The organism is Allobosea sp., from assembly GCF_035999205.1.
Taxonomy (GTDB): domain Bacteria; phylum Pseudomonadota; class Alphaproteobacteria; order Rhizobiales; family Beijerinckiaceae; genus Allobosea.
Window position 1 is genome coordinate 1,127,550 of sequence record NZ_DASYHA010000025.1, and the last position, 56,771, is coordinate 1,184,320.

At 66.9% G+C, this 56,771-nt stretch carries 51 protein-coding genes and 1 pseudogene (1 of these 52 only partly in view); 27 read left to right on the forward strand and 25 right to left on the reverse strand.

Translation table 11 applies throughout. The annotated features are described in order from the left end of the window. Positions 1–435, forward strand: partial view of a glycoside hydrolase family 15 protein gene (locus tag VGN82_RS20720; protein WP_327528934.1) — the final stretch only. The gene continues 1,407 nt to the left of window position 1, outside the view; only the last 435 of its 1,842 coding nucleotides appear in the window; the start codon falls outside the window, past its left edge; its stop codon occupies positions 433–435. Between the two features lie 24 nt (positions 436–459). Here the strand turns inward: VGN82_RS20720 and VGN82_RS20725 are convergent, their stop codons facing one another. Next, positions 460–675, reverse strand: a complete 216-nt coding sequence (locus tag VGN82_RS20725; protein WP_327528935.1) for a putative antibiotic biosynthesis monooxygenase — start codon at positions 673–675, stop codon at positions 460–462. Between the two features lie 113 nt (positions 676–788). Here VGN82_RS20725 and VGN82_RS20730 point away from each other — a divergent pair, with 113 nt between their 5' ends. After that, positions 789–1,370: a TetR/AcrR family transcriptional regulator gene (locus VGN82_RS20730; protein ID WP_327528936.1), complete on the forward strand. Its 582-nt coding sequence runs from the start codon at positions 789–791 to the stop codon at positions 1,368–1,370. A 7-nt stretch (positions 1,371–1,377) separates the two neighbouring features. Here VGN82_RS20730 and VGN82_RS20735 read toward each other — a convergent pair whose 3' ends face one another. From VGN82_RS20735 to VGN82_RS20745, 3 genes are all read right to left on the reverse strand, one after another. Continuing rightward, positions 1,378–2,577, reverse strand: a complete 1,200-nt coding sequence (locus tag VGN82_RS20735; RefSeq protein WP_327529194.1) for a M20 family metallopeptidase — start codon at positions 2,575–2,577, stop codon at positions 1,378–1,380. Between the two features lie 116 nt (positions 2,578–2,693). Next, a complete protein-coding gene (locus VGN82_RS20740; protein WP_327528937.1) occupies positions 2,694–5,465 on the reverse strand; it encodes a tetratricopeptide repeat protein in 2,772 nt (923 codons plus the stop codon). A 207-nt stretch (positions 5,466–5,672) separates the two neighbouring features. Further along, complete coding sequence (locus tag VGN82_RS20745) at positions 5,673–6,305, reverse strand: LysE family translocator (RefSeq protein WP_327528938.1); 633 nt, start codon at positions 6,303–6,305, stop codon at positions 5,673–5,675. A 150-nt stretch (positions 6,306–6,455) separates the two neighbouring features. Here VGN82_RS20745 and VGN82_RS20750 point away from each other — a divergent pair, with 150 nt between their 5' ends. Then, positions 6,456–6,971 carry a GNAT family acetyltransferase gene (locus VGN82_RS20750; protein WP_327528939.1) on the forward strand — a complete coding sequence of 172 codons (516 nt, stop codon included), beginning with the start codon at positions 6,456–6,458 and terminating at the stop codon, positions 6,969–6,971. A gap of 18 nt (positions 6,972–6,989) precedes the next feature. Here the strand turns inward: VGN82_RS20750 and VGN82_RS20755 are convergent, their stop codons facing one another. The 3 genes from VGN82_RS20755 to VGN82_RS20765 all read right to left on the reverse strand — a co-directional run bounded on the left by VGN82_RS20755 (position 6,990) and on the right by VGN82_RS20765 (position 9,759). Then, positions 6,990–7,496 (reverse strand): DinB family protein, encoded by a 507-nt coding sequence (locus VGN82_RS20755; protein WP_327528940.1) that lies wholly within the window; start codon positions 7,494–7,496, stop codon positions 6,990–6,992. A 36-nt stretch (positions 7,497–7,532) separates the two neighbouring features. Beyond that, a complete protein-coding gene (locus VGN82_RS20760) occupies positions 7,533–8,753 on the reverse strand; it encodes an NAD(P)/FAD-dependent oxidoreductase (protein ID WP_327528941.1) in 1,221 nt (406 codons plus the stop codon). A 91-nt stretch (positions 8,754–8,844) separates the two neighbouring features. Next, complete coding sequence (locus VGN82_RS20765) at positions 8,845–9,759, reverse strand: LysR family transcriptional regulator (protein ID WP_327528942.1); 915 nt, start codon at positions 9,757–9,759, stop codon at positions 8,845–8,847. A gap of 236 nt (positions 9,760–9,995) precedes the next feature. On the opposite strand from VGN82_RS20765, the gene amaB reads away from it, so the two are divergent. From amaB to VGN82_RS20785, 4 genes are all read left to right on the forward strand, one after another. Next, a complete protein-coding gene (gene amaB / locus VGN82_RS20770) occupies positions 9,996–11,516 on the forward strand; it encodes an L-piperidine-6-carboxylate dehydrogenase (RefSeq protein WP_327528943.1) in 1,521 nt (506 codons plus the stop codon). A gap of 124 nt (positions 11,517–11,640) precedes the next feature. Further along, positions 11,641–12,858: an acyl-CoA dehydrogenase gene (locus VGN82_RS20775; protein WP_327528944.1), complete on the forward strand. Its 1,218-nt coding sequence runs from the start codon at positions 11,641–11,643 to the stop codon at positions 12,856–12,858. A gap of 109 nt (positions 12,859–12,967) precedes the next feature. Beyond that, positions 12,968–14,155 (forward strand): CaiB/BaiF CoA transferase family protein, encoded by a 1,188-nt coding sequence (locus tag VGN82_RS20780; RefSeq protein WP_327528945.1) that lies wholly within the window; start codon positions 12,968–12,970, stop codon positions 14,153–14,155. Beyond that, positions 14,148–15,830: a thiamine pyrophosphate-binding protein gene (locus tag VGN82_RS20785; protein ID WP_327528946.1), complete on the forward strand. Its 1,683-nt coding sequence runs from the start codon at positions 14,148–14,150 to the stop codon at positions 15,828–15,830. The genes VGN82_RS20780 and VGN82_RS20785 overlap by 8 nt, the downstream gene beginning before the upstream one ends. Here VGN82_RS20785 and VGN82_RS20790 read toward each other — a convergent pair. Next, entirely contained in the window at positions 15,816–16,388 is a 573-nt protein-coding gene (locus tag VGN82_RS20790) for a cytochrome b (protein ID WP_327528947.1), read from the reverse strand. The two genes, VGN82_RS20785 and VGN82_RS20790, sit on opposite strands and share 15 nt — an antisense overlap. After that, positions 16,385–16,933 (reverse strand): YceI family protein, encoded by a 549-nt coding sequence (locus VGN82_RS20795; RefSeq protein ID WP_327528948.1) that lies wholly within the window; start codon positions 16,931–16,933, stop codon positions 16,385–16,387. Before VGN82_RS20795 ends, VGN82_RS20790 begins: the two co-directional genes overlap by 4 nt. 215 nt (positions 16,934–17,148) lie before the next feature. Here VGN82_RS20795 and VGN82_RS20800 point away from each other — a divergent pair, with 215 nt between their 5' ends. Next, a complete protein-coding gene (locus tag VGN82_RS20800; RefSeq protein WP_327528949.1) occupies positions 17,149–17,751 on the forward strand; it encodes a hypothetical protein in 603 nt (200 codons plus the stop codon). Positions 17,752–17,806: 55 nt separating this feature from the next. Here the strand turns inward: VGN82_RS20800 and VGN82_RS20805 are convergent, their stop codons facing one another. Continuing rightward, positions 17,807–18,409 carry an HdeD family acid-resistance protein gene (locus tag VGN82_RS20805; protein ID WP_327528950.1) on the reverse strand — a complete coding sequence of 201 codons (603 nt, stop codon included), beginning with the start codon at positions 18,407–18,409 and terminating at the stop codon, positions 17,807–17,809. A gap of 166 nt (positions 18,410–18,575) precedes the next feature. Beyond that, positions 18,576–19,544, reverse strand: a complete 969-nt coding sequence (tal, locus tag VGN82_RS20810) for a transaldolase (protein WP_327528951.1) — start codon at positions 19,542–19,544, stop codon at positions 18,576–18,578. Between the two features lie 225 nt (positions 19,545–19,769). Here tal and VGN82_RS20815 point away from each other — a divergent pair, with 225 nt between their 5' ends. The 3 genes from VGN82_RS20815 (at position 19,770) to VGN82_RS20825 (ending at position 23,940) form a co-directional block, all read left to right on the forward strand. After that, positions 19,770–20,750, forward strand: a complete 981-nt coding sequence (locus VGN82_RS20815) for an ABC transporter substrate-binding protein (protein WP_327528952.1) — start codon at positions 19,770–19,772, stop codon at positions 20,748–20,750. Next, complete coding sequence (locus VGN82_RS20820) at positions 20,747–22,492, forward strand: ABC transporter permease (RefSeq protein WP_327528953.1); 1,746 nt, start codon at positions 20,747–20,749, stop codon at positions 22,490–22,492. The genes VGN82_RS20815 and VGN82_RS20820 overlap by 4 nt, the downstream gene beginning before the upstream one ends. A gap of 149 nt (positions 22,493–22,641) precedes the next feature. Next, positions 22,642–23,940, forward strand: a complete 1,299-nt coding sequence (locus VGN82_RS20825; protein WP_327528954.1) for a GGDEF domain-containing response regulator — start codon at positions 22,642–22,644, stop codon at positions 23,938–23,940. Here VGN82_RS20825 and VGN82_RS20830 read toward each other — a convergent pair. Further along, positions 23,931–24,857 (reverse strand): LysR family transcriptional regulator, encoded by a 927-nt coding sequence (locus VGN82_RS20830; RefSeq protein WP_327528955.1) that lies wholly within the window; start codon positions 24,855–24,857, stop codon positions 23,931–23,933. The two genes, VGN82_RS20825 and VGN82_RS20830, sit on opposite strands and share 10 nt — an antisense overlap. A 126-nt stretch (positions 24,858–24,983) precedes the next feature. Here VGN82_RS20830 and VGN82_RS20835 point away from each other — a divergent pair, with 126 nt between their 5' ends. From VGN82_RS20835 to nudC, 4 genes and pseudogenes are all read left to right on the forward strand, one after another. After that, entirely contained in the window at positions 24,984–26,480 is a 1,497-nt protein-coding gene (locus VGN82_RS20835) for a CoA-acylating methylmalonate-semialdehyde dehydrogenase (RefSeq protein WP_327528956.1), read from the forward strand. A gap of 214 nt (positions 26,481–26,694) precedes the next feature. Beyond that, on the forward strand, positions 26,695–27,849 hold the full coding sequence (locus VGN82_RS20840; RefSeq protein ID WP_327528957.1) for an isobutyryl-CoA dehydrogenase: 1,155 nt from the start codon (positions 26,695–26,697) through the stop codon (positions 27,847–27,849). A 13-nt stretch (positions 27,850–27,862) separates the two neighbouring features. Next, positions 27,863–28,804 (forward strand): annotated as a pseudogene (mmsB, locus tag VGN82_RS20845) (3-hydroxyisobutyrate dehydrogenase); the annotation flags it as partial. Positions 28,805–28,848: 44 nt separating this feature from the next. Beyond that, a complete protein-coding gene (gene nudC / locus VGN82_RS20850) occupies positions 28,849–29,805 on the forward strand; it encodes an NAD(+) diphosphatase (protein ID WP_327528958.1) in 957 nt (318 codons plus the stop codon). Here nudC and VGN82_RS20855 read toward each other — a convergent pair. From VGN82_RS20855 to VGN82_RS20865, 3 genes are read right to left on the reverse strand one after another with little or no spacing between them, the layout of a single operon-like run. Beyond that, on the reverse strand, positions 29,802–30,479 hold the full coding sequence (locus VGN82_RS20855; protein ID WP_327528959.1) for a VOC family protein: 678 nt from the start codon (positions 30,477–30,479) through the stop codon (positions 29,802–29,804). The genes nudC and VGN82_RS20855 overlap by 4 nt on opposite strands. A 17-nt stretch (positions 30,480–30,496) precedes the next feature. Further along, positions 30,497–31,351 (reverse strand): prephenate dehydratase, encoded by an 855-nt coding sequence (locus tag VGN82_RS20860; protein ID WP_327528960.1) that lies wholly within the window; start codon positions 31,349–31,351, stop codon positions 30,497–30,499. A gap of 5 nt (positions 31,352–31,356) precedes the next feature. Beyond that, positions 31,357–32,100 carry a 3-deoxy-manno-octulosonate cytidylyltransferase gene (locus VGN82_RS20865; RefSeq protein ID WP_327528961.1) on the reverse strand — a complete coding sequence of 248 codons (744 nt, stop codon included), beginning with the start codon at positions 32,098–32,100 and terminating at the stop codon, positions 31,357–31,359. Positions 32,101–32,318: 218 nt separating this feature from the next. On the opposite strand from VGN82_RS20865, the gene VGN82_RS20870 reads away from it, so the two are divergent. The 6 genes from VGN82_RS20870 (at position 32,319) to VGN82_RS20895 (ending at position 40,049) form a co-directional block, all read left to right on the forward strand. Then, positions 32,319–32,861, forward strand: a complete 543-nt coding sequence (locus VGN82_RS20870) for a c-type cytochrome (RefSeq protein ID WP_327528962.1) — start codon at positions 32,319–32,321, stop codon at positions 32,859–32,861. A 199-nt stretch (positions 32,862–33,060) separates the two neighbouring features. Next, positions 33,061–34,929, forward strand: coding sequence for an extracellular solute-binding protein (locus tag VGN82_RS20875; protein WP_327528963.1), 1,869 nt, complete (start codon positions 33,061–33,063; stop codon positions 34,927–34,929). Positions 34,930–34,935: 6 nt separating this feature from the next. Further along, on the forward strand, positions 34,936–36,027 hold the full coding sequence (locus tag VGN82_RS20880) for a microcin C ABC transporter permease YejB (protein WP_327528964.1): 1,092 nt from the start codon (positions 34,936–34,938) through the stop codon (positions 36,025–36,027). Between the two features lies 1 nt (position 36,028). Beyond that, positions 36,029–37,204, forward strand: a complete 1,176-nt coding sequence (locus VGN82_RS20885) for an ABC transporter permease (RefSeq protein WP_327528965.1) — start codon at positions 36,029–36,031, stop codon at positions 37,202–37,204. After that, a complete protein-coding gene (locus tag VGN82_RS20890) occupies positions 37,201–38,829 on the forward strand; it encodes an ABC transporter ATP-binding protein (protein ID WP_327528966.1) in 1,629 nt (542 codons plus the stop codon). Before VGN82_RS20885 ends, VGN82_RS20890 begins: the two co-directional genes overlap by 4 nt. A gap of 2 nt (positions 38,830–38,831) precedes the next feature. After that, positions 38,832–40,049 carry a phosphopentomutase gene (locus VGN82_RS20895; RefSeq protein ID WP_327528967.1) on the forward strand — a complete coding sequence of 406 codons (1,218 nt, stop codon included), beginning with the start codon at positions 38,832–38,834 and terminating at the stop codon, positions 40,047–40,049. Between the two features lie 4 nt (positions 40,050–40,053). Here VGN82_RS20895 and VGN82_RS20900 read toward each other — a convergent pair whose 3' ends face one another. The 7 genes from VGN82_RS20900 to murA all read right to left on the reverse strand — a co-directional run bounded on the left by VGN82_RS20900 (position 40,054) and on the right by murA (position 46,324). Then, the gene (locus VGN82_RS20900; RefSeq protein WP_327528968.1) at positions 40,054–41,511 is read right to left on the reverse strand and encodes a methyl-accepting chemotaxis protein; all 1,458 of its coding nucleotides are present in this window, start codon (positions 41,509–41,511) and stop codon (positions 40,054–40,056) included. After that, positions 41,508–41,864, reverse strand: a complete 357-nt coding sequence (locus tag VGN82_RS20905) for a hypothetical protein (protein WP_327528969.1) — start codon at positions 41,862–41,864, stop codon at positions 41,508–41,510. The genes VGN82_RS20900 and VGN82_RS20905 overlap by 4 nt, the downstream gene beginning before the upstream one ends. A gap of 383 nt (positions 41,865–42,247) precedes the next feature. Continuing rightward, the gene (locus VGN82_RS20910) at positions 42,248–42,694 is read right to left on the reverse strand and encodes an arsenate reductase ArsC (protein WP_327528970.1); all 447 of its coding nucleotides are present in this window, start codon (positions 42,692–42,694) and stop codon (positions 42,248–42,250) included. A gap of 4 nt (positions 42,695–42,698) precedes the next feature. Beyond that, complete coding sequence (locus tag VGN82_RS20915) at positions 42,699–43,187, reverse strand: UPF0262 family protein (RefSeq protein WP_327528971.1); 489 nt, start codon at positions 43,185–43,187, stop codon at positions 42,699–42,701. Positions 43,188–43,224: 37 nt separating this feature from the next. Further along, positions 43,225–44,517 carry a histidinol dehydrogenase gene (gene hisD, locus VGN82_RS20920; RefSeq protein ID WP_327528972.1) on the reverse strand — a complete coding sequence of 431 codons (1,293 nt, stop codon included), beginning with the start codon at positions 44,515–44,517 and terminating at the stop codon, positions 43,225–43,227. 39 nt (positions 44,518–44,556) lie between these two features. Beyond that, entirely contained in the window at positions 44,557–45,003 is a 447-nt protein-coding gene (locus VGN82_RS20925; protein ID WP_327528973.1) for a DUF2948 family protein, read from the reverse strand. A gap of 31 nt (positions 45,004–45,034) precedes the next feature. Then, positions 45,035–46,324, reverse strand: a complete 1,290-nt coding sequence (gene murA / locus VGN82_RS20930) for a UDP-N-acetylglucosamine 1-carboxyvinyltransferase (protein ID WP_327528974.1) — start codon at positions 46,322–46,324, stop codon at positions 45,035–45,037. Between the two features lie 516 nt (positions 46,325–46,840). Between murA and VGN82_RS20935 the strand changes: the two genes are divergently transcribed. The 4 genes from VGN82_RS20935 to VGN82_RS20950 all read left to right on the forward strand — a co-directional run bounded on the left by VGN82_RS20935 (position 46,841) and on the right by VGN82_RS20950 (position 53,419). Next, on the forward strand, positions 46,841–47,797 hold the full coding sequence (locus tag VGN82_RS20935; RefSeq protein ID WP_327528975.1) for an enoyl-CoA hydratase-related protein: 957 nt from the start codon (positions 46,841–46,843) through the stop codon (positions 47,795–47,797). A 138-nt stretch (positions 47,798–47,935) separates the two neighbouring features. Then, positions 47,936–50,263 (forward strand): putative bifunctional diguanylate cyclase/phosphodiesterase, encoded by a 2,328-nt coding sequence (locus VGN82_RS20940; RefSeq protein WP_327528976.1) that lies wholly within the window; start codon positions 47,936–47,938, stop codon positions 50,261–50,263. 223 nt (positions 50,264–50,486) lie between these two features. Further along, positions 50,487–51,947: a dihydrolipoyl dehydrogenase family protein gene (locus VGN82_RS20945; protein ID WP_327528977.1), complete on the forward strand. Its 1,461-nt coding sequence runs from the start codon at positions 50,487–50,489 to the stop codon at positions 51,945–51,947. Between the two features lie 11 nt (positions 51,948–51,958). Next, entirely contained in the window at positions 51,959–53,419 is a 1,461-nt protein-coding gene (locus tag VGN82_RS20950) for a sensor histidine kinase (RefSeq protein ID WP_327528978.1), read from the forward strand. A 14-nt stretch (positions 53,420–53,433) separates the two neighbouring features. Here VGN82_RS20950 and VGN82_RS20955 read toward each other — a convergent pair whose 3' ends face one another. Beyond that, positions 53,434–54,063, reverse strand: a complete 630-nt coding sequence (locus tag VGN82_RS20955) for a S24 family peptidase (protein ID WP_327528979.1) — start codon at positions 54,061–54,063, stop codon at positions 53,434–53,436. Positions 54,064–54,228: 165 nt separating this feature from the next. Between VGN82_RS20955 and VGN82_RS20960 the strand changes: the two genes are divergently transcribed. Both VGN82_RS20960 and VGN82_RS20965 read left to right on the forward strand, forming a co-directional pair. After that, positions 54,229–54,573, forward strand: a complete 345-nt coding sequence (locus VGN82_RS20960; RefSeq protein WP_327528980.1) for a DUF952 domain-containing protein — start codon at positions 54,229–54,231, stop codon at positions 54,571–54,573. Further along, a complete protein-coding gene (locus VGN82_RS20965) occupies positions 54,570–55,658 on the forward strand; it encodes a quinone-dependent dihydroorotate dehydrogenase (RefSeq protein WP_327528981.1) in 1,089 nt (362 codons plus the stop codon). Before VGN82_RS20960 ends, VGN82_RS20965 begins: the two co-directional genes overlap by 4 nt. A 6-nt stretch (positions 55,659–55,664) precedes the next feature. Here the strand turns inward: VGN82_RS20965 and VGN82_RS20970 are convergent, their stop codons facing one another. Further along, positions 55,665–55,934 carry a DUF6460 domain-containing protein gene (locus VGN82_RS20970; protein WP_327528982.1) on the reverse strand — a complete coding sequence of 90 codons (270 nt, stop codon included), beginning with the start codon at positions 55,932–55,934 and terminating at the stop codon, positions 55,665–55,667. 87 nt (positions 55,935–56,021) lie between these two features. Further along, positions 56,022–56,702: a response regulator transcription factor gene (locus VGN82_RS20975; protein WP_327528983.1), complete on the reverse strand. Its 681-nt coding sequence runs from the start codon at positions 56,700–56,702 to the stop codon at positions 56,022–56,024. Positions 56,703–56,771 lie beyond the last annotated feature (69 nt).

Genomic DNA, 56,771 nt, shown 5'->3' on the forward strand with positions numbered 1-56,771 from the left:
GAGGAGAGGGGCCATCTTGTCTCGACCTTCGGCGGGGCGGATCTCGACGCGACGCTGCTGCTGTTTGCGGAACTCGGCTTCCTGAAGCCGGACGACCCGCGCTTCATCGCCACCGTCGAAGCGATCGGCCGCGACCTGACGCGCGGCGACCTGCTGCTGCGCTATGCGACGCAGGACGATTTCGGCTTCATGCACACCGGCTTCCTGATCTGCGCCTTCTGGTATGTCGATGCGCTCAACGCGATTGGGCGCAGCCAGGAGGCCAAGGAGCTCTTCGGCCGCATCCTGCAGCGCCGCAACAGCTTCGGCCTGCTCTCCGAGGATGCGGATCTGAAAACCGGCGAGCTCTGGGGCAATTTCCCGCAGACCTACTCCCATGTCGGGCTGATCAACTCGGCTATGCGGCTCAGCCGCGACTGGGAAGAGGCGTTCTGAGGCCGGCTGCGTCTCGCGACCTCCTCAGCGCGGCGAGCCGAACCGGAAAGCGATCGGAATCACGCCATAGACCATGGCCAGCACCATCGGGGGCACGACCAGCGCGGTTACGCCGAGCGTCGGCCAACCCTGCGTGATGGGTGCGAGCGCCATCAGCAGGAGGTTGATGGCGGCATAGGCGCCGACGATCGCTACGCTCAGGAAGCGCAGGCGGACGGCAAGGCGCGCGAATGCATTCATGGCTGGAGCTTTCATAAACGAAACGTCCCGTTTCGATTTGCTTGATCTAAACGGACCGTTTCGTTATGTCAAGAGATGATGCAAGCGATCACGCGGCTGGAGGTCGCGAAGCGATGGAACCCAACCAGAAGCGCCGCGCCTCGATCGGCGCCCGGCGCAGCCCCGAAACCGAGGCCGCCGTAAAATCTGCGGCAAGGGGGCTCCTCGCCGAGAAGGGATATGCCGGATTTTCGATCGAGGAGGTCGCCCGCCGAGCGGGGGCCGGCAAGCCGACCATTTATCGCTGGTGGCCCAACAAGGCCGATCTTTTCATCGCGATCTACGGCGCGGACAAGGACGCTGCGATCCCCCTCCCCGATGAAGGCTCGCTCCGCAGCGATCTGCTGCGCTACACGACAGATCTCTGGCGCTTCTGGCGCGAGGACACGGCCGGCCGCGTCTTCCGCGGTCTGATCGCCGAAGCGCAGACGAGTGAAGCCGCACTGGCCGCGCTGCGCTTCAAATTCATGCCCGAGCGGCTCGCCTCCCCCAGAACGATGTTCGTTCGCGCGGCCGAACGTGGCGAATTCGCCGCAGGCGAGATCGACGACCGGCTCGAACTCTGGGTCGGGTTCAACTGGTTCCATGTCCTGACGGACCAGTTGGCCGCGGACGAGCCTTCGCTCGCCCGCAAGATCGATCTGCTCTGCCGCTGAGCCCGACTCACTCCATCAGCTTCGCCGCGCGCATCACCGCAAGCGCAAGCGTCTGCGCGGCGGGCACGATGCTCTCGACCTCGAGGAACTCGTCGGGCGTATGTGCCATGCCGCCGATCGGACCGACGCTGCAGAGCGTCGGACAGCCTTGCGCCGCGGTGAAGCCAGAATCAGCGCAGCCGCCGGTGAATTCCGCGATGGTCGCGATGCCGAAGCCGGCAGCTGCTTCGCGATAGGTCTCAAACAGCTTCTGGGACTCGGCGGTGCCTTCGAGAGGCAGGAACTCGCCCTTGATCGAAAGCTTCGCGCTGGTGTCGGCGACGATCGGCGTCTCGATGATCGCGCGGATGGCCTCGACCAGTTCGCCGCGCTGGGCTGCCGTGACATAGCGCAGGTCGATCTCGCACCAGGCGTTGGGCGCGACGGTGTTGACGGTCTGGCCGCCGCCGATCAGCCCGACATTGACGGTGATGCCCTTGGCGAGATCGGTCAGGCCCTGGAGCTTCGGGATCTTGTGGCCGAGATCGACGATGGCAGAGGCGCCCTTCTCGTAGTTCGCACCGGAATGGGCCGGCTTGCCGATGAACTCGGCACGCATGAAGACGCCACCCTTGCGGCCGCTGGTGACGGACTGGCGATGATCGCGGGCGAACTCGGTGCCCGCCGGCAGACGGCTGGGTTCGGCGTTGAAGACGCAGCGCGCCTCTCGCGCGGCAGCCTCGATGACCGGGCGCGACGAGGGCGAGCCGATTTCCTCATCACTGGTCGTCAGCATCGTCAGCGGGGCCGAAAACCCACCGCATTCGGCAAAGGCTGCTGCGACGAAGGCCTCGATGACGACGCCCGCCTTCATGTCGGCGACGCCGGGCCCATAGGCGCGGCCGTCCCTGATCGTGAAGGGCCGGCGCGTCGGCTCTCCCTTCGGGAAGACGGTATCGCGATGGCCAAGCAGCAGCACCGGGCGCTGGTCGTTGGCGGTCGGGTTCGGCAGGCGCGCCTTGACCGCGTCGCCGTAACGGGCATCCGGAATGACCTCGACTTCGAGGCCGTTCTGGGCATGGAAGCGGGCGATGACCTGCCCGGCCCGGTCGACGCCCTCCTTGTCGCAGGAGCCGGAGTCGGTATCGACCATCTCGCGCAACAGCGCGACCATCGCCTCCTTGCGGTCGGCGAGCCAGGCGATAACCTTGGCTTCCTCAGGCGTCATTGCGCTCATTGTTCGCTCTCATTGTTCCGGACGGGACTATCAGGAGCTTAGACAACGACGACAGCGCCCGGTAGCGCATCGACGCGGCCGGGCCTGCGCAAAAAGCGCGGAGCACGCTATTTCGGCGCCGACATCTTGCGGATCAACGCGTCGCGGGCCGTGCGGGCAGCCGTGCGAACGGTCTCGTCATCGGGGCTGCGCGCAGGCTGCTCGATCGCCTTGGCATAGTATCCCAGCGCTAGCTGGTCGGAGGCGATGCCGGCATAAAGATCGCCCAGGCGCTTGTTGGCCTGCAATGCGGCATCGGACTTGCCCGCCGCCTCCTCGAACGCGCCGATCGCTCCGGGGGCATCGCCCGTGCGCGCCTTGAGCTCGGCCAGTGCGAGCAGGATGCGGACGTCGCCACCTCGCGCGGCGCGCGCCGCCTCAGCTTCAGCGAGCGCCGCCTTGAGATCGCCCTGGCCCGTCAGCGCCTCGATCCTGACCAGCAGGGCATCGGCATCCGCCGGTGCAGCCGCCAGACGCGCGCCTGCATCCTCGGCCGCACCGGCGAGATTGCCGAGACCGAGCCTCGCCCTGGCGCGCAGCAGCAGCAGGCCGGGCTCGGGCGCAGGCGCCGCCAGCGCCGCTGCGGCGAAGCGCTCGGCGGCGTTGAGATCGCCCGTCGCGAGATTGATGCGCGCGGCCAGAGCCTGCCAGCGCGGCTCGTTCGGTTCGATGCGCAACGCCATGGCAATGTCGGTCAGGGCGGCGGGGTTGTCCGCCAGCAAAGCGAGCCGGGCTCGCTCGCCATAGGCCCGCGCCCGGTCGGGAGCCCGCTTGATCGCCTCCGAGAAATCGGCACGGGCAGCATTGGTCTGGTTCAGTTGCAGGCGTGCCAGCCCGCGATGCAGGAACAGATCCGCCATGTATCCCGGCGTCATGCCCGAAGCCGAGGCCTTGAACGGCACAGCGACCGTCTCGTCGATCGCCTTGGTCAGGTCCGCGACGGCTTCGAGCGGACGGCCTGAGCTGGCCAGGGCCATGCCGCGAACGGCGATGGCAGCGATGTTGAAGCGGTTGGCGGCAATGGCTGCCGCCGCGATCTCGCGCGCCGCGGCAGCATCACCACTGGCGAGAACGGCGCGTGCATGCAACGCCTCGCGAACGATGTCCCCGGCTGCTCCATCGCGTTTCCACGCCTCCAGCACGGCCAACGCCTCATCGATATTGCCGGTCTCGATCAGGGCGACCACGAAGTCGTCGTCGTCAAGGAACTTGCGACGATCACCCGTGACCAGCCGCCGGGTCTCGCGCAGATCGGCAAGCGCTGGCTCCGGCTTTCCGGCCATGAGCAGGGCCTCCGCGCGCATCTCGAGGAGATGGGCAGCAGACGGCTCGCCCTCCAGAAGCCGAGTCAGATCGGTAACCGCACTTTCGTAGTCGCCCTTGCCATGCGAGGCGGCGGCTCTCGTCGCGAGGGCATCCTTGAGTTCGTCGGATCCGGCCTGCGCACGACGCACGGCGCTATCGGCATCGGCCCAGGCCCGCTGATAGGGCGTCAGGTCCGAGCCGAAGCGATAATCCGCCATATGCCCCTGCGCGCGGGCGATGGTCGCGACGAGATAATCCGGAGCGGCCGCGACGGCGAGGTCGAGATCGGAGAGCTGCCGCTCATGAGGCTGCGCCTGCGAACGCAGGATCAGCATGTCGGCCTTGGCCAGCGGCGTGGACGCCAACTCGACCAGCCTGTCGCAGCTCTTCATGCGGAGCGGGTCGTCACGCCTGCCGCAGCGTGTCTTCAGTTCGCCCTCGTCGAGATCGGTGACCAGGATCGGCTTGGGCTTGTCCATTTCGACGACCCTCGCCGCATGACGGGCGCGCGAGGCGATGTCGTACTCCATCTTCGCATCGGTGCGGTCGGCCGACTTCACCAGCACCGCACGGGCGGCAGCCTCGCTGCCGGAGGCGAGCATGATGTCCGCCATGACCTCATGAGCGTCGAAGAGGGTTGGATCGAGCCGGATCGCCGCCTCTGCGTCGGACGTCGCACCTGTCATGTCCTTCAGCGCCAGCCTGACGGCCGCGCGCGTCGCATAGGCACGGCCGTATTTCGGCGCCGCAAGCGCCACGGCCTCCGCGTCGGCGAGCGCTTCGGAAAATTCCCGGCGAGCCAGCCGCGCCCGGGCGCGGATTTCGCTCAGGTCGTACTGGCTCGGGAAAGCCTGGAGGCCTTCCGTCGCCTCGCGGATGGCGGCGTCGTAAGTGCCGAGATAGTACAGGCTGCGAGCCCTGGTGATGGCGGCTTCGCTGCCGCGGAAACCGACAGCGCGAGCCTTGTCGATCTGGGCGACCGCATCGCCATAGCGTCCGGTGGAGTAATGCAGCAGGCCGAGCATGTACTCGCTGCGCGGATGCCCCTTCTGCCAGAACAGCCCTTTGCGGATGTCCTCCCCCGCCCCGACGAAATCATTCTGCAGCAGCTTGAGGTAGCCGCGATTGGCATGATTGTCGGCGTCGAAGGGATTCTTGTCGAGCGCGATCGTGAAATCCGCCATCGCGCCCTCCTGATTGCCCAGGCCGAAGCGGATCTGCGCCCGGTCGCGGTAGAGCGCACCGAAATTGGGCGCGAGACGGATCGTCTCACTGTAGTCTTTTTCGGCCTCGGCGAGACGGTTGAGGGCCCAATAGGCCTGAGCCCGGCTCAACAGCGCAGAAGCCTTGGCCTTTTGATCCCCCCGCCCCTTCAGCACGCTCGTGCAGGCGGCGATGGCCCGCTCCGTCTTCTCGGCCTTGCAAAGCGCGATCACATCCGCTTTCTGGGCGGAAGCGGGCGCGGCGGCGAGGGTCGTAGCCAGCAAGACCGTCAACCCGGCCAGCCATCCAATCCGCGAGAACGAGCAGGCCATCGACAACCTCCCTCATGCTCAGCCAGCGTTAGCTTACGCTAGGGCAGCCTAGCACGAGCCGGCACGCAGCGTCATGCCGGCGCGTCGGCGCCCTTCGTCACCGTAGCGGCCTGATGCCGTCGGGTTCATGAGAAAGGCCGGCCTTTGGCGGCCCCGGAGGCGAAGGCGGATTACGATGGTCGCGGCGCTCAGCGCCACCCGAGATCTTCAGCGACGGCTTTCCAGCGCCATGCGCAAAGCGAAGCCCGCGAGCATCGTGCCCATCAGCCAGCGCTGGACCAGCGACCAGAACGGGCGCGTGCGCAGGAAGACCGCGATACCGCCTGCCGCGATGGCGATCATGGCATTGACCGAAAGGCTGATCGCGATCTGCATCGAGCCCAGCAATACCGATTGAGCCAGTACGCTGCCGGCGGCCGGATCGATGAACTGCGGCAGCAGCGCCAGATAGAGCATCGCGATCTTGGGATTGAGCAGGCTCGTCAGGAAGCCCATGCCGAACAGCTTGCGCGGCCGGTCATGCGGCAGGTTGCGCAGCTGGAAAGGCGAGCGACCGCCCGGCCTCACCGCTTGCCAGGCCAGCCAGAGCAGGTAGAGCGCACCGCCGATGCGCAATGCGTCATAGGCATAAGGCACCGCGAAGAGCAGCGCCGTGATGCCGAAGGCGGCACTCAGCATGTAGACGACGAAGCCGAGCGCAACGCCGCCGAGCGAAATCAGTCCGGCCATCCGCCCCTGCGCGATCGATCGCGAGATCAGATAGATCATATTGGGGCCTGGCGTGACCACCATGCCGAGGCAGATCAGTGCGAAGGCGGCGAGCTGGGTCGTTTGGGGCATGGCGCGGCTCCTGGACGCTCCACGCTTCGCAGAAGCCGGTGTCGGCCACAATCACCGCGCGGGCATGGCCGGTCTCCTCCCGTAGCGGAACCACCCTTCGCCAATGCGGGTTGTCTGGCCGGACCCGGCTTCCGGGAGGGGGGATTCTCGATGACGCTGTTCAGCCGCATTCTCTACACGGTGATCGCCTTCGCGCTGCTCGCCGCCGCGATCCTGCTGATCGGCGTCGCGGTCTGGCGCACCGCGACCGGCTACTGGACGGGGGACAACGCGCTCGAAACGATGCTGGACGGCATCGGTCTGATCATCATCGCGGTCGCCGTCGCCGATGTCGGCAAGTTCCTTTTCGAGGAGGAGGTCGTCGCCGACCGCGAACTGCGCCGCCCGTCGGAGGCTCGCGGCTCTCTGACCAAGTTCATGACCATCATGATCGTCGCGCTCAGCCTGGAGGCCCTCGTGCTGATCGCCAAGACCTCGCGCGAGACGATGGGCAACATCATCTATCCCGGACTGCTCGTCTTCCTCGCGGTCACCGCAATGGTCGGGCTCGGGCTGTTCCAGAAGCTCAGCCAGAACGCCACCGCCTCGGTGCCGCCGGACCATGCCGACCGCGAAGTGGACGAGGGGATGAGCCCGCCGCGAAATCGGAAAAAGGCTTCCGCCTGATCGACGTCACGTGCTGCTTCAGCGCGTGACGTCGATCAGCATCAGGTCGGTGTCCTCCGGCCGCGCGCCGGCCGCGGTCAGCATCGCATGCGCCTGACCGCGATGATGCGTCTGGTGGTTGAACATATGGGTCACCAGCAGTGCGACAGGCTTGCGCATCTCGCGCTGCGTCGCGCCGGAGAACCAGGTGAGGTCGCCAGCCAGCCAATCACCGGACAAGCCCGCGGCCCAGTCGGTGATCGTCTGGTCGAAGGCCTTCCGCTCGAGGACGAGATCGTCCCAGGACGCCACCAGATCAGGGGAGTCATGGATACGGACGGCCGGCTTGGGCGTCCCGGCAAAACGCGACAGCCACATCCGATCGGCCCAGAGCAGATGGCAGAGCGTCCCGTGGATCGACTTGAAGAAGGCGCCGCGATCCTGCCGTCGCGCGGCATCATCGAGCATCGCGGCAGCCGCGTAGAGATTGTCGTTCTGCCAGGCGTTGTAATGCGCCATGGTGCGGACATAGCTCGTATCGATCATGGCGCGCTTTCCGGCGACGGGCTTGCGACGAGCCTATCAGATGATGTTGGTCTCCAGCATCGGTCGGCCTGCCAGAATGCGCTCATGACCGAGATCAGAGAGATCGAGCGTGCGATAGGCCCCGAGAAGAATGTGTTCGGCTAGCCCGCGACCGACGGCCGGTGCCTGCTGCAGGCCATGGCCAGAGAAACCGTTGGCGAGATAGAGCCCGCCGACGCCGACCGCAGGGCCGATGATGGCGTTGTGGTCGAGTTCGTTCATGTCGTAGGGGCCGGCCCAGGCGCGGCCGGGCTTGATTTGTTCGAAGGCCGGGATGCGGTGGGCGAGCGCCGGCCAGACCGTCTCCTCGAAGAAGGCCCAGTCGACATCCTCGACGGCCGGGTCGGTCTCGATCCATTCCTCGTCCTGTTCGGGGGTGAGCGGCGAGCAGCTGGCGATGAAGAGCTGGCCGTCGCTGCCGCGCTTGCCTTCGGGACGGCACCAGGAGCCGGTGCGGTCGATCAGCAGCGGGCAGTTGTCGACCTCACCCTTGCACATGAAGGAGAAGACGTAGCGCTTCATCGAGCGGACGGGGATCGTGACGCCCGCCGTGGCGGCGAGCTTCGCGCCATGCGTGCCCGAGGCATTGACCGCCGCGCCGCAGGCGATGCGGCTGCCATCGGCCAGTTCCACAGCGGTGACGCGCCCGGCCTCGACGACATAGCGGGCGACCTCGCCCTGGCGGTATTCAACGCCGAGAGCACGCGCCTTCTTGCGAAACGCTTGCAACACCGCCCAGCCATCGAACCAGCCCTCGCCGCTGACACCATAGCTGCCGCAGGCGACGTCCTCGGTGTTCATCCAGGGGAATTTGCTGCGCAGCATGGCCGCAGCATAAAGCGCGATATCCGCCCCCTCGGCAGCCTGCAGCGCCTGATTGGCGGCCAGCACGGGCGCCCCCTCCTCGCCCGCCAGATAGAGATAGCCACCTTCGTGGAGATCGATCGCCGGCACTTCGCCGTCGACGGCGAGGTGCCGGCCGATGTTGCGGAGGAAATCAATGCCGTGCAGCGAGATGCGGATGTTCACCGCACTCGAATATTGCTGGCGGATCGAGGCGGCCGAGAGGGCCGAGGCCGCGTAACGGTAGGTCGAGTCCTTCTCGACCACGACGACCTTGCCGGTGAAGCCGGGGTCCGCCGCCAGATGATAGGCGACGGAGGAGCCGATCGCGCCACCTCCGCAAATGACGACATCGGCGCTTTCGGAAGACGACATGACCGGTCCCGCAGAATAAGCCGGGCACGCGCGTCGTGACCCGGTTAGTGAACTCTGCGCATGAATGGCGCGGCCGGAGAGACTTGTCGAGTCAGTTCGCCGCGGCGCACTCGCCAAGCAGCCAATCGCGAAAGGCGACCACCGCCGGGAGTTCGGCACGGGCCTCGGGATAGACCAGGTAATAGCCTTCGGATCCCGTAACCGGACGATCGAACGGAATGACCAGGGAGCCTGCGCGCAGCTCCTCCTCGATCAGGAAGCGCGGCACGATGGCGAGGCCGAGGCCGGCAACCGCCGCCTGCGAGACCATCGCGAACTGTTCGAAGCGCGGCCCCATCAGCGCGCGCTGCGGCGGCAACCCCTGCTGCTCCAGCCAGTTCGCCCAGGCGCGTGGCCGCGTCGATTGCTGGAGAAGCGGGCCGCGCAGCATGTCCGCGGGCTCCCTCAGGCCGAGGCGCGCCACCAGCGAGGGGGCGGCGACGGGCACGATCTCCTCACCCATCAGCCGATGCAGCCGTGCCCCGGCCCAGACCGGATCGCCGAAATGAATGGCGGCATCGAGCTGCTCGCGGCCGAAGTCGAACGGCACCAGTTTCGTGGTGAAATTGATGGTGATTCCGGGATGTGCCTCGGTGAAGCGCGGCAGGCGCGGGATCAGCCAGCGCGTGCCGAAGGTCGGCAGGATCGCGAGGTTGAGCACGCCTCCGGCGCCGCGAAACGCCATGGCCGAGACCGTCGCGGCGGCCAGGCGGGACAGTCCGTCGCGGATTTCGGCCGCATAGGCGCTGCCGGCCGGAGTGAGGGTGACGCGCTGGCGCACGCGCTGGAACAAGGCCACGCCCAGCACCTTCTCGAGATGCGCCACCTGCCGGCTGACCGCGCCCTGCGTCAGGCTCAGCTCCTCCGCCGCGCGCGTAAAGCTGCCATGACGCGCGGCCGCCTCGAAGGCGGCGAGCGCCGACAGCGACGGGACCGAGAGGCGGCCGGGGACGATCTCAAATTCCATGATTTTTTCTCATCAAGTCGTGAGAACATATCGGTTGCCCGGGCATGGCGGAAGAGGGCATTGTTCCGATCCTCGGGCGACCTCCCCCGAGCCCTCATCCTGAGGAGCCGCGGAGCGGCGTCTCGAAGGATGATCCAGGCAGCTCCGGAGCCTCGTGGATCATCCTCCGAGACACGCCTGCGGCGCTCCTCAGGATGAGGGCTGTGTTTCATCGACAGCAGTGATCAGGCAGACCAATGACCTCTCCCCTCCCCAAGGACGCGCTCGCGCTGCTGAAGCGCCTCGGCGTCACCGACGCCGCCTTCTCCACGAAGGGCCTCACCGCCCATTCGCCGATCACCGGCGAGACGGTCGCGACACTGCGCGAGACCTCGCCCGCCGAGGCCGAGGCTGCAATCGGTCGGGCGCAGTCGGCCTATCTCGCCTGGCGCAAGGTGCCGGCGCCGCGTCGTGGCGAGTTCGTGCGCCTGCTCGGCGAAGAGCTGCGCGCCGCTAAGACCGATCTCGGCCTGCTGGTCACCCTTGAGGCCGGCAAGGTGACCTCTGAGGGCCTCGGCGAGGTTCAGGAGATGATCGACATCTGCGACTTCGCCGTCGGCCTGTCGCGCCAGCTCTACGGTCTGACCATCGCGACCGAGCGCCCGAACCATCGCATGATGGAGACCTGGCACCCGATCGGCGTCTGCGGCGTCATCTCCGCCTTCAACTTCCCGGTCGCGGTCTGGTCCTGGAACGCGGCGCTCGCCTTCGTCTGCGGCGACAGCGTCGTCTGGAAGCCCTCCGAGAAGACCCCGCTCACCGCGCTCGCCGTGCAGGCCATCGTCGAGAAGACGATGAAGCGCTTCGGCCCCGAGGCCCCGGTCGGCCTCTCGGAAGTGCTGATCGGCGGCCGCGAGATCGGCGACATCCTGGTCCAGGATCATCGCGTCCCGGTCGTTTCCGCCACGGGCTCGACCCGCATGGGCAAGGAAGTCGGCCAGAAGCTCGCCGCGCGCTTCGCTCGCGCGATTCTCGAGCTCGGCGGTAACAACGCCGCGATCGTGGCGCCGTCGGCCGATCTCGACATCGCGTTGCGGGGCATCGCGTTTGCGGCGATGGGCACGGCCGGCCAGCGCTGCACCACGCTGCGTCGCCTGATCGTGCATGAGAGCGTCTACGACCAGCTCGTGCCGAAGCTCGCCAAGGTTTACGGCTCGGTGAAGATCGGCGATCCGCGCGAGGCCGGCGTGCTGGTGGGTCCGTTGGTCGACGAGGCCGCCTATCAGGGCATGCAGAAGGCGCTCTCCGAGGCCAAGGCCGAAGGCGGCAAGGTCCATGGCGGCGAGAAGGTCGATGTCGGCGTGGGCGGCTTCTATGTCCGTCCGGCTCTGGTCGAGATGCCCAGCCAGTGCGGCCCGGTCGAGCGCGAGACCTTCGCGCCGATCCTCTATGTGATGAAGTACAAGTCGATCGAGGAAGCCATCGCGATCCAGAACGCGGTCGGCGCCGGGCTCTCCTCCTCGATCTTCACGCTGAACATGCGCGAGGCTGAGCTCTTCGTCTCGGATGAGGGTTCGGATTGCGGCATCGCCAATGTCAATATCGGCCCGTCCGGCGCCGAGATCGGCGGAGCCTTCGGCGGCGAGAAGGAAACCGGCGGTGGCCGTGAGGCCGGCTCCGACGCCTGGAAGGCCTATATGCGTCGTGCCACCAACACGCTGAACTACGGCACCACGCTGCCGCTGGCGCAGGGCGTCAGCTTCGACGTGGATGCGTGAGGAGTAACGCGTCATTCTCGGGCGAAGCGCAGGCAGACCCGAGAATCTCGTGACCAGATAGCTGGTTTCAGAGATGGTCGGGTCAAGCCCGACCATGACGGCAAACCATAGGGGAGTAGAGACCATGGCCGAAGCCGCCCGCAGCCACGCCGCCAGCCACAAGCTGGCCGAGTTCACCTGGGACGACGCCTTCCTGCTCGACGAGCAGCTGACCGAGGACGAGCGGCTGATCCGCGACACCGCGCGAGCCTATGCGCAGGAGAAGCTCAGCCCCCGCATCCACGACGCCTATCTCAATGAGGCGACCGACCGCTCGATCTTCAACGAGATGGGCGAGCTCGGCCTGCTCGGCGTCACCGTTCCCGAAGAATATGGCTGTGCCGGCGCCAACTACGTCTCCTACGGACTCGTCGCGCGTGAGGTCGAGCGGATCGATTCCGGCTATCGCTCGATGATGTCGGTGCAGTCCTCGCTGGTGATGTTCCCGATCTACGCCTATGGCGACGAGGCGCAGCGCAAGAAGTACCTGCCCAAGCTGGGCTCCGGCGAGTGGGTCGGCTGCTTCGGCCTGACCGAGCCGGATGCCGGCTCCGACCCCGGCGGCATGAAGACCCGCGCCGAGAAGGTCGCCGACGGCTACAAGCTGACCGGCTCCAAGATGTGGATCTCGAACTCGCCGATCGCCGACGTCTTCGTCGTCTGGGCGAAGTCGGCCGCGCATGACAACCAAATCCGCGGCTTCATCCTCGAAAAGGGCATGAAGGGCCTGTCCGCGCCGAAGATCGGCGGCAAGCTCAGCTTGCGCGCCTCGATCACGGGCGAGGTCGTCATGGACGGCGTCATCGTGCCAGAAGAGAACCTGCTGCCGAACGTCTCGGGGCTGAAAGGCCCGTTCGGCTGCCTCAACCGTGCGCGCTACGGCATCTCCTGGGGCGTGATGGGCGCCGCCGAGGACTGCTTCCACCGCGCCCGGCAGTACGGGCTCGACCGCAAGCAGTTCAACAAGCCGCTCGCCCAGACCCAGCTCTACCAGAAGAAGCTTGCGGACATGCTGACCGAGATCACGCTCGGCCTGCAGGGCTCGCTGCGCGTCGGCCGACTGATGGACGAGGGCAAGATGGCCCCGGAGATGATCTCGATCGTCAAGCGCAACAACTGCGGCAAGGCGCTCGACATCGCCCGCCAGGCCCGCGACATGCATGGCGGCAACGGCATCCAGATCGAATATCAGGTGATGCGCCACGCCGCGAACCTCGAGACGGTGAACACCTATGAGGGCACGCATGACGTCCATGCGCTGATCCTCGGCCGGGCCATCACCGGCCTGCAGGCGTTCTTCTGAGCCTGATCGTTCGTCATGCCTGGGCTTGACCCGGGCATCTCGTCCCGAGCGACCTTCCCCTGAGATGGTCGGGCCAAGCCCGACCATGACGTCGAGGCGAAGCCCAAACATGACCACCCCTCCCCTTGCCGGCCTGCGCGTCCTCGAACTGGCGCGCATCCTTGCAGGTCCTTGGATCGGCCAGTTGCTGGCCGATCTCGGCGCCGATGTCGTCAAGGTCGAGGCGCCGGAGGGCGACGACACCCGCAAATGGGGGCCCCCTTTCGTCGAGGGCGAGAACGGCGAGAATCTCTCCGCCGCCTATTTCCACTCGGCCAATCGCGGCAAGCGCTCGATCACGGCCGATTTCCGCACGGCCGAGGGCCAGGCGCTGGTGCGCAAGCTGGCGGCGCATGCCGATGTCGTGGTCGAGAACTTCAAGGTCGGCGGCCTCGTCAAATACGGGCTCGACGCCGCCTCGCTGCGCAAGCAGTTCCCGCGGTTGATCTACTGCTCCGTCACCGGCTTTGGGCAGGACGGCCCCTATGCGCCACGCGCCGGCTACGACTTCCTGGTTCAGGGCATGGGCGGGCCGATGTCGGTGACGGGCGAGCCAGAGGGCGCGCCGATGAAGGCGGGCTATGCGGTCGCCGACATCTATACCGGGCTCTACGCCTCGGTCGGCATCCTCTCGGCGCTGCGCCAGCGCGACGCGACCGGCGAAGGCGCCTATATCGACATGGCGCTGCTGGATTCGCAGATTGCCGTGCTCGGCAACCAGGCGATGAACTACCTCGTCTCAGGCAACCCGCCGCCGCGGCTCGGCAACGCGCACCCTAACATCGTGCCCTATGACGTCTTCCCGGTCGCGGATGGACACATCATCATCGCCACCGGCAATGATGGGCAGTGGCGCAAGCTCTGCGAGGTGCTGGGCGAGGTATCGCTCGCCGACGAGCCGGCCTATATCGACAACCGCTCGCGGGTGAAGAACCGCGTCGCGCTGACTGCGAAGCTGCACGAGCTCTGCCAGCGCTATCTCAAGGCCGATCTGCTGGCCGCGCTGGAGAAGGTCGGCGTTCCCGCCGGCCCGATCAACGACATCGGCGAGGTCTTCGTCGACCCGCAGGTCGTCGCGCGCGGCGTGAAGGTGGATCTGGCGAACGCCACCGCCAAGGGCGGCAGCATCCCGACGGTAGGCTCGCCCATCGTGATGAACGGGGTTCGGCAGGTTTCGCCGCGCCCCAGTCCGCAACTCGGCGAGCACGCCGACGAAATCCTGAGTGACCCGGCCTGGGGAGGGCCGCAGCATGGCTAAGCGCACCGGCGGGCAGATCCTCGTCGACCAACTCCTGATCCATGGCGCGACCGACGCCTTCTGCGTCCCCGGCGAGAGCTATCTTGCGGTGCTCGACGCGCTGCACGACGCCAACCTCAAGGTCACCATCTGCCGGGCCGAGGGCGGCGCCAGCATGATGGCTGAGGCCGCCGGCAAGCTGACCGGCAAGCCCGGCATCTGCTTCGTGACGCGCGGCCCGGGCGCCACCAACGCGTCGCCGGGCGTGCATATCGCCCAGCAGGATTCAACGCCGATGATCCTGTTCGTCGGCCAGATCGACCGCTCGATGCGCGAGCGCGAGGCCTTCCAGGAGCTCGACTACCGCGCCGTCTTCGGCACGATGTGCAAGTGGGCGACCGAGATCGACCAGGCCGAGCGCATCCCCGAGATCATCAGCCGCGCCTTCCATGTCGCGACCTCGGGCCGTCCCGGCCCGGTGGTGATCGCGCTGCCCGAGGACATGCTGACCGACGTCGTCGAGACCGCGGACGCCGAACCCTATCAGGTGACGGAGACCCATCCGTCCCTGCTCCAGACCATCGACCTGCAGAAGCGGCTCTGGGCGGCGAAGAAGCCGGTCGCGCTCCTCGGCGGCTCGCGCTGGAATCCGCAGGCGATCGAGCGCTTCCAGCGCTTCGCCGAGCGCTTCGACCTGCCAGTCGCGGTCTCGTTCCGCCGGCAGATGCTGTTCCCGGCCGACCATCCGAATTTCGCCGGCGATCTCGGCATCGGCCCGAACCCGAAGCTGCTCGCGCGCATCAAGGAGAGCGATCTCGTCCTGCTCGTCGGCGGGCGCCTCTCGGAAATGCCGAGCCAGTCCTACACGCTGTTCGGCATCCCGAATCCGGGCCGGCCGCTCGTCCATGTCCATCCCGATCCGGAGGAGCTCGGCCGCGTCTACCGACCGACGCTCGCGATCAACGCCTCCCCCACGGCCTTCTGCGCGGCACTCGAGACTGTGCATCCGCCGCAGGAGATCCCTTGGGCCGGTGCCGCTGCCGAGGCGCATGAGGCCTATCTCGGCTGGAGCGAGCAGCCCGCGCCGGTCGCAGGCACCTTCCATCCCGGTGAGATGGTGCGCTGGCTGCGCAACCGCCTGCCGGCCGACGCCATCATGTGCAACGGCGCCGGCAACTACGCGACCTGGGTGCATCGCTTCCACCGCTTCACCAAGTTCGCGACGCAGCTCGCCCCGACCTCGGGCTCGATGGGCTATGGCGTGCCGGCCGCGATCGGCGCCAAGCGGCTTTTCCCGGAGAGGACGGTCGTGGCCTTCGCCGGCGACGGCTGCTTCCTGATGAACGGGCAGGATTTCGCGACGGCCGTGCAGTATGATCTCGCGGTCGTCGTGGTGGTGGTCGACAACGGCATGTACGGCACGATCCGCATGCATCAGGAGCGCGAGTATCCTGGCCGCGTCTCGGCGACGACGCTGAAAAACCCCGACTTCGCCGCTTACGCCAAGGCCTTCGGTGGCCATGGCGAGCGTGTCGAGAAGACCGAGGAGTTTGGCCCCGCCTTCGAGCGGGCCGTGACATCCGGCAAGCCGGCGATCATCCACTGCCTGCTGGACCCGGAGGCGATCACCCCGGCGAAGTCGCTCTCGACCATCCGGGCGGAGGCTCTGGCGACGAAGGCCTCACGCGACGCCTGAGCCGGCGCCGCGAAACCACATCCGCCGCAACAGCCCGTCTCGCCAGACGAACTGATGCTGCAGCGCGGCGCCGATATGGACGAGCCCCAGCACGAACAGGCCATCGAAGGCCCGTTCGTGCAGGGCGCGCATCAGTTCGTAGGTCGCCTTGTCTGGCCCGATCGGATGCGGCACCGCAAACCACCCGAAGTAGACGGTCGGAATCTGGATCGGCGCTGCCGAAACCATCAGCAGTCCCGTGACCGGCAGTGCGACCAGGCAAAGATAGAGTCCGGTGTGAACGATCCAGGCTGCATATTGCTGCAGGATGGTGACGCGCGCCGGTGCCGGGGCGGGCAGGATCAGACGCAGAGCCAGGCGCAACGCGACGAAGAGCGCGACCGTCAACCCGACCGATTTGTGCCATTGATACAAGGCGAAACGGCCCAGGAGATCGCGGGTTTCATCGCCCATCAGACGGGCGAGCCCATACTGGAGCACGATCAGGATCACGGTCAGCCAGTGAAGTCCAACGACCGCAGGATGCCAGCGCGGCGGCCCGGCGAACGCCCCGCTCATCGCGAGAGCCGTCCCTTGATCGCGATCTCGACCTGATCATCCACGACATTGACATCGGCCCCGATATTGAAAGCGGAGCGCGAAAAGGCGGCATTGGCGTGAAAGGCCAGAGGCCCGCCGCGTTGGGCGGCGCCGGGATCGCCATCGGCAACAGCGGTGGCCGTCACCGGCCGCGTGATCGCACGGATGGTGAGTTGTCCGCGGATCGCCAGGCTGCCGTCTCCGGTGCGGGAGACGGCGTCAGAGACGAAGGAAGCCACGGGATGGCGGGCCGCATCGAGCATGCTCTCGCCCTTGATGAAGGCGTCGACGAGCGGCGTGCCCGTCTGGAGGGAGCCGGTATCGATCCTGATACGGATCCGGCTTCGCTCGGGTCGCTCGAAGTCCAGCGCCACGACGCCGTCGAATTGCTGGAATCGCCCGGACGCGGTCGGCATACCGAAGCGACGCGCGACGAAGGAGACCTCGGTCGCGCCAGGCTGGACCGCCCAAGGCGCCTGGGCCACCGCCGGAGCGATGATGAGCAGGCCGAGAACAAGGGGCACCGCACGCATCATCGGATCAGACTGCCGCCCGGATAATGGCGTTGCGGCGGCAAAGCGGCAGCCACACGAAAAGGTGAAGCGGGCCCCTGCTGCGTACCGGCCGCCCCTGCGGGTTCGGTCGAAATATATTAACCCCGTCGGTGAACCCGCGCTGAACCATTTGCGACCATCAGACGTTGAACCGACAGCAGGTCGGTGAGCAGAGGACGACGGTGATGTTTGCGCGGCGTGTGGCGGTGTTCGGGATGGTGGCGGCGTTCGCCGTCGCCGGTGCGCCTGGGGCCCAGGCGGCAAATCTGTTCGAAGAACTGGGCCGTGCCCTGTTCGGCGGCGGCCCCCGTCTGCGGGCGACGCCAATCTACGAATATGACGAGCCGATGCAGCACCGTGCCCCGCGGCCGAAGGCTCCCGAGGTCTCCTCGAAGCCAAAGCCTCCGGTCGTCCAGCTCGATCCGGCGAACGATCCGAGCTGGTATCTTAAGGATCCGACGCTGCGGCGCGGCGACATCGTCGTCACCGCGAATGGCGTGATGGTCTATCAGGGCGGGCGCGGCAGCGACGACAACCGCCGTGCCGATTTCACAGCCCTTGGCGGCAAGGACGCCAAGGGCTGGAAGCACCAGCTCGAAGCGGCGGCGGCCAGCGGCCGCAGCTTCTTCGACCCGGTCTCCGCTCCGCCGAAGCCGGCTGTAACGGCTCAGGCCGACACCGCCCCGAAAACCGAGCGTCAGGACACGCCTCGTCGTGAGAAGCCGCGTCAGAAGAGCCGGACGGTGCTGGCGCCGGATACCGTCGGCGTGGATCAAGCTGAACGCTGAGACCGCGCTACAGCGAGACAGCGCCCTCCCCAATCGGGGCGGGCTCAAGCGGCTATCAGGCCTTTCGCACAGCGCTTCCGTCGAAGGTGGAGCGGATCGCTCGGGCCAGCGCCATGATGCCGATCCCCTGGAAGATCAGCTCGATCGCCAGGAAGGTGCCGAGCACCCAGAGGCTGGAAGCGGGCCACTGGAAGAGGATCATGGCGCCGAGCAGCAGCGACAGCAGGCCGGAGATCACGACCCAGGCCCAGAAGCGCAATTGCCGGTTCTGCAGCCCGACGACGACGCGCAGGATGCCGGTCGCGAGCAGCGCCACACCGACGAACAGCGTCAGCGAGGCCGTCGCGGCCACCGGGTTGACCAAGGTGAAGATGCCGACGCCGAGATAGAGCAGGCCGATCAGTGTGTTGAGCAGGACACCGCGCCAGCCCTCGCTGCGAAACGCGCCGAACAGCACGATGACGCCACCGACCAGCATCATTGCGCCGAACCAGATGGCGCTCGCGACGCTGAGCAGCGTCGCGGAGCCCAGACCGACGATGCCGAGCAGGACGAGCGCGGCACCTCCCGCCATCAGCCAGCCCCAGTTGCGACGAAGCGGCACGAGCTGGCTGCCGAGCGAGGGGGCAGCATGCTCGATTGGTGTCTGCTGGCTCATGGCGCGAACTCCCCGTTCGGGGGCGCCGACGACCGGCGCCGCTCTGACGACCTAACGGCAGCATCAGAAGCCCGACGCCGGGCGTGCGTCAATGATCCTCGCGTATGAGCGGCTCAATCGGTCGCGCAGGTGCCCGAAAGACCGGAGGCCGCGGGGCGCGGCATAGTTAGGCGAGCCTCGCGGCGACGAGCTTGCGCAGGTTGTTCAGATCCTTGACGAAGCCGCGAATGCCTTCCGCGAGCTTCTCCGTGCCCATCGCATCCTCGTTCATGGCGAAGCGGAAGGCCTTCTCGTCGAAGCCCAATCGCTTGTTGAAGCCGGAGGCCACCTGCGGCGACGAGGCCGGGGAGAGGCGGCGCGGCAGATCGCCCGTCGCGGCGGCCAGCTCGTCGAGCAGGCCCGGCCCGATGGTCAGCCGGTCGCAGCCGGCCAGCGCCTCGATCTCCCCGGTGTTGCGGAAGGATGCCCCCATCACGACCGTCTTGATGCCGAAGGTCTTGTAGTAGGCATAGATGCTCTTCACCGAGACCACCCCCGGATCGGTCTCGGCCGTGTAGGGGCCGCCGCCGGCCTTGACGTGCCAGTCGAGAATGCGGCCGACGAAGGGCGAGATTAGGAAGGCGTTCGCCTCGGCGCAGACGACAGCCTGCGGCAGGCTGAACAGCAGCGTCAGGTTGCAGTCGATGCCCTCGGCCTGCAGCACCTTGGCGGCCTGGATACCCTCCCAGGTCGAGGCGATCTTGATCAGGATGCGATCCTTCTCGATGCCGCGCTCCTTGTAGGCGGCGATGATGGCGCGCGCCTTGTCGATCGTCGCGGCCGTGTCGAAGGAGAGATCGGCGTCGACCTCGGTCGAAACCCGGCCGGGCACGATCTTGGTCAGCTCGGCACCGAAGGTGACGGCCAGCCGGTCGCAGACCGCATGGACGGCCTTGTCGCCGCTGCCGGCCTTCTTGCCCCAGGCGATCGCTTCGTCGACGAGCCCGGCATAGGCGGGAGTCTCGACGGCCTTCAGAATCAGAGTCGGGTTGGTCGTGCAATCGACGGGCTTGAGCCGGCGCACCGCTTCGATATCGCCGGTATCGGCGACGACCGTGGTCATCTTGCGGAGCTGGTCGAGCTTGGAGGCGGTCATGTCGATCTCGTCACGGTCAAATGCATGGGTGGGGCGGAACGTGGGCCGCAGGATGCGCGGGGTCAAGCTTTCCGGCGGCAGGGCGGCCCTGCATTCCCGCCGAAGGATGAGGCAGGTCTGGCCTGCGCGCCTCGGCAAGCATATGACGTGACCTTCATGGATATGTCATATGCGGAGACTACCGCCAGCGCGAAGCCCGTCGGGGCACGCGCAAAGGAGAGTTTCATGCGTCACAAGGCGCCGATCGCGATCATCACCGCTGCCCTCGCCCTGGGAGCCTTTCCCGCCATGGCGGTCGAAGGCAAGCTCGTGCTCTACACCAGCCAGCCCAACACCGATGCGCAGCAGACCATCGACGCCTTCAAGGCGAAGTATCCGAAGGTCGATATCAGCTTCGTGCGTGACGGCACGCCGCGCGTGATGGCCAAGCTGCGCGCCGAGTTCGAGGCCGGCGCGCCGCAGGCCGACCTGCTGCTGATCGCCGATGCGGTGACCATGGAAGGCCTGAAGAAGGAAGACCGGCTGCTGGCCCATGACAAGGCCGACGTCGCCGCCTATCCGGCCGGCATCCACGACCCGGCGAAGTTCTGGTTCGCTACCAAGCTGATCACCACCGGCATCGTCTACAATACCAAGGCGACGATGAAGCCGACGAGCTGGCTCGACCTGACCAAGGCCGAGGCCAAGAACCTGCTGGCGATGCCGAGCCCGCTCAATTCCGGCGCCGCGATGATACACACGATCACGCTGACCGGCAGCCTGCCGAGCGGCTGGGGCTTCTACGAGGCCCTGCAGAAGAACGGCGCGCTTGCTGCCGGCGCCAATGGCGACATCCTCCGTCAGGTCGCAACGGGCGAGAAGCTCTACGGGATGATCGTCGACTTCATGCCGATCCGCGAGAAGGCCAAGGGCGCGCCTGTCGAGTTCGTCTTCCCGAGCGAAGGCGTTTCGGCCGTCAGCGAGCCGGTCGCGATCCTCAAGGCCAGCAAGAACCCCGAGGCCGCCAAGGCCTTCGTCGACTTCCTGATCTCGAAGGATGGCCAGGCGCTCGCCCTGAAGCAGGGCTATGTCGCGGCTCATCCCGATGTCGCGCTGCCCGCCGGCTATCCCGACCGCGCCGCGATCAAGCTGATGCCGTTCGACGCCGCCAAGGCGCTGGCGGACGAGGCTGCGTCGCGCAAGCGCTTCAGCGCGATCTTCGAGTGACGCTCGCCGCCCATACCGACTGGCAGGAGAGCAGGCCCCGCCCTTCGTGGCGGGGCCTTGGCCTTCCGGCCGGTCTCGGGCTGCCGGTGCTGGTGGCGGCCTGCGCGATGCTGCTCGGCGGCTGGCCGTTCCTGCGACTGGTCGCGGCCGCGTTCGCGCCGGGCTGGCAGTTCGCGCCGGACGCGGCGCTGGCCGAGATCGGCAGCCGCGCGGCCGTCAATGCGACGCTGCACACGCTCGAAACGGCCGGATTGTCGGCGCTGGGCGCATTGCTGATCGGCGGCAGCGCGGCGATCCTGCTCAGCGTCACCGATGTCCGCGGCAAGCGGCCGATCGCATTCGCGCTCGTCTTCTCGATGATGATCGCGCCACAGGTCGCGGCGCTCGCCTTCCTGAGCCTGTTCGCGCCGCATTCACCGATCCTCGCCTTCATCGGTCTGTCGCCGGCGCCTGGCACGCCGAATCCGCTGCTCGGGCGGGGCGGCATCGCGCTGGTGATGGCGCTGCACCACGCCCCACTCGTCGCGATCACGCTCTGGACCGGCCTGCGCAGCGTGCCGCAGTCCCTGATCGAAGCCGCGCAGATGGAAGGCGCCGGCCCCGGCAGCATCGTCGCGCGCATCCTTCTGCCAGTGCTGCGGCCGCAGATCGCCGCGGCGGCCCTGCTCGCCTTCGTCGCGGGCGTCGGCAACTTCGGCATCCCGGCGCTGCTCGGCCTGCCGGTGAACTATCTCACGCTACCGACACTGATCTACCGGCGGCTGTCGAGCTTCGGCCCGGCCGGCCTGCCCGATGCTGCGGCGCTGTCGATCCTGGTCGCGCTGGTAGCGGGTCTCGGCATCGTCGCCGGCATGCTGGCGACGCGACGCGCTCGCGGCAAGATCGAGATCGAGCGACCGCTGCAGCCCTTCTGGCAGCTCGGCCGGGCGCGACCGTTCGTCACGGGGGGACTTTGGCTCCTGCTCGCGATCAAGCTCGGCCTGCCCTTCCTGGCGCTACTCAGCGAGGCCCTGACGCCGGCGCTCGGCGTGGCGCTGAGCTGGCAGAGCCTGACCTTCGACAAGTTCGCGGAAGTGCTGATCCGGCAGGACGTGACGATGCGCGCCTTCCGCAACTCCTTCCTGTTCGCCGGCAGCGCCGCAGTCATCCTCGCACTGATCTCGATCGCCTTCGCCTATGCGCTGGAGCGGCGCATGGGCAAGCTCAGGCGCGCCGTCGAGGTTGTGATCGAACTGCCCTACGCCCTGCCCGGCGTGGTGCTCGCCATCGCCTGCATCCTGATGTTCCTGAAGCCGCTGCCACTGCTCGGGGTCAGCATCTATGCGACGCCTTTCATCATCCTATTCGCCTATCTGGCGCGTTTCCTGCCGTTGGCGCTGAAGGCGCCGCTGGCCGCGATGGAGCAGATCGAGGCGCATCACGAGGAGGCGGCCAAACTCGACGGCGTCACCCTCTGGCAGATGCTGCGCTTCATCGTAGCGCCGATCCTCGCCCCGGCCGCGATGGTCAGTGCGCTGATGGTGTTCCTCGTCGCCTTCAACGAACTCACCGTCTCGGCTCTGCTGTGGTCGTCGGGCACGGAGACGCTCGGCGTCGTCCTGTTCTCGCTGAAGGAGGCCGGGCTCGCGGGCGAGGCAGCCGCCATCGCGATCAGCGCGTCGGCCGTCATCCTCGCGGCCATGCTGGCCCTCGACCTCGCGGCGAAGCGGCTGCCCGGCAACGTGCTGCCTTGGCGGATCTGACGGATCGGGCAACCCCGCAGGGGACCGCGAGTACAAGGTACCGTTAACCACCCAATGGTTAGAGGTTGGCCATGCGTCAGCCCGGCAACCGCCGTGTGCCGGCTGAGGCGTCTCGACCATGGCGCGCTAGCGCCTTGCAGGACGGTCCCATGAATCAGCGCACCGCGGAACGGCAGCCGCTCTTCCGCCCGCAGGACAAACGCCGGGTCCTCGTCGTCGAGGATTCCAGGACCTTTTCGATCGCGCTGCGCCAGATGATCGAGGCGGAGACTGGTCTCAAGGTCACGAGCTGCGGCTGCCTGAAGGATCTCAGCAACGCCATCCTGCGCGACCAGGAAGGCTATGCAATCGCGGTCGTCGATCTCAACCTCCCCGACGCGCCCGATGGCGAGGCGCTCGACTGGACGGTGAGCCACGGCATTCCGACCATCGTCTTCACGGGAAGCTTCGACACCGCGACGCGCGCCCGCATCATGGAGCGCGAGGTCTTCGACTACGTGCTGAAGGATTCCGAGTTCGCGCTCGGCAACCTCGTCAACTCGGTCAAGCGCGCGCTGACCAATCGCGAGACCCGCATCCTCGTCGTCGACGACATGACGACGACGCGCCGGCTGCTCGGGCAGATGCTGACCAGCCAGCAATACACCGTCGTCGAGGTCGGTTCCGGCGCCGACGCGCTGGCCATGCTGGAAAAGGACCAGGAGATCCGGCTCGTCGTCTCCGACTACAACATGCCGGACATGGACGGCTACGAACTGGCCCGCCGCATCCGCCGGCGCTACCCGGCCGAACAGGTGCGGGTCATCGGCATCTCCTCCTCGACCGACCGCACCACCTCGGCCGGCTTCCTGAAGGCCGGCGCGCATGACTTCATCTCGCGCCCCTTCGTGCTGGAAGAGCTGCAGTGCCGCATCGCCTCGAATGCCGAAACGCTGCTGCGGATGCGCCAGCTCCACGACCTCGCCTGGCGCGACTACCTGACCGGGCTGTTCAACCGGCGCTATTTCTTCGAGCGTGGCCCGAAGATGGTCGCCGAGGCCCGCCGGGCCGGCCAGCCGACCTCCGTCGCGATCCTCGACATCGACCATTTCAAGCTGCTGAACGACGAGCACGGCCATGATGCGGGCGACGATGCGCTGCGCATCTTCGCCGGCCATCTCGGCGAGGCGCTCCAGGGTCAGCCGCACCTCCTCGCCCGACTCGGTGGCGAGGAGTTCGCGCTGCTGCTTCCCGGCCTGAGTGAGAACGAAGCGGCGCTTCTGACCGACGAGGTTCGCGCCGGCGTGGCGGGCCGGAACATGTCGGTCGGCGATCTCACGCTGGGCCTGACCGTCTCCATCGGCCTCACGGAGATGACGGCCGCCGACAGCCTCGACCTGGCGCTGCGCAAGGCCGACCGGGCGCTCTACGTCGCCAAGCAGGCCGGCCGGAACCGCATTCAGGCCTGAACAAGCGCAGGCGCGAGCGGTTCGCCCATCAGCAGGGCCCGGCTCGCCTTGGTCTCGCGCACCACGAAATCGACAATGGCGCGGACGCGGGCGACGTCCTTCAGATCGGCATGCACCAGCAGCCAGAAGGACCGCGTGATCGAGACGGTCTCTGGCAGCACCGGCACGAGGCGCGTCTCGCCCTCGGCCATGAAATGATGGATCACGCCGATGCCCGCGCCGCCGACGACCGCGTTCATCTGGGCCAACACGCTCGAGCTCTGCACCTGGGCGCGCAACCCCTTGGCGACCTCGTCGAGATAGTCGAGCTCCGGCGTGAAGATCAGGTCGTCGATATAGCCGACGATGCGGTGGGCGAAGAGGTCCTCCGGCTTCGTCACCGGCGGCATCGAATCGAGATAGGCCTGCGTCGCATAGAGACCGAGGCGGTAGTCGCAGAGCTTGCGGGCCACGACCTTGCCCTCCTTGGGCGGGGCGAGCGTAATCGCGACATCGGCCTCACGCTTCGACAGCGAGAGCAGGCGCGGCATCGCGATCAGCTGGAGCTCGAGACCGGGATAGGCGGCGGCGAGCCCGGCCAGACGTGGCGCGAGGAAGGTGGTGCCGAAGCCGTCGGGAGCACCGATCCGGACCGTTCCGGCCAGCGCCATGTCGGCGCCGCCGATGTCGCTCTGGATCGCGAGCGCATCGGTCTCCATGTTCTCGGCCTTGGTCAGGAGACGCTCGCCATGGGCCGTCAGCGTGTAGCCCTGCGGCCGGCGCTCGAACAGCTTGGCCTTGAGCGAGTCCTCCAGCGAGGTGATGCGCCGCGAGACCGTGGCGTGATCGGCGCCGAGCCGGCGCGCCGCGGCCGTCAACCGCCCCGAGCGGGCCACGGCGAGGAAAAAGCGCAGGTCGTCCCAGTCGAACCGCTCCACCGCAACGCTCCCCGGTATTTGTGTTTCTGCACGACGCCCTATCCAAGGTCGCTATAGCCGTGCACAAACAGGAATGGTAGGGGAGAGCCGGATTTCGAGACACCACCATTAGTAGGGGAGGACGCGATGCGTCAGGTTGGTCATTTCATCGGCGGCAAGCATGTCGCCGGCACCTCGGGCCGCACTGCCGACATCTACCAGCCGATGGACGGCACGGTGATCGGCAAGGTCGCGCTGGCCTCTGCCGCCGAACTGCGCACCGCCGTCGAGAACGCTGCCGAGGCCCAGCCGAAATGGGCCGCCGTCAACCCGCAGCGCCGCGCCCGCGTGCTGATGAAGTTCCTCGACCTGATCGCGCAGAACAATGACGAGCTGGCCGAGTTGCTCGCCCGCGAGCATGGCAAGACCATTCCGGACGCGAAGGGCGACATCCAGCGCGGCGTCGAGGTCGTCGAGTTCTCGCTCGGCGTGCCGAACCTGATGAAGGGCGAGTTCACCGACGGCGCCGGCCCGGGCATCGACATCTATTCGCTGCGCCAGCCGCTCGGTGTCTGCGCCGGCATCACCCCGTTCAACTTCCCGGCGATGATCCCGCTCTGGAAGCTCGGCCCCGCCATCGCCTGCGGCAACGCCTTCATCCTGAAGCCGTCCGAGCGCGACCCCGGCGTGCCGATGCGCCTCGCCGAACTCTTCATCGAGGCTGGCGGGCCTCCCGGCATCCTCAATGTCGTCAACGGCGACAAGGAGGCGGTCGACGCCATTCTGGACGATCCGGACATCAAGGCCGTCGGCTTCGTCGGCTCGACCCCGATCGCGGAGTACATTTATGCCCGCGGCTGCGCGGCGGGTAAGCGCGTGCAGTGCTTCGGCGGCGCCAAGAACCACATGATCATCATGCCCGACGCCGACATGGACCAGGCGGTCGATGCGCTGATCGGTGCCGGCTACGGCTCGGCCGGCGAGCGCTGCATGGCGATCTCGGTCGCGGTTCCCGTCGGCAAGGGTACGGCCGACGAGCTCGTCAAGCGCCTGATCCCGCGCGTCGAGAGCCTGAAGATCGGCCCCTCGACCGACACCGCGGCCGATTACGGCCCGGTCGTCACCAAGGCGGCGATGGAAAAGATCAAGCACTATGTCGATGTCGGCGTGCAGGAAGGCGCCAAGCTCGTCGTCGACGGCCGCGCCTTCAAGATGCAGGGCTACGAGAACGGCTTCTATGTCGGCGGCTGCCTGTTCGACAACGTCACCAAGGACATGCGCATCTACAAGGAGGAGATCTTCGGACCGGTCCTCTCTGTGCTGCGCGCCGAGAGCTATGACGAGGCGCTGAAGCTCACCAACGACCACGAATACGGCAATGGCACCGCGATCTTCACCCGCGATGGCGATGCGGCGCGCGACTTCGCCTCGAAGGTCCAGGTCGGCATGGTCGGCATCAACGTGCCGATCCCGGTACCGCTGGCCTACTACACCTTCGGCGGCTGGAAGCGCTCTTCGTTCGGCGACCTCAACCAGCACGGCCCGGACTCGATCCGCTTCTACACCAAGACCAAGACCGTGACGGCGCGCTGGCCGAGCGGCATCAAGGATGGCGCCAGCTTCGTCATTCCGACGATGAACTGACGCGAAGCCACGGAGGAGGCCATGAAGCCAGCGCTGCGGATCATCGCAACGTCGCTTCCGGCTTCCTGCGCGCTCGCCCGTCAAGCTCCCGCCGGCGCATCGCGATCTGCCGGCGGCCCTTCCCTATCCCGATCGGAGCGAACAGGCCCTGCCTTTCGTCGCGATTGCGCGCGGCTGCGCGACGGGACTATCTCACTGATCAGGAGGGCCAGCCTTGAACGCCTTCGCTCTCACCGATGACCAGATCGCCATCCGCGACATGGCGCGGGATTTCGCTGCCGATACGCTCGCGCCTCACGCTTCGCGCTGGGACGAGGAGAAGCATTTTCCGATCGAGGAGATGCGCGCCGCCGCCGCACTCGGCATGGGCGGCATCTACATCCAGGACGATGTCGGCGGCTCCGGGCTCTCGCGGCTCGATGCGGCGCTGATCTTCGAGGCGCTCTCGACCGGCTGCCCGACGGTCGCGGCCTTTATCTCGATCCACAACATGTGCGCCTGGATGATCGACCGCTATGGTTCGGACGAACAGCGCAAGGCCTTGCTGCCGAAGCTCTGCACGATGGAACATCTGGCGAGCTATTGCCTGACTGAACCCGGCGCGGGCTCGGATGCCGCGGCGTTGAAGACCCGGGCTGTGCTGGATGGCGACCACTACATTCTCGACGGGCAGAAGCAATTCATTTCCGGCGCTGGCGTCTCCGACATCTATGTCGTGATGGTGCGCACCGGCGAGGCCGGCCCTTCCGGCATCTCGACGCTCGTCGTCGAGAAGGGCACGCCGGGCCTCTCCTTCGGCGCAAACGAGAAGAAGATGGGCTGGAACGCCCAGCCGACGCGCGCCGTGATCTTCGAGAACTGCCGCGTGCCGGTGGCCAACCGGCTGGGTCCGGAAGGCATCGGCTTCAAGATCGCCATGGCCGGGCTCGATGGCGGACGGCTCAATATCGGCGCCTGCTCGCTTGGCGGCGCCCAGAGTGCGCTCGACAAGGCGCTGGCCTATGCCCAGGAGCGCAAGGCCTTCGGCGCGCGCATCGCCGATTTCCAGGCATTGCAGTTCAAGCTCGCGGACATGGCGATCGAACTGGAAGCGGCGCGCAGCCTGCTCTGGCGAGCGGCCGCGGCGCTGGACGCGAAAGCGCCCGAGGCGACAAAGCTTTGCGCCATGGCCAAGCGCGTTGCCACCGACACTGGTTTCGAGGTCGCCAACCAGGCCCTGCAGATCCATGGCGGCTATGGCTATCTCGCCGATTACGGCATCGAGAAGATCGTCCGGGATCTCCGCGTCCACCAGATCCTGGAGGGGACGAACGAGGTCATGCGGATGATCGTCGCGCGCGGGCTCGTCGGCCGGGCGAAGGGGAACTGAGAACTCAGTCCGAAGAGGGGCGGCTCAAGGCCGCCCGTCACGGGTCTACAAGCGAGAGGATACGACCATGACCAGCATCGCCTTCATTGGCCTCGGCAATATGGGCGGCCCGATGGCCGGCAATCTCGTCAAGGCCGGGCATGAGGTGCGCGCCTTCGATCTCGTGCAGGCCTCGAAGGACGCTGCCGCCGAGCTCGGCGTCGTCATCGCGGGTTCGGCGAAGGACGCCGTCACGGATGCCGACGTCGTGATCACGATGCTGCCGGCCGGCAAGCACGTTCTCTCAGTCTGGGCCGACACCCTGCCCTCCGTGAAGAAGGGCGCCCTGGTCATCGACTGCTCGACCATCGATGTCGACAGCGCCCGCAAGGCGCATGCGATGGCCGGCCAGCATGGCTGCCTGTCGCTCGATGCACCTGTCTCCGGCGGCACCGGCGGCGCCAAGGGCGCGACGCTGACCTTCATGGTCGGTGGGGCGGACCAGGCCTTTTCCCTCGGCGAGCCGATCCTGAAGGCGATGGGGCGGCGGATCGTGCATTGCGGCGCCGACGGCAACGGCCAGGCGGCCAAGATCTGCAACAACATGATCCTCGGCATCTCGATGATCGGCGTCTCGGAAGCCTTCGTGCTGGCGGAGAAGCTCGGCCTCTCGCATCAAGCGCTGTTCGACGTCGCCTCGACTTCGTCGGGCCAGTGCTGGTCGCTGACGACCTATTGCCCCGTCCCCGGCCCGGTCCCGACCTCGCCCGCGAACAACGACTACAAGCCCGGATTTGCCTCGGCGCTGATGCTGAAGGACCTCAAGCTGTCGCAGGAAGCGGCGCAGGCCGCCGGCGCCTCGACGCCGCTTGGCGCCGCCGCGACGCAGCTCTACGGCCTTCACAATGCCTGGGGCGAAGGCGGCGCCGACTTCTCCGCCATCGTCAACCTGCTACGCGGCCGGGACGGTGCGTGAAGTCCGCTTGCGCGAGGGCGTGAGGCGGGTTTAGGACGGTTCTCATGAACGACGCCTCCCGCCCGCGCGAACGCTCGGCCCTCACCGGCTTCGCAGTCAACAAGCTCGATCGCCGCGAGGATCTGCGCAACAAGCCCGATGCGGTCTCCGCATTGCGGCATCGCTCGGATACGCGGATCGCGGTCGTCGCTGGCGAGACGCCGATTCTGAAACGCCTCGACGGCGAGGCACTCTCGGTCTGGTTCAGCCATGGCGAGACGCAGCTGCTCGGTGACGGGCTCGAAGAGGCCTTCTTGGGGCTGGCGCCAGACGGCGCCCCGCGCTTCGCGAGACTGCTCGACCGGGCGCAGGCCGAGCCGCTGCGCGAGCGCTCGGAACTCTTCGTCACCGATCTCCGCTCCGTCGCGCTGAAGCGCCTCGTGCCGGAGGACGAGCTTGGCCCGCTCGGCGAAGGCAAGGCCCTGCTCGACTGGCATGCGCGCCATCGCTTCTGCGCCCAGTGCGGCCAACCGACCACGCTCGGCGCCTCGGGCTGGAAGCGCGAGTGCAGCGCCTGCGGCGCCCAGCATTTCCCACGCACCGACCCGGTCGTGATCATGCTCGTGACCCACGGCGAGAGGTGCCTGCTGGCGCGGCAGGCCCGCTTCGCTCCGGGGATGTATTCCTGCATCGCCGGCTTCATCGAGCCGGGCGAAACCTTCGAGGATGCGGTGCGCCGCGAAAGCTGGGAGGAGGCCGGGCTGCGCGTCGGCACCGTCCGCTACATCGCCTCGCAACCCTGGCCATTCCCCTCATCGCTGATGATCGGCTGCATCGCGGCTGCGCTCAACGACGACATCGTGCTCGACATGACCGAACTCGAGGCGGGCCGCTGGTTTTCGCGCGAGGAAGCGCTCCAGATGCTGGAAGGCACGCATCCCGACGGCTTCACCAGCCCGCAGCACCTCGCCATCGCCAACACGCTGCTGAGGGCCTGGGCGGTCGAGGGCGAGAGCGTCTAGCTCAGCTCTCTCGTGCCTGCCGCTGTTTCGATTTGCGCCCGATAGCACAGCTCGGGCCCTGCCCTGATCTCAGGCGGGCGATCGACGATGAAGTCCTCGTAGAGTTTCGAGATCGCGGCCGGATCCGGATGCTCGAGCACGAACGATTCCAGCCTTGCGCCGAGATCGGCCATCGTCGCCATCGAACGCGGCTTGCCTCGCCGGTCGATGAGCGAGGGAAGGACTCCGTCGAGAGGCAGCGAGCCATCGTCAGGGATCGCGAAGTCGAACACCGGCGCGCCAAAGGGGAGAGCGACCTTGCGGCCGAAGAGGGCGCTCCGCCCGGCGAGGACGGCATCGATGGCATGAGTGCGCGCCACCCAGCCCCGCAGGCGCCGACCGGTGTCCCAAGCCGCCCTCAGGCTCTTCTGATCGTCCAGACCGAACCAGCGCGCCCGCCCGGGCGAACGGCCCGCTGGATCGAGGGCCACGATTTCCAGATAGACCGAGCCGCCGAGCTGAAGCAGGTGGTTGTGGCTGCCCATGTACTGATGGCGCTGGCCGAACGGAACATCCAGATCCAGACAGGCTCTGACATGCGCCACGCCCTCGGTCAGGTCAGGCGCGATGACGGTGAGGTGGTCGAGCTGGAGCGACGCGCGTTCCCTGCCAACCACCTGCGTCGCTTGCGCCATGAGAGGAGGCTCCGCCGCTACTCTCCCGCCTCGGCGAAGCTCTCGCGGAAGGCGTTGGCCGGATAGACGCCGAGGATCTTCACCTCCTTCGAGAAGAAGGCGAGTTCGTCGAGCGCGCGCCGCAGCGCCGGATCGTCCGGGTGCCCCTCGACATCGGCATAGAACATCGTCGCCGAAAAATGACCATCAACCATGTAGCTCTCGAGCTTGGTCATGTTGATGCCGTTGGTCGCGAAGCCGCCCATCGCCTTGTAGAGCGCGGCCGGCAGGTTGCGGACCTGGAAGATCAGCGTCGTCACTGTCTTGGCGGCACCCTGGCGGGCGAATTCAGGATATTTCGAGAGGATCACGAAGCGCGTCGTGTTGTGCTTCTCGTCCTCGATGTCCTCCATGAGAATGTCGAGGCCGTAGACCTCCGCCGCGATGCGCGGGGCGATCGCGGCGCGGCTGAGATCGGCTGCTTCCGCGACCTGGCGGGCAGAGCCGGCCGTATCGGCCGCGACCTCGGCCTTGAGGCCGAGCTTGCGGATGATCTTGCGGCATTGGCCGAGCGCATGGATATGGCTCTGCACCGTCTTCAGCGTCGCCAGCGTCGCGCCCTTCACCGCCATCAGGTGGAAGCGGATCGGCAGGAAGTGTTCGCCGATGATGTGAAGGCCCGAACGCGGCAGCAGATGGTGAATGTCGGCGACACGGCCGGCGATCGAGTTGTCGATCGGGATCATGCCGTAACGTGCCGTGCCGTCGGAGACCGCTGCCAGCGCATCCTCGAAGGTCGCGCAAGGGAGCAGTTCGCAATCCGGAAAGACCGCGAGCGCCGCCTGCGACGAGAAGGCGCCGGGTTCGCCCTGGTAGGACACGATCACAGACATGGGCTTCAGGCTCCGGCGTGGGTTCCAAGGATCGCGCGGGCGCGATCCAGATCTGGCGGCGTGTCGACGCCGCGGGGCACGTGATCGATGATCATCGCGTCGATGCGCATGCCGTCCTCGAGCGCTCGCAACTGCTCGAGACTCTCGCGCTTTTCCAGCATGGATTGCGGCAGGCTGACGAAGCGATCCAGCGCCGCGCGGCGATAGGCGTAGATTCCGACATGGTGGTAGAGGGGCCCCTCACCGTACGGCGCCGTGGCGCGCGTGAAATAGAGAGCCCGCAAGCGGGCCGGCGTGACATGGCTGCCGACCAGCTTGACCACGCTGGGCGCGAGCTTCTCTTCATCGTCGGTGATAAGGCCCACGAGCGTCGCGATCGAAACTTCAGGATCGGCGAGCGGGATCATGGACGCCGCGATCGCCACAGGTTCGAGCGTCGGGAAATCGCCCTGCACGTTGACGATGACGTCATGGCGTCCCTGCGGGTCGAGGATGTCGGCCGCCTCCTTGATGCGATCCGATCCGGAAGGGTGATCGTCGCGCGTCATTACGGCACGACCGCCGGCGGCCTCGACGGCCGCGCAGATGTCAGGCGAATCCGTCGCGACCGCGACCGGCCCGATATCGGCCGCGACAGCGCGCCGCCAGACCCGCACGATCATCGGCTCGCCATGGATGTCGGCAAGTGGCTTGCCGGGCAGGCGCGTGGCCCGCAGGCGGGCCGGAATCAGGATCATCGGATCGGACATTGGAATCGGCCAACTCGTGGGTCGATGCGTGCAGCGTGGGTCTTGCGCAGGGCGCCGTTGCAAGCGTCAAAAGGTCTCAAAGCGGAGCGTGCTTATACGAGTTGCAATGAAGCGCGCAAAGCGGTTAAGCAACGCTCGTGTGTCGGCGCCGCGAGGCTCCGGCCTATGCGCTGTATTGCCTCCTGCGTCCTGCGCCGGCGGCCGAGGGTTCGGATACGATGGATATCGAAACCAACAAGATCGCCGGTGCGGCACTCTCCACGCTTCTGGTGGTGATGAGCCTCAACATGGTCGCCGGCATCGTGTTCGCACCGAAGAAGCCCGCCGTGCCGGGCTTCGACCTGCCGAGCGCGGAAGCCAGCGGCTCGGCCGGTGCCGCCGCGGCTCCCGCCGCCGACGAGCCGATCGCAGTTCGCCTCGCCAAGGCCGATCCGGCCCGCGGCGAGAAGGCCATCGGCGCCTGCAAGGCCTGCCACACCTTCGAGAAGGGCGGCGCCAACAAGATCGGCCCGCATCTCTTCGACGTCTATGGCCGCGAGAAGGCCCATGTCGAAGGCTTCGCCTATTCGGCCGCGATGAAGGGCAAGTCGAGCGAGAAGTGGGAGGCCGAGCAGCTCGACGGCTTCCTGAAGAACCCCAAGGCATACCTGCCCGGCACGATCATGGCCTTCGCCGGAATGACCAAGCCAGACCAGCGCGCCGATGTCGTGGCTTACCTCAACACCCTGGCCGACGCGCCGAAGCCGCTGCCGAAGCCCTGAGCGGCTTTCCCCGCAGAGCTGATGAATTCGTGAAGCCGGGCCCAGTGCCCGGCTTTTCCTTTGCCCGGCTTTTGCTTGCGCACGCCATGGTGTTGCCGCCACCATGGCGTCGAGTGTCATGGTTGCGCCCGCTCGCCGGGCAGGCGACATGATTCAGGGCGATTCGCGAGAAGCCCGGCCGACGAGGAGACGCGATACGATGACGACCCGCATCAGCCGCCGCAGAGTTCTGGAAGCCGCTGCGCTCGCGGCGGCGGGAGCGGCGCTGCCGGGCGTGGGCGGGCGCGCCTTCGCCCAGGAAGCGGAGCTGCACGGACTCTCGACCTTCGGCGAGCTCGGACTCCCGCCGGATTTCCCGCATTTTCCCTATGTAAATCCCAAGGCCCCCAAGGGCGGGACGCTGACGATCCAGATCAAGCAGGCCAGCGGCAACCAGAGCTTCGACACCTTCAACACGCTCAACACCTTCGTCCTGCAGGGCGACGGCGCGGCCGGCATGGATGCCTGCTTCGACAGCCTGATGACCGGATCGGGGGACGAGCCCGGCACCCTCTACGGATTGCTGGCGAAGAGCGTCTCTGTCTCGCCGGACAAGTTGACCTATCGCTTCCGGCTCCGGCCGGAGGCGCGCTTCCATGACGGCACACGCGTCACCGCTGCCGATGTCGCCTTCTCGATGAATATCCTGAAGACCAAGGGACACCCCTCCTTTCGGCTGATCCTGAACGAATTGGTCTCGGCCAAAGCGGAAAGCGACGACATCTTCGTCGCGCAGCTTTCGCCCAAGCGCAGCCGCGACCTGCATCTCGTCGTCGCCGGCCTGCCGGTCTTCTCTGAGAAATTCTGGTCGACCCGGAATTTCGAAGCCTCGACTCTGGAGCCGCCGCTGGGCTCGGGCGCGTACAAGGTCGGCCGCTTCGAGCAGGGCCGATTCATCGAATTCGAGCGCGTCACCGACTACTGGGCCAAGGATCTGCCGGTGAATATCGGCGTCAACAACTTCGACCGCGTCCGCTGGGAGTATTTCCGCGACCGGCAGGTGGCGTTCGAAGCGTTCAAGAGCGGCGTCATCACCTTCCAGCAGGAATTCACCTCGCGCATCTGGGCGACGGGCTACGACTTCCCGGCCGTCCATGAAGGCAAGGTCAAGAAGGAGGCCCTGCCGAAGACCGACCCTGTCGGCTCGCAGGGCTGGATCTACAATCTCCGGCGGGAGAAATTCGCCGATCCGCGCATTCGCGAGGCGCTCGGGCTCTGCTTCGATTTCGAGTGGACGCGCAAGACCATCATGTTCGGCTTCTACGAGCGGATGACGTCCTATTTCGAGAACTCGGATTCGAAGGCCGTCGGCAAGCCTTCGCCGGAGGAACTCGCGCTGCTCGAGCCGTTCCGCGGCAAGGTTCCGGACGAGGTCTTCGGCGAGCCCTGGCTGCCGCCGGTCTCGGACGGCTCGGGCAGTGACCGCGCCCTGTTGCGCCGCGCCGACGAGATGCTGCGCGCAGCCGGCTGCAAGCGCGACGGCAATGTCCTGAAGCTGCCGAATGGCCAGCCCTTCGAGATCGAGTTCCTCGACTCGCAGGGCGCGCTGCAACCGCATACCCAGCCCTTCCAGGCTAATCTCAAGCGGCTTGGCATCAACGCCACCTCCCGCATCGTCGACGGCGCCCAATACCAGCGTCGCCTCGACGAATTCGATTTCGACATCATCAGCCGCGCGCTCGGCGGCAGTGCTATCCCGAGCGACTCGCTGCGCATCGTCTATGGCTCGGAAGCGGCCAAGACCCGCGGCTCACGCAATGTCGGCGGCGTCAGCGATCCCGCCATAGACGCGATGATCGAGGCGATCGGCCAGGCCGACAGCTACGCCAAGGTCGTCGTCGCCGCGAAATGCCTCGATCGTCTGCTGCGGGCCGGGCGCTACTGGATCCCGATGTGGTGGAACGACGAGGAATGGCTGGCCTATTGGGACATGTTCGATAGGCCGCAGACCAAGCCGAAATACGGCTCCGGCGCGCCTTCGATCTGGTGGTACAACGCCGAGAAGGCGAAACGGATCGGGAAGGCATAAAGCGGCATGCTGAGCTACATCGCCCGGCGTCTCGCGCTGATGGTGCCGACGCTGTTCGGCATCCTGCTGATCTCGTTCGTTATCGTACAGTTCGCACCGGGTGGACCGGTGGAACGCGTGATTTCGCAGCTCCAGAACCCGAATAGCGGTGCCTCCGACCGCGTCGGCGGCGGCTCCGGCGGCGATGCCGGCGCGCAGGCCGCAGGCGATGCGTCGTCCTATCGTGGCGCGCAGGGGCTCGACCCCGCCTTCATCAAGGAGCTGGAGAAGCAGTTCGGCTTCGACAAGCCGGCTCATGAGCGCTTCACCAAGATGCTCGGCGACTACATCCGCTTCGATTTCGGACGCAGCTATTTCCGTGACGCGCCGGTGCTGCAGCTGATCAAGGAAAAACTGCCGGTCTCGATCTCGCTGGGCCTGTGGATGACGCTGCTCTCCTACGCGATCTCGATTCCGCTCGGCATCCGCAAGGCAGTCAAGGACGGCTCGCGCTTCGACACCTGGACCAGCGCCGTCGTGATCATCGGCTACGCCATTCCGGGTTTCCTGTTCGCGATCCTCCTGATCGTGCTCTTCGCGGGTGGCTCGTTCTGGCAGATCTTCCCGCTGCGCGGGCTCTATTCCGACAATTTCTCGGAGCTCTCCTTCTTCGGGAAGGTCACGGACTATCTCTGGCATATCGCCCTGCCGGTGACCGCGATGGCGCTCGGTGCCTTCGCGACCTCGACCTTGCTGACGAAGAACTCGTTCCTCGACGAGATCCGCAAGCAATACGTGCTGACGGCACGCATGAAAGGGCTGTCCGAGCGCGGCGTGCTCTACGGCCATGTCTTCCGCAATGCGATGCTGATCGTGATCGCGGGCTTTCCGGGCGCCTTCGTGCATGCGCTCTTTGCCGGCTCGCTCCTGATCGAGACGATCTTCTCGCTCGACGGGCTAGGGCTCTTGTCCTTTGAGGCGATCGTCAACCGCGACTATCCGGTCGTCTTCGCCAATCTCTACATCTTCTCGCTGATTGGCCTCATCGTGCATCTCATCACCGACCTGACTTACACCTGGGTCGATCCCCGCATCGATTTCGAGACGCGGGAGACCTGAGATGAGCGACACGCTGATCGATGTGCCGCCGCCCGCCCTGCGCAGTGCGGCCGTGCATGCCCCGCCCGAAGCGAGCCAGGGCTGGCTCAAGCTCTCGCCGATCAATCGGCGCAGGCTGAACAACTTCAAGGCGAACAAGCGCGGCTGGTGGTCGCTCTGGATCTTCCTGACGCTGTTCGTACTGTCGCTGTTCGCGGAGTTCCTGGCGAACGACCGGCCTCTGATCGTGCGCTACAAGGGCGAATGGCTGTTCCCGGTCGCCGTGAACTATCCCGAGGAGAAGTTCGGCGGCTTCCTCGCGACCACCGACTATCGCGACCCGGTCATCGCCAAGGAGATCGACGCCAACGGCTTCGCGGTCTGGCCGCCGATCCGCTACAGCTATCGCACGCACAACCTCGACCTGCCGGTACCCGCCCCTGCCCCACCGACCTGGATGCTCAAGGACGAGCAGTGCCGCGCCATTGCCGAACGGACCGGCGGTACCGGCTGCCGCGACCTCGAATGGAACTGGCTCGGCACAGACGACCAGGGCCGCGATGTCGTCGCGCGGCTGATCTACGGTTTCCGCATCTCGATCCTGTTCGGGCTCATCCTGTGCGGCTTCTCCTCGGTGATCGGCATCACGGCGGGGGCGATCCAGGGCTATTTCGGCGGCTGGACCGACCTGATCTTCCAGCGCGTCATCGAGATCTGGACCTCGATCCCGGCGCTCTATCTGCTCATCATCGTGGCCGCGATCATCACGCCGAGTTTCTTCGTGCTGCTCGGCATCCTCCTGCTGTTCTCCTGGGTAGCGCTCGTCGGTGTCGTCCGGGCCGAGTTCCTGAGGGCGCGCAATTTCGAATATGTCCGCGCCGCGCGAGCGCTGGGGCTCTCGAACCGCGCGATCATGATCAAGCACCTGCTGCCGAACGCGATGGTGGCGACGCTGACCTTCCTGCCCTTCATCCTGAACGGATCGATCACCACGCTGACCTCGCTCGACTTCCTCGGCTTCGGCCTGCCGCCCGGCTCGCCCTCGCTCGGTGAGTTGCTGGCCCAGGGCAAGTCGAACCTGCAGGCACCCTGGCTCGGCCTCTCCGGCTTCGTCGTGATCGCGCTGATGCTGTCGCTGCTGATCTTCATCGGCGAGGCGGTGCGTGATGCCTTCGACCCGCGGAAGACTTTCGCATGACCGCCCCCCTCCTCTCCGTCCAGGACCTCTCCGTCGCCTTCCGCCAGGGTGGGCGCGAGACTCTGGCCGTCGACCGGGTCTCGTTCCAGATCGCCAAGGGCGAGACGCTGGCCATCGTCGGCGAGTCCGGTTCGGGCAAGTCTGTCTCGGCGCTGTCGATCCTGAAGCTGCTGAACTACCCTTCGGCCCATCACCCCTCCGGCAAGGTGCTGTTCGGCGGGCAGGACCTGATCGCGGCCGACGAGGACGCGATGCGCAAGGTGCGCGGCAATGACATCACCATGGTGTTCCAGGAGCCGATGACCTCGCTCAACCCGCTGCACACGATCCAGCGGCAGATCGGCGAGATCCTCGAGCTGCACAAGGGATTTCGCGGCGAAGGCGCGCGGGCGCGCACGCTCGAACTGCTCGAACTCGTCGGCATCCGCGATGCGGCGAGCCGGCTCGACGCCTATCCGCACCAGCTCTCGGGCGGCCAGCGCCAGCGCGTGATGATCGCGATGGCGCTCGCCAACGAGCCGGACCTGCTGATCGCCGACGAGCCGACCACGGCGCTCGACGTCACCGTGCAGGCGCAGATCCTGAAGCTGCTGAAGGAGCTGCAGGAGCGGCTCGGCATGGCGATGCTGTTCATCACCCATGATCTCGGCATCGTCCGCCGCATCGCCGACCGGGTCTGCGTCATGCTGAAGGGCCAGATCGTCGAGCAGGGGCCGGTGGCGGAGATCTTCGGCGATCCGCAGCACGCCTACACGCAGCGCCTGCTCGCCGCCGAGCCGAAAGGCCGCCCTGCCCCCGTTCCCGCGGATGCAGCAACGCTGGTCGAGGCCGGACCGATCAAGGTCTGGTTCCCGATCAAGAGCGGTTTCCTGCGCAAGACGACCGGCCATGTGAAGGCGGTCGACGGCATCGCAGTCAAGGTGCGCGAAGGCGAGACGCTCGGCGTCGTCGGCGAATCCGGCTCGGGCAAGACGACGCTGGGACTCGCCATCCTCAGGCTGATTTCTTCGGAGGGACCGATCGTCTTCCTGGGCGATCGCATCGACGGCCTGTCGAGTTCGGCCGTGCGGCCGAAGCGCAAGGATCTCCAGGTCGTCTTCCAGGACCCGTACGGCTCGCTCTCGCCGCGCATGTCGGTGGCGGAGATCGTCGCCGAGGGGCTGACCGTCCAGGCCAGGCAGCAGAGCTATGCGGAGCGCCGCGAGGTCGTGGCGCAAGCGCTGAGCGATGTCGGGCTGGACCCTTCCGCGATGGACCGCTACCCGCACGAGTTCTCCGGCGGCCAGCGCCAGCGCATCGCGATCGCGCGCGCCATGGCGCTCGATCCGAAGTTCGTCGTGCTCGACGAGCCGACCTCGGCGCTCGACATGTCGGTGCAGGTGCAGATCGTCGAATTGCTGCGCGACCTGCAGGCGCGGCGCAGGCTCGGCTACCTATTCATCAGCCACGATCTGAAGGTCGTACGGGCGATGGCCCATCGCGTGCTGGTGATGCAGAACGGCAAGATCGTCGAGGAAGGTGCGGCCGAGACCATCTTCTCGCAACCGCGCGAAGCCTACACGCAGGCGCTGCTGGCCGCAGCGCTCAACCTCGAGCCGGCCGGAAGCGCCGCCGTGAGGGACTGAACATGGCGCGCGCGATCCTGATCGTGCTCGATTCCGTCGGCTGCGGCGGAGCCGAGGACGCGCATCTCTATGGCGACGAGGGCGCGGACACGCTCGGCCATATCGCGGAAGCCTGCGCCGATGGGCGCGGCGATCGCGCAGGCCTGCGCAGCGGGCCGCTCGCCCTACCGAACCTCGTGCGGCTGGGCCTCGCCCATGCGTATGAGGCTTCTACGGGCCGGCCGCTCGCCGGCGCCGCGAAGCCGGCCATGCCTGCCGGGCAGCACGGCTATGGCGTCGAGCGGAGCCAGGGCAAGGACACGCCATCCGGCCACTGGGAAATCGCCGGCTGCCCGGTGCCGTTCAAATGGGGCTATTTCACCGCACTGGAAAATTCGTTCCCGCGCGAACTGGTCGCCGCCATCATCCGGGAGGGAGAGCTCCCCGGCATCCTCGGCAACAAGCACGCCTCAGGCACCGCCATCATCGACGAGCTGGCAGATGAGCACATCCGGACTGGAAAGCCGATCTGCTATACCTCCGTCGATTCCGTGCTGCAGATTGCCGCGCATGAGGAGCATTTCGGGCTGGAGCGGCTTTATGCGCTCTGCGGCAAGGTCCGCACGCTCGTCGATCCGCTCCGGATCGGGCGCGTCATCGCGCGGCCCTTCATCGGCACGGCCGAGACTGGCTACACGCGGACCGGCAAGCGCAAGGATTTCGCCATCCCACCGCCGGGCGAGACGATCCTCGACCGTCTGGCGGCGCGCCGACGCAAGGTGATCACCGTCGGGAAGATCGGCGACATCTTCGCCCATCGTGCGACGGGGGAAGAGATCAAGCCAATCGGCAACGCGGCGATGTTCGAGGCCGCGCTGACGGCCTGGGAACGCCTGGCTGAGGGCGGCTTCTGCTTCGTCAATCTCGTCGATTTCGACACGGAGTACGGCCATCGTCGCGATGTACCGGGTTACGCGGCGGCGCTGGAAGCCTTCGACGCGATGCTGCCACAGCTGGACGCGGCGCTGCGGCCCGGCGACCTCGCGATCATCACGGCCGACCATGGCAACGACCCGACCTGGCCGGGCACGGACCATACCCGCGAGCACGTGCCGATCCTGGCCTTCGGGCCCGGCATCGCGCCCAAGCCGCTCGGCCGGCGCGAAAGCTTTGCCGATATCGCTGCGACGCTCGGCGATTGGCTCGGGGTCGGGCCGATCGGCCCGGGCCGGGGCTGGTAGAGGGTCAGGCCGCCGCGACGCGCTCGCAGAACGCCGCGACCTCCTCGCGGATGCTGCGCGCCTGGGCGGCAAGCTGATCAGCTGAGTCCTGTACCTGCCGAGCAGCGTCGTGGGCGCCTTCGGTCATCGCCTCGAAGCTGCCGACGATATCGGCGCTGCGCCGCGCGCCCTCGAAGGACATCCGGACCTGATGCGCGATCTCCGAGGTCGCCTCGCCCTGCTGCTGCACCGAGACCGAGATCGCATCCGCAACACGCTCGACATCGCCGATCGCCGTCACGATGTCGCGGATCGCCTTGAGAGACCGCTGCGAAGCTTCCTGCATGGCACCGATCTGTGCGGAAACCTCATCGGTCGCCTTGGCAGTTTGGGCCGACAGGGTCTTGACCTCGCTGGCGACCACGGCGAAGCCGCGCCCCATCTCGCCGGCGCGAGCCGCCTCGATCGTCGCGTTGAGGGCGAGCAGGCTGGTCTGCGCCGCGATACCCCGGATCAGATCCACCACCGCCCCGACATTCTCGCTGTTGCGGGCGAGAATCTCGATCTCGCCACTGGCCTTCCGGGCGAGTTCTGCCGCCGTCGTCGAGCCCTCGGCCGAATGCGAGACGTTCCGTCCGATTTCGGCAATCGAGACTGCCAGCTCGTTGCTGGCAGCAGAGAGATGGTCGATGCCCGACATCGTCTCGGATGTCGCGTCCGATACCATGACCGTCTGGCGCCGGGCCTGATCCGAGGTTCCGATCAAGGCCACGGCCTCTCCCTGCATGACGTCGGCCGAACGATCGAGCACGGCCATCTCCAGCTCCATCTTGGCATGGAAGCCGGCGACAATCTCGCGGAGCGTCTGTGCACGCCGGCTGAGTTCGTCGGCCAGACGCCTCTCGCCTTCGCCCGCAGCCCGCTCGCGCTCGGCAGTCTCGCGGGCCAGCGCTAGGCTTTCCGCATTCATCCGGAACATGCGCTCCATGATCACCGCGATCGTCGCCAGGAACGAGGTCTCCATGATGACGATGACCGCGTGCAGGAGAACGCGCAGCAGACTGCCGCCCTGATAGAATACGGCCGAAGGCAGCACATATTGCAGGACGAGGTGGTGGACCGCCGTCAGGGCGGCGCCCATGACGATAGGGCGCCAGTCGCAGAAACCGGCGAGCAAGGCCAGGATCGCGAAGTAATACATGTGCATGTCCGGCTGCCAGGGGTGACCGGCAAAGCTGAACACCATGATCGAAACCTGTCCGATCAATGTAATGGCCATGAAGAGTTGGGTCAGCGTGGCCGCGCCGCGGGTCGCATAGAGCAGGAGCCCCCCGGCCGCGAGCACGAAAGCCAAGGCGACCGGCAGCAAGCCGTTCTCGCCGCGCAGCCAGAAGGCCAGGGCGACGATGGGCACATGCAGGAAGGCGAGGCCCAACAGGACGCAGGCCACCCGCTGGCGAACGACGTCGAGGGTCCAGGTCATGACGCTGCGGGCTCCGTTGCTGCCGCATCGAGGCATCCGGCAAGGCCGGCGAGCGTCAACACCAGGACAGCGCCTTGCGGCCTGACCGCCGAGGCGGCTTCGACCGGCGCCGCGATCACGACGAAGGACGAACGCCCCGAACGCAGCACCGGATATCCGGCGGAAAGGCTGCGCGTGATGGCCTCGTCGGCCGAGACCCAGGGCGGAAAGACGATGGCGAGGGGCTCCCGCTGCCCCGGCGAGGCGCCCGGCAATGCGAGTGGAGCAATGACGAGACTGGCGAGGAACATGACGCATAGTGCGGCGCGCTCGCGGCCGGACAATGCCCGGTTCGCAGGGGCCTGGATCATCATTCTCGATTCCATGGATTGCCCGAACGCTAGACGACCGCCCGCAGTCCCCCAGCAGACGCGCTCAATTGAAACGGTTTAGGTTAAGGGGTCCTTTAGCGTCGGACCCAGGCGGCGCGTCCCAAACCCGGGCGCGCCTGGCGAGTCGTAGCCAAAGCCTCGACGGCGGCAACGCTGGATTGCAGGAACCCCGCGGCGGCGTCCGCCCGCGCTCAACGGCCCAGCGCAATCACTTATCCGGCTCGCAAAAAACGCAGCCAAGACGGGCGGAATTCGTCGTCACGAGGACACTTGTCGGCGCGATCAACCCATGATTGCAGCGATGTCGCCGGCCAGCCCTGCTGACCAACGCCCCGCGACATCTCGTCGCATAATGTTCCGCCGACTCAGGAGGTCAGGCGAGCCTTGATCCTGCGCATCAGCCCGTCTCGCACCTCGCGATAGGCGTCCATGACCTGGTCGCGCGAACCTTGAACCGCCGTGGGGTCAACCGTCGGCCAGTACTCGACTTCGGCAGCGACCGTTCGCGTGAGGTCCAGCGCCTTGTGATGGGCCTCCGGCGAAAGCGAGATGATCAGGTCGAAGTTGAGACCCTCCCACTCCTCCAACTCCTCGACCGATTTCGGCTTGTGCCGGTGTGCATCGATGCCGATCTCGTCGAGCACGGCCAGCGCGAAGGCGTCGACCTCGCCGCGGCGCGCACCCGCGGACTGGACATAGACCGACTTGCCGAAGAAGTGCTTGGCCATCGCCTCGGCCATCGGGGAGCGCACCGCATTGTGCGCGCAGATGAACAGCACGCTCTGGATCTTGCGCGAGGAAGCCCGCTCCAAGCGCTCAGCCCTTCCAATGCAGCGCGTAGATGAGCGTGAACAGTCGCCTAGCGGTGTCGAAGTCGATCTCGACCTTAGTGGCGAGACGGTCGACCAGGATGCCCGCCGCCTCGTCGTGGAGACCGCGGCGCCCCATGTCGATCGCCTCGATCTGCGAGGGCGTCGCCGTGCGAATGGCGGCATAGTAGCTCTCGCACACCATCGCGTAGTCCTTGACGATCCGGCGGAACGGCGTGAGCGAGAGATGATGGGTGACAACGGGAGAGCCGTCCGCCTCCTTGATCTCGAAGGCCAGTCTCCGCTCGACCAAGGCCAGATGCGCGAGATAGGGGCCGCCGTCATGGCCGGGCAGCGCAAAGCGATTGCGTTCGATCAGATCGTAGATCGCGACCGCGCGTTCATGCTCCTGATCGGCAGAGCCGCCGCCGAGCGACGAGGGGTCGAGCGTGACGCCCAGCAGGCGGTGCTTCGCGGGTGGATCGGCTTGAAGCATCACACCTCCGGTCCCTGTCGCGGCGGATGTGCCGCGCTCAGCGATTCAGCCTGATCGTCACGGAACGGCCATGGGCCTGCAAGCCCTCGGCTTCGGCGAGTTGCGTTGCCGCCGGCGCGAGAGCACGCAACCCTTCGGAGCCGCATTTCAGCAGCGACGTCCGCTTCATGAAGTCGAGCACGCCGAGCCCCGAGGAAAAGCGGGCCGAGCGAGCCGTCGGCAGCACGTGGTTGGGACCGCCGACATAGTCGCCGATCGCCTCGGGCGTGTGGCCGCCGAGGAAGATCGCCCCGGCATTCCGGATCATGCCGGAGAGACGGTCGGGATCGGCCGTCATGATCTCGAGATGTTCAGGAGCCAGCCGGTCGACCAGCGGCACCGCCCGTTCGAGGTCCGAGACCAGCAGGATCGCGCCGAAATCATCCCAGCTCTTCGCAGCGATGGCGGCGCGGGGCAGCGTCTGCAACTGCGCGCGGATCGCCTTCTCGACCTCGTCGGCGAGGCCGGCATCGTCGGTCATCAGGATCGACTGAGCCGAGACGTCGTGCTCGGCCTGGGCGAGCAGATCGGCGGCGATCCAGTCGGGATTGGCGGTGCCGTCCGCGATGACCAGGACTTCGGAAGGACCGGCGATCATGTCGATGCCGACCTGGCCGAAGACCCGGCGCTTGGCGGCGGCGACATAGGCGTTACCAGGGCCGACGATCTTGGCGACCGGGGCAATGCTGGCCGTGCCATAGGCCAGCGCGGCCACGGCCTGCGCCCCGCCGATGCGGTAGATCTCGTCCACGCCGGCCAGATGCGCCGCCGCGAGCACGAGAGGGTTGGTTTCGCCGCGCGGCGTCGGAGCGACCATGACCACACGATCGACGCCGGCGACCTTCGCGGGCACGGCGTTCATCAGCACGGAGGAGGGATAGCTCGCCGTGCCGCCAGGCACGTAAAGGCCGACCGCCTCGATGGCGCTCCAGCGCCAACCGCTCTGGACGCCGGCCCCATCCGTGAACCAGGCGTCCTGCGGCTTCTGGTGAACGTGATAGGCCTCGATGCGGTCCCGGGCGGTCTCCAGTGCCGCGATCTGTGCGGGCGGACAGGCGGCGACCGCGGCGTCGATCTCGTCCGCCGAAACCCGCAACGCCTGCGGCGTGAGCGCGAGCTGATCGAAGCGTTGCGTATAGTCGATGACGGCAGCATCGCCATGCTCACGCACCTCGGCGATGATGTCCGCGACGACGCGATCGACCTCCTCTGAGACCTCCCGCTTGGCCGACAGCAGATCAAGGAACTCGCGCTCGAAGGCGGCGCTGCGGTCGTCGAGCCTGGTCGGCATCGCTCTCCCCGGGGGTGTCTTGAATCTTCAGGAAACGGCTCAGGGGCCGTCCGGGTGCCCCGGCGTCGCCAGCGCCTCCCAGACGGGACCGAGATCCTTCATCTGCGCTTCGATGCACTCGACTTCGAGGCGGATCGCAGCGCCATCGGAGAAATGCAGCGTGACGTCGCCGGCGGGGGTGTCTCGTTCGGCGAAGCCGATCGCCAGCAGGCTCAGCACCTGATCAGGTGCAGCCTTGTCGATCTTCGTGCTGCGCACCGTCAAGACACGGTCGAAATGCAGGGCGGACAGGCGACGGCGGCGCTGGCCTTGCGACACCCCCTCCCAGTCGAAGCGGCGCGCGGCGAGCGCGAAGCGCTTCTCGGCCGGCAGCCAGACGATATCCGCCACCTTCAGGACAGCATCCTGAAGGTGCGTTGAAACGATCGCCAAATCATCGGCGTCGAGCGCGATGAGCTTCAGCGGGTCTGCGGCATCGTCCGACATGGAGGTGTTCTGGCGGGGCCGCCCGCGGACGTCAACCGGAGATGCGCTCGACCTGGCCGCCACAGCGGCTGAGCTTCGCTTCGAGCGCCTCGAAACCGCGGTCCAGATGGTAGACACGGTTGATCATGGTCTCGCCTTCGGCGGCAAGCCCGCCGATGACGAGCGAGACGGAAGCGCGCAGATCGGTGGCCATCACCGGTGCACCGGTCAGCTTGGTGACACCGTCGACATAGGCGGCATCGCCATCGAGCCGGATCTTCGCGCCGAGCCGCGCCAGCTCCTGCACATGCATGAAGCGGTTCTCGAAGATCGTCTCGCGGATGCGCGACGTGCCCTTGGCCTTCGTCATCAGCGCCATGAACTGGGCCTGGAGGTCGGTCGGGAAGCCCGGGAAGGGATCCGTATCGATGTCGACGGCTTCGAGCGCCTGCCCGTTGCGGCGGACCCGAATGCCCTCATTGGTCGAGCTGACCTCGGCGCCGGCCTTGACCAGGACGTCGAGCGCCGACTGCAGCAGATCGGCCCGTGCCCCTTCCAGCATCACGTCGCCGCCGGTCATCGCCACGGCCATGGCGTAGGTGCCGGTCTCGATGCGATCGGGCAGGACGGCATGATGGGCTCCGCCCAGGCGAGAGACGCCCGTGACCACGATCCGGCTCGTGCCGGCGCCCTCGATCTTCGCGCCCATCTTGATCAGGCAGGCGGCGAGATCGACGACCTCGGGCTCGCGCGCCGCGTTGTCGATCACCGTCGTGCCCTGGGCGAGCACTGCGCCCATCAGCGCCGTGTGGGTGCCACCGACCGTCACCTTCGGGAAGACGATTTCGGCGCCCTTGAGACCTTTGGGCGCGCGGGCGAGCGCATAGCCGTTCTCGATCTCGATCTCGGCGCCGAGCTTCTCCAGCGCCATCAGCAGCAGGTCGACCGGCCGGGTCCCGATGGCGCAACCGCCGGGCAGCGAGACCTTGGCCTCGCCCATGCGGGCCAGGATCGGCGCGATCACCCAGAAGCTGGCGCGCATCGTCGAGACGAGCTCGTAGGGCGCGCAGGTATCGACGATCTGGCGGGCCGTCAGTGCGATCGTCTGGCCAGTCTCGGCGGACTGGCCGATGCGCTTGCCGGCGATCGAGCGATCGACGCCGTGGTTCGACAGGATGCGCGAGAGAGCGCTGACATCGGAGAGGCGCGGCACATTGGCGAGCGTCAGCGTCTCGTCCGTCAGCAAGCTCGCGATCATCAGCGGCAATGCGGCGTTCTTCGCGCCCGAAATCGGAATCGAGCCATTGAGGCGCTGGCCGCCGGTGATGCGGATCTTGTCCATCGTCAGGTCCTGCTGAGCCGGCCGGCCGAACGCCGGTGGCACCTGGAAAATTCGGGTCAGGACCGGTTGGGCTCGGCCTGGGCTTGCGGTTCGGGCTCCTGCGCGGACGTCTCTTCCGCGCGACGACCTCGGGCCTGCGCCTTGCGGCGCTTCAGGTTCTCCCGAAGGGCGGCGGCGAGGCGCGCCCTCTTCTCGTCGTCTGCGGCTGTCTGACGGTTCACGGCAACAACTCGGTACCGGGGTTCAACGCTCGGAACACGGCGAATTCGCGGCGCATGGTTAGCCGCATGCACCGATTTGGACAAGCGCGGCGCGGCAGCAAAGGCATGGCATTTGCCATCGAGAGCGCATGGGCTCCCCAGTGTCCGATTGCGGCACAGGTCGAAGGCCAAAAGATGACGTTAGGGAATAAAGCTTAATGTAATTAACCATTTCCACGAGATTCCGTTTACAGTTTATTAACTTCACCTACCTTGTGGCCATCGCGCTTGGCGTGTGGCAACGGGGATCAGCGGCATGTTCCAGTCTTCTGCTTCGGTCATGGACGCCACGCCTGCTGCCGTTCTCGAGAGCTGCGAAGTCATCGATGCGATCCGCCACAAGGCGGGGTTCCTGCCGGAAACGCAGATCGCCTACGAACCCGAGATCAAGACGCTCTGGGTCACGATCCGCCCAGAATTGAAGCCGGTCTTCACGCTTCAGCTCCTCGACAGCCTGGTAAAGATCCAGACCGCGATCTCCGCCCTGTGGGGCGCGCCCGACCAGTATCACCGCGCTCCGGTGCGCTTTCTCGCCTTCCGCGGGGCCGGGCCGTTCTTCACGCTCGGTGGCGACCTCGACTTCTACCTGGACTGCCTGGCCAAGAACGATCGCGCGGCGCTGGCCGAGTATGCGCGCCTGTCGAGCGCAGGCGCCGTCCTCAACGCGAGCGGGTTGAACGGCCTCGTGGTGACGCTGTCGACGATCCACGCCAAGGCCATCGGCGGCGGCATCGATGCGCCGCGCTCATGCAATGTCATGATCGCCGAGGAGCAGGCCTCCTTCGTCTACCCGGAAATCAAGTTCAACCACTTCCCGATCACCGCGGTCGCGATCCTGTCGCGCCGCATGGGGGCGCGCGCCGCCGAGCAAATGCTGCTCTCCGGCGAGGAGATGACCGCCCAGGAATTCATGGATGCGGGCGGGCTGGAGGCCGTCGTGCCGACGGGGACGGGCGAGGCCTGGATCCGCAAATATGCGCATGACTCGCTGCCGATCCATGCCGCGAAGACTGCGCTCTTCTCCGCCTTCAATCGCCGCGCCGGCAATCTCCAGGAGGAACTCGATCATCTCGGCCAGATCTGGACCGACTGCATGCTGAGGCTCAACCCGAGCGCGATCTCGAAGCTGCAGCGGATCGCGCAGACGCAGGACCGCATGCTTTCACGGGTCTATCTGCGGCCCGTATCAGCCGCCTTGCCGCTGAGCGCGTGACCCTGCGGAAGCCGCTTTTACACCCTGAAGCTGCTCTAATCACGAAACATTTACCTCTCAGCCCCTAAATCGTCCAAGCGGCGGGGATTGCGGGCGCTCTCGGCACGCCTTCTCAGCGACCGCCAGGGCAGGATTTGAATGGCGGGCGCGCTCAAGCGACTGTGGAACGCCAGAGCGCGTGATCCGGGCGAAGGTTTCGACCTGCCCGGTTACGCACTGCTGGTCAGTTCGCTGTTTTCTTCGCCGGCCTCGATCATTCCGGGCGGCGTCGCCGGCATCCTGACGCCGTTTCTGTGCTGGATCTCGACCGGCCTCGAGCTGTTTCTGGACCTGACCATCCTCGTCAGCATCGTCGTCCTGCTGCGGCTACTGACCTTCGTCTCCTATCGCAGGACCGACCATTCCCGGGACGGATATCTGGAAACGCGGCGCTGGGACCGGGACTATTTCCTGGGAGCGACCGCGTTCGCCGGGGTGCTCGGCTACAGCTGCTATGCCGCCCTGACCCTGACGGACGACGCCGCAGCCCATATCACGTCTGTTTCGTCGACCATTGCGATCGCGTCCGGCTATGTCTCGCGGAATGCCGGCCGGCCGAAATTCGTCGCGGTGCAGTTGCTGACCTTCTGCGTGCCAATGGCGATCGGCCTGATCCAGGCCCATAACGACTACTACCAGTACATCGGCTACTTCGCCTTTCTCTACGTGGCAGCCAACATCGCCATCACGAACTCCCTGCACCGCAATCTTCTCGCCCTGAGCGATGCGACCAAGCAATCCAAGGCGCTGGCCTCGGCCCTGCATTCTCAGAACCTGACGCTCGACGCCGCGCTCAACACCATGATCCACGGGCTGGCGATGTTCGACCGCGACCTCAAGCTCGCGGTCAGCAACGCGCCGCACCAGGCGCTCTATGGTCTGCCGGAGACGCTTGCCCTGCCCGGCACGCCGATCACCGCGATCGGCCGCTTCCTGGTCGAACGGCAGGTTGTCGCCGCCGGCCAGTTGCGCGACCTGAGAGAGGCGCTGGCCGAAATCCAGGGCACGCAGCAAACGACGAGCCGCGAGATCCAGACGCGTGGCGGCAGGGTTCTGGTCGTGACCTTCGCGCCGGCGGCCGAGGGCGGCGTGCTGATGTCGACCGAGGATGCGACCGAGCGCAAGGCGACCGAGGCGCGCATCGAGCAGATGGCGCGCTTCGACGAGCTCACCGGACTCGCCAACCGGTTCGAGTACAACAGCAACATCGCCGAAGCCTTCGGCCGGCTGGAGCGCACCGGCGAGTCCTTTGCGCTGCTCTATGTCGACCTCGACGGCTTCAAGCAGGTCAACGACAATCTCGGCCACGACATCGGTGACCGGGTCCTGATGGAGACCGCGAACCGGCTGCGCAGCACGATCCGCGACAGCGACGTGCTGGCGCGCTTCGGCGGCGACGAGTTCCTGCTGATCCTGCCTGCCGCGAACCACGCCGCGGTCACCATGATCGCGCAACGCATGATCGACGCCATGTCGAAGGCGTTCCTGCTCGACAACAAGACGGTCTACGTCACTGCCAGCATCGGCATCGCCATGGCGCCGTTCGACGGTGCGACGCCGGCCGATCTGCTGCGTCATGCCGACACCGCGCTCTACAAGGCCAAGGCTGCCGGCCGCAACACGCTGATGTTCTTCAACCCGGCGATGGCCGAGGAGATGCTCGAGCGGCACGAGATCGAAGTCGATCTGCGCAAGGCCTGCGAGGATGGCTCGCTGGAACTCTACTACCAGCCGATCATCGACCTGCGCACAGGCGATATCGTCTCGCGCGAGGCGCTGATGCGCTGGCGCCACCCCACGCGCGGCATGGTTCCCGCCGGCCTATTCATCCAGGTGGCGGAGCAGTCGGGGCTGATCGCCTCGATCGGCGACTGGGCGATCCGTCAGGCCTGCAAGGACGCCGCCGGCTGGGAGGAGAATGTCGGCGTTTCCGTCAACATCTCGCCGCTGCAGTTCCGCGAGCCGCGCCGCATCGTCGAGGCGGTGAAGGATGCCCTGATCGCCTCCAATCTCAGCTCGCGCCGCCTGACGCTCGAGGTCACGGAATCGCTGCTGATCGAGGACAACAAGACGACGCTCGGCGTGATCGACGAGCTGAGGACGCTGGGCGTCACCTTCGCGCTCGACGATTTCGGCACGGGCTACTCCTCGCTGGCCTATCTCTCGACCTACCCCTTCGCCCAGGTGAAGATCGACCAGAGCTTCACCCGGACCGTGCATTCCAGCGAAGCCTCGAAGGCGATCATCGAGGCGGTCTGCCAGCTTGCGCGCCGCCTCTCGATGAATGTCGTCGTCGAGGGCATCGAAACCGAACAGCAGCGCATCGCCGTGCAGCTCCTCGGCGCCCAGCGCGCCCAGGGCTATTTCTTCGGCAGGCCGGAGCCGCTGGCGAGTTTCACGCAGCGCAAGGGCCGCAACGTCGCCTGAGCGCGGCACGGGCACACCGTACCCTCGCCAAAGTGCCCCTTCTCATCCACTTACGGCCAATGCGGTCTTGATTCCGCTCATCTGGCAACGCATCAGCATCCTTGGAATCAGTCAGCAGCCTGGGAGTCAGCATGATCTTGCCCGAACGCCGGCTTCCCTCACGACCTGGCCGGTCAGGCCAGCGTGACGACCAGCCATGGCTCGGCAGGGCGGGAGAAGCGGCGTGAGCCTGGATGCGCCCTCCCCGGCGAAGCCAGCTGCCCTGACGCCGGATCTCTGCGTGATCGGAGCCGGCACGGCAGGGCTGGCCGTTGCGACGGCGGCAGCGGCATTCGGGGTCTCCGTCGTCATCATCGAGCGCGACAGGATGGGTGGCCCGGCCGGTGGCAGCGCGGTGATGGCGCTGGCCGAGGCCGGGGCGCGCGCGCAAGCCATCCGTGACGCGCGCCAGTTCGGCATCGCCGCCGGCGAGGCCGAGGTCAACGACGCCCAGCTTCACGACCATGTCCAGCGCGTCCTGGCCGCGGCCGCTCCCAATGCCTCGGCCGAGCGGATGACGGCGCTGGGTGCGACCGTCATCCGCGGCGAAGGTCGCTTCATCAGCCGCAGCACCGTCGCCGTGGGCGACCAGACGATCAAGGCGCGGCGGTTCGTCATCGCGACCGGCGCCCGCAACACTGCGCCACCGACCCCGGGACTGGATACGATTGCCTGCCTGACCGATGCGAGCCTGGCGACGGCGACGCGCCGGCCCGGACGCCTGATCGTGCTCGGCGGGGGCGCGACCGGCACGGCGATCGCACAGGCGATGGTCCGGCTCGGCAGCGAGGTCGCGCTGATCGATTCCACCGAGTTGCTCGGCGGCGAAGACCCGGAAGCCGTCGCCATCCTACGCCGGGCGCTGCTGCGGGAAGGCGTCGCCCTGCATGAGCGGACACAGGTCCTGCGGGCACAATCCGTCAGGGGCGGGGTGCGTCTCGTCGTCACCCGTGGCGACGACAGCGCCGAGCAGGCGATCGAGGGCGCGCATCTGCTGATCGCGACCGCTCCCGTCCCCGCGATCGAGACGCTCGATCTCGAACTCGCCGGCATCGCCGTCGAGGGCGGCGGCATCCGCGTCGATCGGGGCCTGCGCAGCAGCAATCGCCGCGTCTATGCCATCGGCGACTGTGTTGGAGGTGCTTCGGCGATCATCCGCGGCGGGCATGTCGCAGAAGAACAGGCCCGGCTCGTGCTGCGCAATGCGCTGTTCCGCCAGCCCGGCCGATTCGATGCGGGCCTGGTGCCGCGCCTGACGCAAACCCGGCCGGAGCTTGCCGGCGTCGGCCTGTCCGAAGACGCAGCGCGCGCCAAGGCCGGGGCCATCCGCGTGCTGCGCTGGCCCTATGCCGAAGGCGAACGCGCCCAGGCCGGACGCGAGACCGAAGGTTTCGTCAAGCTCGTCACCGATGCGAAGGGACGCCTGCTCGGCGTCACCATCGTCGGAGCGAGGGCGGGCGAGCTGATCGCCCCCTGGTGCCTGGCGCTCAAGCACGGAATGAGCGCACAGGACATGGCCGAACTCGTCGTGCCGTATCCGGCCCTGTCCGAGGTCTCGAGGCGCGCGGCGACCTCGTTCCTCGCGCCGCTGGCGGCGAAGCCCGTCCTGCGCCGCCTCATCGGCTTCCTGCGCCGTTTCGGCTAGGATCGGCGCCGATGCAGTCCTATGAACCCGATACAAGCCAGCTTTCCGTCAGCCTGCCGCGCAGCCTGACGCGGCTCGGGCTTTCGGCCAAGCTGCTCGCCTTGACGGTCCTCTTCGTCATGCTGGCGGAAGTGCTGATCTACCTGCCGTCGGTCGCCAATTTCCGGCGCAACTGGCTGAACGACCGGCTCGCGGCGGCCCAGATTGCGGTGCTGGTGCTGGAGGGAGCCCCGCAGGAGGGTCTGCCCGAGGGCAGCGAGAACCGCCTGCTGATGGGCGTCGGCGCGCGTGCGATCGCAGCGCGCGTCGGCGGTGCGCGCCGCCTCCTCAGCCTCGACTCGATGCCGCCCGCGGCCGTCTCGCGGACGGTCGACCTGCGCACACTCGGCTGGCTCGACGCGATTGGCGAAGCGCTCGAGACGCTGGTGTTGCCGCCGGCCCAGATGCCGATCCGGGTGATCGGCGAGGCCGTCGGCGGGGCCGATTTCGTCGAACTCGTCATCGACGAGGCGCCGCTGCGGCGTGCCATGCTCAAATTCTCGGGCAATCTGCTGCTGCTCTCGCTGCTGATCTCGGGGCTGACGGCAGTCGCCGTCTATATCGCGCTGAACTGGATGATCGTCGGGCCGATCCGCCAGCTCGCTGCCAATGTCATGGAGTTCGAGGTCGATCCGGAGAACCCGCACCGGATCATCGATCCGACGCAGCGCGCCGACGAGATCGGCGAGGCCCAGCGTGCGCTCGCCCGCATGCAGATGACGCTGGCGGGCGAATTGCGGACCAAGAAGCACCTGGCCGAGCTTGGCCTCGCGGTCAGCAAGATCAACCACGACCTGCGCAATATGCTGGCGGCGGCGCAATTGATGTCGGACCGGCTCGTCGAGACCCGCGACGCCAAGATCAAGCGCTTCGCGCCGCGGCTGATCGCGACGCTCGGCCGCGCCATCGATTTCTGCCAGGCGACACTGGCCTATGGCCGGGCGGCCGAGGCCACGCCCGTTCTGAAGGACGTGGCGCTGCGCCAGCTGGTGGCCGACCAGGCCGACATGCTCGGCCTCTCCGAAACGTCGCAGACGCTTTTCAGCAACGACGTCCCCGCCGAACTGATCGCACCTTGCGACCCCGACCAGATGGCGCGCGTGCTGCTCAACCTGATGCGCAATTCGGTGCAGGCGCTGACCCAGGCCGGGGCCGAGGACGGCCGGCAGCGGTCGCTTGCCGTCAAGGCCGAGCGCGACAATGGCTCGGTGACCTTGCGCGTCGTCGACAATGGCCCCGGCGTGCCCGAGCGGGCGCGGGCGAACCTGTTCCAGGCCTTTCGCGGCTCTGTCACGCCCGGCGGCACCGGGCTCGGACTTGCGGTCGCGGCCGAACTGGTACGGCTGCATGGCGGCGCGATCACGCTCGAACCATCGGATATCGGCGCGGTGTTCAAGGTCACGCTGCCGCTGCGCCGGCAAGCGGCAGCCTGACGGCGAAGCCGGGCCTACTGGCTCGCCCAGATCACGCGGGCCATGAAGGCGATCTCGGAGAGGCCGAGCACGCGGTCGCTATGATCGGGATTGAGCGAGGCAAGCTCGACCGTCTTCGCCGTCTGGCGCTTGAGCTGCTTGGCCAGGACCTCGCCCTCGACCGTCTTGACCACGACGCGGTCACCGCGCCGGACAGTTGCAGTCGGCGAGACGATGATGGTGTCGCCGTCGCGATAGAGCGGCAGCATCGAATCGCCCGAGATCTCCAGCGCATAGGCCTTCTCGTCGGCGACGCCGGGGAAGGCGACCTCCTCCCAACCCGTGCCGACCGGGAAACCGCCATCGTCGAAGAAGCCACCCGAGCCGGCCTGGGCGAAGCCGATCAGCGGAATTGTGCGGACCGGCGCTGCCCCGCGCCGCATCACCACGCTCATGAACTCGTCGAGCGAGGCGCCGGTCGCCGCGAGGATCTTGGCGATCGATTCGGTCGAGGGCCAGCGCTCGCGCCCGTCCGGCCCGACGCGCTTGGAGCGGTTGAAGGTGGTCGCGTCGAGCCCCGCCTTGCGCGCCAGCCCCGAGGCGGTGAAGCCATAGCGCTGCGCGAGCGTGTCGATCGCACTCCAGATCTGGTCGTGGGACAGCACTGTGAAACCCCTGCAGGAGATGTTGCCGTCGGGCGGGGACAGAAATAGGAAATATCCCCTATCATATAAGATTTCAATCTGATTTCTGCGGGAATGCGGATTAAAATTGCCGAACCCTCCTGACAGCCGCTATGCCGTCCGCAATCCCCTCCGGCGAGGTTTCCAGTGCCCCTCATCTACAAGATCTGCCCCGACGCGCTCTGGCGAGAAGCGGAAGCCGCCGGGCGCTTTTCCGGCGCTCCGATCGACCTTGCGGACGGCTACATCCATTTGTCGACCGGGTCTCAGCTTCGCGAAACCGCAGCGAAGCACTTCGCCGGCCAGCCTGGCCTGCTGCTGATCGCGGTGGATGATGGGAGGCTCGGCGAGGCCCTGCGATACGAGCCCTCGCGCGGCGGCGCACTGTTTCCGCATCTCTATGCCACGCTCGACACCAAGGCCATCCGCTGGGTTCAGGCTCTGCCATTGGGCCGGGACGGGTTGCCTATGACTCCGGAGGACATCGCGTGATCGATTCGCTGTTCAACCTCGCGCGTCCGCTGATCCACCGGATGGATGCCGAGACCGCTCATCGCCTGACGGTCGCGGCCCTGGCGGCAGCGCCGGCCCTGCGGCCAAGTGGAGACGATCCGGTCCTCGCCACCCAGGCGTTCGGCCAGACCTTCACCAACCCAGTCGGGCTCGCGGCCGGCTTCGACAAGCATGCCGAGGCGGTCGACGGTGCGCTCGGCCTCGGCTTCGGCTTCGTCGAGGTCGGCGGCGTCACTCCCCTGCCCCAGCCCGGCAATCCGAAGCCGCGGGTGTTCCGGCTGACCGAGGACGAAGCGGTGATCAATCGCTACGGCCTCAACAGCGACGGCATGGAGGTCGTGGCGCAGCGGCTGGCGGCCCGGCGCGCGCGCGGCGGCGTCGTCGGCGTCAATCTCGGCGCCAACAAGGAATCGGCCGATCGCGCCGCCGACTATGCGGTGCTGACGCGCCGGCTCGCGGCCGTCACCGACTTCCTGACGATCAACGTCTCCTCGCCCAACACGCCGGGCCTGCGCGACCTGCAGGCAGAATCGGCGCTCGACGAGCTGGTCGCACGGGCGATCGAGGCGCGCGACGAGGCGACCCAGGGCGGCCGCCGCACCCCGATGCTGCTCAAGATCGCTCCCGACCTGACCCTGCCCGAACTCGACGGCATGGTCGCTGTGGCGCGGCGGCGCGGCATCGACGGCATGATCGTCTCCAACACGACCATCGCCCGGCCGGAGAGCCTGCGCAGCGCAGCGAAGAACGAGACCGGCGGCCTCTCGGGCAAGCCGCTCTTCACGGCCTCGACAAAGCTGCTCGCCGAGACCTTCCTGCGTGTCGAGCGGCAGTTCCCGCTAGTCGGCGTCGGCGGCATCGATTCGGCTGCGACCGCCTTCGCCAAAATCCGCGCCGGGGCCGATCTCGTGCAGTTCTACTCGGCGATGGTGTTCAAGGGGCCGGGGCTGGTGAAGACCGTCAAGGCAGGCCTCGCCGCCGAGGCGCGCAAGGCCGGGCTTCCGAGGCTCGGAGCGCTGGTCGGCCGCGACGCAGCTGCGATCGCGCGCGGCGAAGCGCTGTAGGAGCGGTCAGCGACGCGCCGCGAAAAGCCGCGACAAAAGCCAGAGCGGCACGACCAGCAGCGCCCCGGCGATGACCCACTGGCCGACTTCGCGCACCGCGCCGAAGCCGAGATTGCCCAGCGAGCGGATGAAGCGCGCCGCCGCCTCATAGAGACCGCGGGGCGACAGGCCGAGAAAGGCCATCGCAGCACCGACCAGCAGCGAGATGAAGAGCAGGCGCACCAACACGGCGAGCGGCGAGCCGCCGAGAAAGCGTTCGATATTGCCGTTGGCCATGGCCGATCTATCCCCGATACGCACCCATCTGCGCCCCGGACGGTTGAACCGGGGCTGAACGGCTTGTCAACCGGCGAAGCCCCGGCCTCACGAGGTGGCGGAGGCCCCCGCCGTGGCCCAGGCCGTGCCGGCGATCTTGGCGGCCGCGATCACGGCCTGCGTGCGGCTGTCAACGTCGAGCTTGGTCAGGATCGCCGAGACATGGGCCTTCACCGTCGCCTCGGAGACACCGAGTTCATAGGCGATCTGCTTGTTCAGCAACCCCTCCGACAGCATCATCAGCACGCGCACCTGCTGCGGCGTCAGCGTCGAGAGATTGCGGACCATGGTCGCCGTCTCGGCATCGACGGGGGCGTTGAGATCAATGCCCGGCGGCGTCCAGACGCCACCTTCGAGCACGGCCCGGATCGCCTCGCCCATCTGCTCGACATCAGCCGTCTTCGGCAAGAAGCCGAGCGCGCCGAACTCGATGCAGCGACGGATGACGGCGGGGTCGTCATTGGCCGAGACGACGATGACCGGAACCTCGGGGTGATCGGCGCGCAGGAAGAGCAGGCCCGAGAAGCCCTGTACGCCCGGCATGGTCAGGTCGAGCAGGACGAGATCGGCATCGCCGCCGCTGTCTAGCGCCTCCGTCAATGCCTCGAGTGAGCCGACCTCGCTGACATCGGCGCCCTCGATCGCCGTCGAGACGGCCTGCCGCAGCGCCCCCCGGAAGAGCGGATGATCGTCCGCGATCACGATCCGCGTCGAAGGCTGCCGTTTCATGGGAACCATCCTCAATGTCTGCCCACATCCTGCCTCAAGCAGGGCTATGATCTCAAGCAAATCGGCCAT

Coding starts and splice junctions, on each gene's coding strand:
- VGN82_RS20880 (WP_327528964.1), top strand. CDS start 34,936: ATGCTGAGCTACATCGCCCGGCGTCTCGCGCTGATGGTGCCGACGCTG.
- VGN82_RS20825 (WP_327528954.1), top strand. CDS start 22,642: ATGAATCAGCGCACCGCGGAACGGCAGCCGCTCTTCCGCCCGCAGGAC.
- VGN82_RS20915 (WP_327528971.1), bottom strand. CDS start 43,187: ATGCTTCAAGCCGATCCACCCGCGAAGCACCGCCTGCTGGGCGTCACG.
- VGN82_RS20970 (WP_327528982.1), bottom strand. CDS start 55,934: ATGGCCAACGGCAATATCGAACGCTTTCTCGGCGGCTCGCCGCTCGCC.
- VGN82_RS20900 (WP_327528968.1), bottom strand. CDS start 41,511: ATGACCTGGACCCTCGACGTCGTTCGCCAGCGGGTGGCCTGCGTCCTG.
- VGN82_RS20835 (WP_327528956.1), top strand. CDS start 24,984: ATGCGTCAGGTTGGTCATTTCATCGGCGGCAAGCATGTCGCCGGCACC.
- VGN82_RS20875 (WP_327528963.1), top strand. CDS start 33,061: ATGACGACCCGCATCAGCCGCCGCAGAGTTCTGGAAGCCGCTGCGCTC.
- VGN82_RS20885 (WP_327528965.1), top strand. CDS start 36,029: ATGAGCGACACGCTGATCGATGTGCCGCCGCCCGCCCTGCGCAGTGCG.
- VGN82_RS20905 (WP_327528969.1), bottom strand. CDS start 41,864: ATGATGATCCAGGCCCCTGCGAACCGGGCATTGTCCGGCCGCGAGCGC.
- VGN82_RS20975 (WP_327528983.1), bottom strand. CDS start 56,702: ATGAAACGGCAGCCTTCGACGCGGATCGTGATCGCGGACGATCATCCG.
- tal (WP_327528951.1), bottom strand. CDS start 19,544: ATGACCGCCTCCAAGCTCGACCAGCTCCGCAAGATGACCACGGTCGTC.
- VGN82_RS20940 (WP_327528976.1), top strand. CDS start 47,936: ATGGCGGGCGCGCTCAAGCGACTGTGGAACGCCAGAGCGCGTGATCCG.
- VGN82_RS20925 (WP_327528973.1), bottom strand. CDS start 45,003: ATGTCGGACGATGCCGCAGACCCGCTGAAGCTCATCGCGCTCGACGCC.
- VGN82_RS20860 (WP_327528960.1), bottom strand. CDS start 31,351: ATGTCTGTGATCGTGTCCTACCAGGGCGAACCCGGCGCCTTCTCGTCG.
- VGN82_RS20750 (WP_327528939.1), top strand. CDS start 6,456: ATGACGCTGTTCAGCCGCATTCTCTACACGGTGATCGCCTTCGCGCTG.
- VGN82_RS20790 (WP_327528947.1), bottom strand. CDS start 16,388: ATGAGCGGGGCGTTCGCCGGGCCGCCGCGCTGGCATCCTGCGGTCGTT.
- VGN82_RS20895 (WP_327528967.1), top strand. CDS start 38,832: ATGGCGCGCGCGATCCTGATCGTGCTCGATTCCGTCGGCTGCGGCGGA.
- VGN82_RS20865 (WP_327528961.1), bottom strand. CDS start 32,100: ATGTCCGATCCGATGATCCTGATTCCGGCCCGCCTGCGGGCCACGCGC.
- VGN82_RS20745 (WP_327528938.1), bottom strand. CDS start 6,305: ATGCCCCAAACGACCCAGCTCGCCGCCTTCGCACTGATCTGCCTCGGC.
- nudC (WP_327528958.1), top strand. CDS start 28,849: ATGAACGACGCCTCCCGCCCGCGCGAACGCTCGGCCCTCACCGGCTTC.
- hisD (WP_327528972.1), bottom strand. CDS start 44,517: ATGCCGACCAGGCTCGACGACCGCAGCGCCGCCTTCGAGCGCGAGTTC.
- VGN82_RS20765 (WP_327528942.1), bottom strand. CDS start 9,759: ATGGAATTTGAGATCGTCCCCGGCCGCCTCTCGGTCCCGTCGCTGTCG.
- VGN82_RS20890 (WP_327528966.1), top strand. CDS start 37,201: ATGACCGCCCCCCTCCTCTCCGTCCAGGACCTCTCCGTCGCCTTCCGC.
- VGN82_RS20805 (WP_327528950.1), bottom strand. CDS start 18,409: ATGAGCCAGCAGACACCAATCGAGCATGCTGCCCCCTCGCTCGGCAGC.
- VGN82_RS20740 (WP_327528937.1), bottom strand. CDS start 5,465: ATGGCCTGCTCGTTCTCGCGGATTGGATGGCTGGCCGGGTTGACGGTC.
- VGN82_RS20870 (WP_327528962.1), top strand. CDS start 32,319: ATGGATATCGAAACCAACAAGATCGCCGGTGCGGCACTCTCCACGCTT.
- VGN82_RS20855 (WP_327528959.1), bottom strand. CDS start 30,479: ATGGCGCAAGCGACGCAGGTGGTTGGCAGGGAACGCGCGTCGCTCCAG.
- VGN82_RS20935 (WP_327528975.1), top strand. CDS start 46,841: ATGTTCCAGTCTTCTGCTTCGGTCATGGACGCCACGCCTGCTGCCGTT.
- VGN82_RS20735 (WP_327529194.1), bottom strand. CDS start 2,577: ATGACGCCTGAGGAAGCCAAGGTTATCGCCTGGCTCGCCGACCGCAAG.
- amaB (WP_327528943.1), top strand. CDS start 9,996: ATGACCTCTCCCCTCCCCAAGGACGCGCTCGCGCTGCTGAAGCGCCTC.
- VGN82_RS20800 (WP_327528949.1), top strand. CDS start 17,149: ATGTTTGCGCGGCGTGTGGCGGTGTTCGGGATGGTGGCGGCGTTCGCC.
- VGN82_RS20815 (WP_327528952.1), top strand. CDS start 19,770: ATGCGTCACAAGGCGCCGATCGCGATCATCACCGCTGCCCTCGCCCTG.
- VGN82_RS20785 (WP_327528946.1), top strand. CDS start 14,148: ATGGCTAAGCGCACCGGCGGGCAGATCCTCGTCGACCAACTCCTGATC.
- murA (WP_327528974.1), bottom strand. CDS start 46,324: ATGGACAAGATCCGCATCACCGGCGGCCAGCGCCTCAATGGCTCGATT.
- VGN82_RS20760 (WP_327528941.1), bottom strand. CDS start 8,753: ATGTCGTCTTCCGAAAGCGCCGATGTCGTCATTTGCGGAGGTGGCGCG.
- VGN82_RS20725 (WP_327528935.1), bottom strand. CDS start 675: ATGAATGCATTCGCGCGCCTTGCCGTCCGCCTGCGCTTCCTGAGCGTA.
- VGN82_RS20755 (WP_327528940.1), bottom strand. CDS start 7,496: ATGATCGATACGAGCTATGTCCGCACCATGGCGCATTACAACGCCTGG.
- VGN82_RS20780 (WP_327528945.1), top strand. CDS start 12,968: ATGACCACCCCTCCCCTTGCCGGCCTGCGCGTCCTCGAACTGGCGCGC.
- VGN82_RS20775 (WP_327528944.1), top strand. CDS start 11,641: ATGGCCGAAGCCGCCCGCAGCCACGCCGCCAGCCACAAGCTGGCCGAG.
- VGN82_RS20950 (WP_327528978.1), top strand. CDS start 51,959: ATGCAGTCCTATGAACCCGATACAAGCCAGCTTTCCGTCAGCCTGCCG.
- VGN82_RS20730 (WP_327528936.1), top strand. CDS start 789: ATGGAACCCAACCAGAAGCGCCGCGCCTCGATCGGCGCCCGGCGCAGC.